The sequence below is a fragment of the Sphingomonas sp. CFBP 8760 genome (genome assembly GCF_014841615.1).
Lineage (GTDB): Bacteria > Pseudomonadota > Alphaproteobacteria > Sphingomonadales > Sphingomonadaceae > Sphingomonas.
This window is the reverse complement of record NZ_JACYUG010000023.1, coordinates 1-49,828: the sequence shown is the minus strand read 5'-3', so window position 1 is coordinate 49,828 and position 49,828 is coordinate 1. Positions and strand designations below refer to the sequence as shown.

Here is a 49,828-nt window from a genome sequence, read left to right as displayed (position 1 = left end):
CGGCAGTCCACTTATCCAAGCCGCGAGCCTGTGCAGACAAACCGAACCATCTGTGTCCTGCTTCCTGAAAAGCTGCCGTTCGGCTGCCGCCCAACAAAAGACGCTCGGATTGCCGATCCGCAACACCGAAAGCGGACATTTATTCATGTCGACGGCAAGAGCTATTTAGGGGGGGTGAGCTGACTAGCTCACTATCTGCATCCGCCGGGCGCATCCGGCATACTAGGGTGAACCGTACTCAGCTAGAAAACGTCGGCGACCTGCCTTCGCAGACTGCTCCCTCGATAAGCCAGGTTTCGCTGAAGTTGATCTCAAACGAAATATCAACACACCTCGCTGCTTCCGCAGGCTCTATATCAAAGACCCAATCTTTTTCATAACTCTTACCCATATAGTACAATGCTATAATCCGGGAGTCCAACTCAACTTTGTCGAAAAGCGCCCTGTTACCAAAAATCGGCTTGGAGTAGTAGAGATTTAGATCGCCAGGATACCCGGTACGTAAGTTCGCCAGCCGTCGCTCCGGATCACCGGAGCGACCTATTTTACAGACTCGCTGGATCAAATTCGCCATGACGTAGATATTAGAACGTTCGGCTCCGACCCTGCTTGGCCAAGGGGGCCTATTAGGGCAGATACTCGGATTACTACATTCGAGAAGACCAAGCGAATTACGGTACATGGCTTCGCCGCAGATCCGGCATGCTCCGACATAAACCATCCAGCTCTCCAGCACTTCAGCTCTCAAGGCATGCGCTGGTGTGATTGCGCACTTATAGACTTCAACTATCGCCGGCACTTCCTTGGAGAAGATCGACCAACCCAGGTAAGGTCATCCCACGGCTGACTGCCAGCTTCAAGCAGGCTGTGTGCGATCTGCCGCAGCGCGGGGCGAAAGCCCGCTAGGCCGCTACATGAACGAAGGGCCGATCAAGCCGGTCGCGGCCGAAAAGCGGTCAGGCCATTCTCCACCCACATTCAGACGTTCCGCCGGTAGGAAATCGTCGACATACCCCACGCCCAAACCTCCGCATTTTCGCGACAGGCAGCGCCAAACGTTACACCGCAATCGACGGCGCTGCTGTTCCCGCCTGCCGCTCGAACAGGCGGCGATAATGCCCGTCGTCCGCTCGCAGGAGAGCGTCGTGCATGCCGTCTTCAACAATCCGTCCATTCGCGAAGACGAGGATCCGATCCAGTGCCCGGACCGTCGATAGCCGGTGCGCGATGACGATCGCGGTGCGGTTCACCATCAGCCGCTCCATGGCCTGCTGGATCGCCGCCTCGGATACGGAATCGAGGCTGGAGGTGGCCTCGTCCAGGATCAGGATCGGTGCATCAGCGAGGAAGGCGCGGGCGATCGCAACGCGCTGACGCTCACCCCCCGACAGCTTCACCCCGCGCTCGCCAACCGGGGTGCGGTATCCCTTGGGCAGCGCCATGATGAAGTCGTGCGCGTTGGCTAGCCGCGCCGCTTCCTCGATCTCCGCCTGGGTCGCATCGGCTCGGCCATAGCCAATATTCTCGGCCAGCGTTCGGTGGAACAGCACCGGCTCCTGCGGCACGATGGCGACCTGCTTGCGGAGAGAAGCCTGCGTCGCGTGCGCTACGTCCTGCCCGTCGATCGTCACCCGGCCGGCATCCACGTCGTACAGGCGCTGGATAAGTTTGACGAAGCTGGTCTTGCCCGACCCCGACGGTCCCACCAGTCCGACGCGCTGACCGGCCGGGATGGTCACGGCCAGATGCTCGTAGAGCGGCCGGTCCTGTCCAGCATAGCGGAAGGTCACGTCCTCGAAACGGATCGCACCGGCTTTGATCGCGATTGGACGCGCATCGACGCGATCGGCGACGCCGAGTGGTTCGTCGTGGAGCGCGACCAGTTCCTCCATCTCGTTCACCGAGCGCTGGAGCTGGTGGACGTACTGGCCGATGTCGCGAAGATAGCCGTTCAGCACCAGATAGCTGGTCAGGACATAGGCCATGTCCCCGGCGCTCGCCCGCCCGCGTGACCACAGCCATAGCGCCACGCCGGTGGCAGCGATGCGGATCAGCCAGAGCAATGCGAGCTGCCCCGATCCCGCCCAGGTGAACGCCATCCAGGTCCGCCGCGTGCGCCGGTGCCACTTGGCGACGGTCCGGGCCAGCAGCGCTTCCTCGTTTGCCTCGCCACCGAAGGCCTTCACGACGGCGTTGGTGCCGATCGCATCGGCCAGCACGCCGCCCATCTTCGTATCCCACTGGTTCGACAGCCGCGCGATCGGTGCCAGCACGCGGGTCGCCAGCCCCACCGTCAGCACGATATAGGCGAGCGCGCCGATGCCCATCACCAGCCCGAGCAGCGGCCAGTGCGCCGCCAGCAGGATCACCGTCCCGACCAGTACGGTCAGCGATGGCAGCAGTGAGAGCAGCAGCACGTCGTTGAGCGTGTCGAGCGCCCACATGCCGCGCGTGATCCGCCGCACGGTCGAGCCGGAAAAGGCGTTGGCATGCCAGTCGGTCGACAGCCGCTGGACGCGTGCGAACGCCTCCTGCGTCACGTCGCGCATCATGCCGAGCGTCAGCGGCGTGATCGCCCACCAGCCGAGATGGCGCAGCACGACCATCGCACCGCCAAGCGACGCGATGGCCGCGAACGCGCGCCAGGCGGGTCCTGCATCGCCGCTGCCAACGGCATCGATCATCCGCCCGGCATAAAGCGGCACGAATACCTCGGTCAGGGTGCCGAGCAGCATTGCTGTAGCACAGGCGGCTGCCAGCACCGGCGCGCGTGCCCAAAGCCGGAAGGTGAAAGCCAACACCTTGCGCAGCACGGAGACGCGCGGAAACAGGTCTTCGTCGTCGTCCGTCATGGAAACATCACCACGCGACTTCGCGTGGCCCTCATATCAGCGATGATGGGTATCGGTCGTGTTCGTGACCGGAAGCGTCAGTGGCGCAGGAGGATGCCGCCGACCCAAATTACTCCACGAATGGGCGCGGTATGATCGGTCATCGTCGCCCTCCTTTCGTGAATCGCTGGACGGCATCGCCGATAGCCGATCGCCTCGGCGAAAACTACCGGCACCGCATGCACGGTGCTATCGTGCGCCATGACCGGCTTCCCGCGCGCAATCCTAGATTATTGGCACGAAGCATTCGACGGCCGCCGCGTCGATACGGAAGGCGATGTCACGCTGACGGTGGTACCGACCCTGAGCCCCAGGCGCCCGGCGATGATCCTGGAGGGGCAGGATGGTTCGACGCGCGCGGCCCTTACGCCCGAACTGGCCGAAGTGATCGGCATTGATGCAGCGGGAATGATGACGGTCGCGGGTTTGCGCGATCGATTGACCGGAGCGGGCGTCATTTTCCACGATCCCGATTTCCTGTTTTACCTTGCTGGCGACACGGCATCAGCAGCTGATCAGTCGAAGGCGTTACGTCAACTTACTGACGCTGACCGCGCGGCATTCGACGCCTTTCAGACGGAGGCGTCGGAGCAGGATCTGGAGGAGGCCTATGTCGAGCTCGATCACTGGGCTGTCTTCGGTTGCTTCGATGGCGATCGCCTGGTCAGCGCCGCCAGCGCGCTTCCATGGCAGAACAGCCGGATCGCGGACCTCGGGGTGCTGACGTTGTCTGATGTCAGGGGCAAGGGCTACGCGCGGGCCGTCGTGCAGGCGATCAATCGGCATTCACGGCAGCAGGGCTATGAGCCTCAGTATCGCTGCCAGATCGACAACCACGCTTCCGTCGCTTTGGCGAAGGCGTGCGACCTTACCCTGTTCGGTAAATGGGTAGTGGCCTCGGACGCTTCCTGAACACAGATAGGCAGCATGAGGGGCAGCTGTTTCCCCGGTGCCGGCTTTCCCATTTTGGCGTCACCACCCGACCATTTCGGGAAAAGCCAATCGGGAATAGATTTTGAGAAAATGGGTGCTCTGACCTTCCACGCCCGGCATCGGACACCCCCCCCTTGCCCCGCGCGCCGTTCCCAATCGGGAAGGCTCACGCCTTTTTGGATGCCCGCCGGTTTGCTAGAACCAGTGGGATATGATTGCCGCCATTCTACTCGCACTGGCCGTCCCTTTGGCCGATACGGCACCGCTGACGCAACATGGCGTCGAGCGCCCGGATGGAAGTCGGATCACCTACTGGCTGGGCGAAACCCGCCATCGTTCGTCGGGCGTCGTTCTGGTTATGCAGGGAACCGGATGCGAAGCCGTTTCAAGCAAGCCGAACCTGCGTCACGCCGCTGGCATACTTCGACCCGGAGACCGAGCCTTGCTGATCGACAAGGTGGGCGTGGGGAGCGACGACGGAACGCCGGTCGTCGATGGCTGCTCACAGCGATACTGGGATCAATATACGCTCAGCCTGCGTGTCCAGGATTGTTTGCGGGTCATCGCTGACCTGCGGAGACAGTCTTGGTGGAACAGGAGAATCGTGATTTTCGGCGGCTCGGAGGGCGGCGCGGTGGCGGCCCTGCTTGCCCCGTTGGTGCCGGAAGCAAAAGCCGTGATCGTTCTGTCGTCGGGAACCGGTGTTCCGGTTGGGGAGCTGATCCGCGCGGCGGTGCCGCCGGCGATGGCTGCCGAGGCGCCTGCCGTCTTCGCAGCAGCCCACGAACGTCCGACAGGACAAGGGCGGTGGGGAGGATTGAGCTATCGCTGGTGGGACGATGCCGTCGATATCGTACCCGCCAGAAGCCTAGTACAATCCACTGTGCCTGTTCTCCTGATCCACGGCGCTCGCGACCAATCGTCACCCGTGTCCACTGCGCGAGCGGGTTACGAAATGGCGCGCAACGCGGGCAAGACCAATGTCGAGTATCGTGAACTGGCCGAGCTGGATCACTTCATGCGCACGGCGGATGGCACCAACCACATGGATCAGGTGCTTGACGATGCCGCGACATGGATCGAAGCACGCAAGCAGCCGAGGCGTCTCGCTGGCCGCTTCTGATCGAAAGGTCGATCAAAAGCGCATACACCAAGCGCGAGTCACCTTTTTGCCTCAAAAGGCGCACATCTACGTTCCGGTTCGAGAGGCGGAGCGTAGACATGTGGAAGCGCGGCAAAGCGGCAATACACTTGATCCTTGCCCCCTTGCTCGCCATTCCCTCTTCCGGGATTGCGCAGGATAGGGTGTTGGCCCCTCCCAGTGGTAGTGCGGAGCCCACGAACAGTCCGTCTTTCAGTTGGGGGAAGCCCCTGATCGGACGTCTTGCGAACGGCGTGAGGTTTGCGATCCTGCCCCGGCAGAGCCAAGAATCCGGTGTCGCGTTGCTCATGCGCAACGAAGGCGGCTTCATCGCCGAACGTCGGCCCGGTGAACGGGGATTGGCACATCTGATCGAGCACGTCGTCTTCCACAGTCCGACGGTGGGGTCTCCAGATGACCCCGATCATTTTACCCGCGTCGGTCTGCAACTGACACTTCCCGCTCCCCATGTGGCGACAACGAGCTGGCGGGAAAGCAATTACTTTCTGTCAAGCAAGACACCACAGACCGGCGACCTTGACAGCATTCTGGCCCTACTTCGTGAAGCCGCTTCCGACCTGACGTTCAGACCTGATACGGTAGATGGTCAGCGTATCTCGGTCATGCAGGAAATGGCTGACAAGAAGCTCGGCAACGAGATTTACGCCAGTTACATCGCCGCGGTCGCGCCGGGCTCGCCGAATGACGTGATCGATGCGCAGAACTCTGACGATGTGTCGACCGCGAACATCGATACCATTCGTGGCCTATATCGTCGCCTGTACCGCCCCGAAAACATGATGATTGTAGTCGTCGGCAACGTGAAGGTCGATGACCTGAAGACGCTGATCGACAAGCGTTTTGGAAACTGGGCGCCTTTGACGCCCACGTCTCACCCCGCTCCTTTCCCGACGTTCCAGCGTGACCACATTCGTCCGATCAGCTTTTCTGCGCTTCCGCAGGGACGTCGAACCGCGTTGGTGACCGTCGTCATGCCGACCCCAGTGCCTCCCTCGTCGCGCGATCGTCAGGCGCAAGCTGAAGTGATGGACCTCCTGGTCACGCGTGCTGTGAACAACCGCCTCAGCACCCTTCAGCCCGCCAATCCGGCTGGGAAAGTCGGCATGTTTATCGAGAACGGGGAGCAAGGTCAGCGCCAGATCATGCTTTGGGACAACTATGCCGAGGGCCTCTGGGAACCAGCCGTCGCGAATTTGCAAAGGGTCACGTGTGACCTCACCGTCTCTGGTTTCACTGCGGACGAGTGGGAAGCAGCCAAACTCAGTCTGACGAACGACCTGGATCGGCGCGCAGCGGATATGCCGAAGGTCGCGAATGTGGACTTGGCGAAGGAATTGTCGCACGCACTCGCTGATGGACGGAGCCTGATCCCGCCTGACGAAATGCTTCGCTACGCTCGAGACACGCTCCCCCGAATAGACGTGCGATCGGGTAACAGGTGGTGGCGTCGGCAATGGGGCAGCGGCGTCGAACACCTTCGGGTGGAGGGACCTGAATTCGCTAAAGTGTCTGATCCGGTGAGCGCGATCCGGGTGACAGCCAATGAAGCGAGTAGCACACCAAACTGCAAAGCGCACTGAATTGAGGGGCCATCTTTCCTGAAATCCCATCGATTCCAAGAATGCCAGCGTCGTCTCGCTAGTCGTTCGTTGCGGGAACGATGCTGCGCAGCTATTTGTCAGGTATGCTGATGTGGCTGACCATGGCCCTCCAAGCGGCGCAGCCGCTGCCCGATCCAGCCGCATTTGAGCTGTCGAGGATCGATAAGCCTCATGCACCGCCCAAGTTATCAGTGATCGCTCGATGCGATGATACCGCGTCATCGGAGGAAATCGTTGTCTGCGGAGCTCGACGGGATCGATACAGGTTGCCGCTACCAGTCGAGCGCTCCAGTACAGAACGGGGGCGGGACGACGTCCAGACTGGTATGGCTGCACTCGCTCCAGCAGCCCCTTGCGGTATCTTTGCAGGTCAACGACGGTGTTCAAAACAGGAAGCCGCTGAGTATGGATACGGCCAAGGCCGTGATCCGCTCACTATCGCCGTCAAGGTAGCCGGCAAGCTACTTGATCCGGACGGAAACTGACGCCAGCGCCTTGGCCTGTAAAGCGCTGTAGTCGAGGAGAACTGCAATATGATTGCCATTGTTGCTGCGCTGTGGAGCGTGATTACGCCAAGCTGTGCTCCTGTGCCCGGTGCAAGTCGTTTATGGCAGCCAGAGACCAGATGGGTCATCGTAGGCGAAATGCACGGGACGAACGAGTCGCCCGACGCCTTTGCCAACCTCGTCTGTTTAGGAAGTACAACAGGCCGTCCAGTGACCGTTGCATTGGAATATACCTCGGACGACCAAGCAGCCATCGACGCGTTCCTTAATTCTGACGGATCACCTCTTGAACAGGCCAAGCTCTTGAAGCTGTTCTTGTTCAAATCGGAATTGCAAGACGGTAGGGGCAGCGTTGCTTTTATGCGCCTGTTTGAGCAACTACGCACATTGAAGCAGGCAGGACGTATCGACGGCGTGATCGCGTCCGATATCGGCCGTAACACCCCAGAGGGGCAGGAACGAAATGCGTCGATGGCACAGACCTGGACCAGGATAGCAGCCCCCAAGGATGCGATCATTTTAGCTTACGTCGGCAATCTTCACGCTATGCGACAAGCGATCAGCTTGGGTGACCGCACCATCGTGCCCGCAGGGGCGCTTATGCCAGGTAAGCGAACCGTGACGATCAACGTCGCCGGTAATGGCGGCAAGGCATGGAACTGCCAGGATGACGGATGTGGACCACATGATAATGGTGACCTTCGGCAAGCGCCGCTTGGCATCACGTATTTGAAAGCGGCCAACAGACGGTGGGATGCGGTTTACGAACTCGGAGTTCAGACGACCGCAGCCGTACCGGCAAATGGGACGGGGCCAACGGCGGCCCCAGCAGTTAACTAGCACCAGATTGATAGCGGCCTTGCAGGAGGCTCCAGCTATTACCGTTGGACCCGACCTGAGCTTCCCACATCCTCCACCGGCAACGAGTTTCGAGACGCTGCACCCGTTTCCACTCAACTATCGTTTGTGGGAAAGGCGGCAGCGCTGTGCCCGTCAGCTGTCGCAGCTCGCCTTCCCGAAAGAGGCCGGTCCGTTCCCCCCAAACCCGGTCATTCAAAACATCATCCCAATCGACGCATTGCTGATGCCTTCCGCAAGTTTTCGGCCATCTCGTGGTCAGCCCCCTTTCTAGCCGTTGTGCCATGCGGGCGCGCCGCTACGCTGGCGAAAAGGGACATCTTTTTTATGCGTTACTTGCTTGCGGCGACCGCGTTGTCACTGTTCGCTACGCCGGCGCTTGCCGAACCTGACTATGCCGCCGCGATCCGCGCTGACTACGACAAGACGCTGGTTGCTATGTGGGACGACTTTCACCGCAACCCCGAACTCTCGTTCAAGGAGGTGCGCACGGCAGCCAGGATGGCGGCGTCGCTGCGGTCCGTAGCGGGCATGCAGGTCACCGAGAAGGTTGGCGGCACCGGCGTGGTCGGCGTGCTGCGCAACGGCGCCGGGCCGGTGGTGCTGGTGCGTGCCGACATGGACGGGCTGCCGGTCGAGGAGAAGTCCGGGTTGCCCAATGCGAGCAAGGCGCGCCAGGTCGGCGTCGAGGCCCCGGTGATGCACGCCTGTGGGCACGATACCCATATCGTCGGATTGCTCGCCACCGCACGCCGGCTCGCCGCACTCAAGGATCGCTGGGCCGGCACGGTGGTGTTCGTCGTCCAGCCCGCCAAGGAACGCGTTGGCGGTGCTGCGGCGATGCTGCGTGACGGGCTCTACACCCGCGCGCGGTGGTGACGACCGGTGCCACTGCGATGACCGCAGCGGTGCTTGACCTCCTCAAGCCGGGTCGGACGAACGCCGGGTGACGGGAGCACGTGCCCTTGGAGGACACGCGACGATCATACCTGCTCGGGTAATATTAAGCTTAGTAGCTTAGTAGCTTAGTAGCTTAGTAGCTTAGTAGCTTAGTAGCTTAGATTGGCACCTCTGTTGGGACCGCGTCTACCTCCGCGTTAATCCGATCGAGCTACTTAGCGGCGTCTGACCTCTAATGGACATTGACGGCTTGCGTAGGCGGGCACTCACCGGTGGATGTCGGCGCTACCAGCGACGTGGTTTCGATTGCGATGGGGCGATGCGTGAAGAGTGGTCCGATTATGGTGAGAAGGACAGCGTACGTCCCGATAAGTAGGCATTCGACTTTACGAATAAGCTACTAAGCGATATAAGTCGGTAAATAGCTTATTAGGGGCAGCCGTCATGCAGGTTTGGGCCGTTATCGCGCAGAAGGGCGGTCAATCAAAGACCACCCTCTCTACCGGGTTCGCTGTCGAGGCAGCTCATGAGGGGGCATCGGTCGTCATCCTTGATGCCGACGACCGGCAGGGATCGGCGCTCTACTGGTCGGAACGCCGGGGCGAAGATGACGTGATGGTGAAGGACAGCAGCGTCGCCGGCCTCCCTCTCCACGTTTCGCGCGGGCGTAGTAGCGGCAAGATTGACCTCATCATTATCGACACACCGGCTAACTCCAAGGACATCGCAATGCTTGCTGCCGAGCAGGCGGATTTCGTTATCATCCCGGTCGCGCCACGCGGGTTGGACGTTCATTCAGTGTTGCAGACGGTCAAGCAGGTGCAGCAGGCCGGCACTCCTTTCGCCGTCATCCTGACCCAAGTTCCACACCAAGGCGGGGAAGGGCAGGAGGCTCATGCCGGCTTCACCGCCAAGGGCGTAACGATGTTCGACAGCCGTCTTCATTTCCGCAAGGACTTCTACAAGGCGACGCCGTTGGGGCGCACTGCGGCCGAGACGGAGCCGGACAGCAAATCTGCGGCTGAACTACGCGCTGCATACGCTGAGGCTAAGCTACTAAGCGGTTATACGACTAAGCTAGTAAGCGAGGTGGCATAATGGCCCGGAAGCCCTCCTCGCTCGCCAGCATCTTTGATGACGAACCCGTAGATTCGACCCCGGCAGCAGCTCCCGTCGCCGACCTAGTTCCTGAGTCATTACCGGCGGAAGCACCGCGACGGGCGCGTCGCGCGGCCGATGCACCGACGCCGGCTCCAGTGGCGCCACGCCGCAGCAGCCATCCCGGCAAAAAGGCGGTGCTGATTCACATTCCGGAGGATATGCACCGCGCACTGCGTCAGCTCAGCGTCGAGGAAGGTGGGGAACCCCTTACCGTAATCACCGAACGCCTGCTCCGCCAGTATTTGGTGAAGCGGGGTCACACGAGGTTCGCGCCATGAGCAAGCGTCGCGACTCCAACCCCGAGTTTGACCTGTTCATCCCGGCGCTAGGTGATCTTCCGCTCCGCGATCAGCGAGAGGTTATGGAGCGGCCATTCTTTTCGCTTCAAAAGCGCAAGCGGCTGAAGCCAATCGAGTATAAGAGCCCGGACGGCGAAGCGTGGGTGCGCGTACAGGCAATCCCCGATTACGGCATGGCGACAATATGGGACGCCGATATTCTCATATGGGCGGCGTCCACCCTCAATCGCATGAAGCAGCAGGGCTTGAACGACTTGCCTCGTACGCTGACGACGACGCCCTATGACTTATTGCGTGCGATTAAGCGCAGTACCGGGGGCCGAGATTATCAGGAGCTTCAAGCCGCGCTGCTTCGACTTCAAACAACGTCCATCACGACCTCGATCCGGGCAACGAAGCGCCGCCAGAAGGCTGGTTTCAACTGGCTGGACAGCTGGACGTTCGATACCGACGCGGACACCGAGCAGCCGCGCGGAATGACGTTGACCCTTTCAGACTGGGTCTACGAAGGAATCGTCAACGAGAAGTCGTTGCTGACCATGCACCCCGATTATTTTCTGCTGTCCGGGGGGCTGGAGCGCGCATTGTATCGCATCGCACGCAAGCATGTCGGTGCACAGCAGGGCGGGTGGCTGTGCCGGGTAGAAGTATTACGTGACAAAACTGGAAGCGATGCTCAGCCTAAGGAATTCAACCGGATGCTTCGGCGTGTGATTGAGGCTGACCACCTCCCTGACTACGCAATGGAGATGGCTGAGACGGTCGACAGGAGTCCGGCTGTACAATTCCGACGGCGTGGTGAGATCGAAACGCTGGCGCTCGCCGAGCGAATGCGAGCGGAGGAGGAACGTCGTGCCCGTTTTGATGCCGATCGCCGACGTACCGAGGAGGTGGATGCGCGCATGGACCATCTTGCTGGCCGCCGCTGACTATCGGGGTTTCACCCACCCGAGGTTCAGCTATCGGGGTTTCACCCACCGCGCAAAGTCGTTCCAGCTGCCCATAGCACCGCACCCAAGACCGCAGGGACCAGCATACTGTAGATAATCGGCATGATCAGCCGCTTTTCAGGATCGGTAGACTCGGGGTATCACCCACCATTATTTCGGGGTATCACCCACCTCATTGTCGGGGTATCACCCACCGAATCACGGGGTATCACCCACCAAGCCCTCAGGTATCTGTCTGATATGTGAAAGAAATTTTGGCTTTTTGGACGACTTAACCTTCTTAACGATTCATATTTAACAGAATCTTTTAACGCGGGTGAGGTGTCGAGAGTGTGGGATTGAAGAGTCGTGTGGAATTGGCCTGAAGGCCAATGCGCCTTTGATCCGTGCCGGCTAACGCCGTCACCGAGGCGGCCAGAGGCCGCAGGCTTTCATTAAAGCCGGAAAATTGGCGGTGTGTGCCTGTAGCGACATGAGCCAGTGGATCCCGAAGCGTCGCAGAGCAGAATGTCGAGCGGCTCGGCAATCGTACCGTGCAGGTCGAGGATCAGCGTTTGCGGTTGAGCCGCTTGCTGTTGGCGGCAACCTTGCCTCGGTAGTGCTTCAGCGTCGCTTGCGTCCCCGATAGCGGTGTGTGGCCAAGACCACCGGTCATCAGGCGCGTCTGGAGCTCGATGGCGGCCCGAACCTTCTCCGATACCATCAACCGGGCCTCAGCCGTTCCAGCAGGCCCTCCAGCGGCAATACGGGCCATACGCAGTGCCATCACCGCCCCAGCCTCCGCACCCAGTTGCCACATGTCGAAACCCGCGGTCAGCCATCCGCCATATGCCTTGCTGCTCATGACGTCGGTTCCTGTGCATCGCTAACCGCTAAACCCAGGATAGGTGTTTCGGTTTCCGGTTCTGCTCGAGTGGTCGTGTCCGACTAGGAGCCGACTTGCTCAATCAATAAGAAAATTCCGTTTTTCAGAAAACAGGAGTCTATGTTAAAGCGCGAGATCGCAGCCATAAGCAATGACACGGCCTATTATCGTGAAATGATCGCGTCCGATTTTCCAAGCCTGTTTTTCGGACGGTTCGGCCAATGGCGTCAGGCGGGCCGGATCCGAAAGGTAGCGAACCGGCATACAGCGTTCGCCAGGACCGATCGCCAGATAGAGCTTCCCAACAAACACCGATGTCTGGTCAGGATCGATCGCCATCCAACCCCCATCTGGCAGAATCTGCCCTGCTTCTTGGGATTCCACCAGGATCGCAAATGCGTGAGGCCCTGCTGAGGCAAGAGGCACGGATTTGCGAGGAGTTTTAACGGCAACCTGCCATTCGGCAGCCGCGCTGAGATCGATCGCTGGCAACCAGTGCGCCTCTACCTGATCTGATAGGCCAAGCCGTCGTTCAAATGCGGCCTTCTCCTCCACCCGGATCCGTCGTGTTCCCTTGAAGATGTTGGAAACGGCGGACTGAGAGGTGATGCCGGCCGCTTCAGCGAGTTGGCCTTGAGTGACCCCTTGCGCCTTCATGGCTTCACGCATCCGCCGGATAAAATCTGATTGGGACATATGCCTTTTGTCGCAGGAGAGGGCAAAGCCTTCATTCGCGAACATCGGAAAAATAGCATCTTGCGCAATTTTCCGTTTTCCGGATATTACGTGGTCTATGGCTCCGGTAGACGAGATTTTTGCGGTGTTCGGCAACAGCCCCACTCAGCTCGCGAGAGCGATTAAAGGAAACGTCAAAACCGTTTCTGACTGGAAGAGGCTGCGGCCTATTCCCCATTGGTGGCGGCCGACCGTGCTTGATGCGGTTCGAGCTAAAGGTGCCACTCTCTCCCCAGCCGCCCTGGCATATCTCGGAGACACCGGCGCTGCCCCGGCCGAGGCGGCAGCAGCGTGAGCCTGCAGGGTCATGGTGGGGCAGGGGCATCGCATGCCGGTGTCGCTAAGCCAGCGCCGCTGCCGGCGTCACCGGGAAAGACGCACGCGTTTTCCCGGCTGGCGGGCACCGGCCCGGCCTGGACCGCGGTCGGCACGCTGGTGCGCAACCAGCTGCTGCGGCTGCGCACCGCCGAACTCATCCGCCGCGCCGGTGGCCTGGCGCTGGCCGCCAGCCGCTGCCGGGTCAGCAAGTCGACGCTGGCGCGCTACGCCTCGAGCAACCCCGATGACGCCGAGTGCTTCGTGCCCATCGATGTCGTTCACGATCTCGAGCGGTACGCAGGCGCCCCGCTGGTGACTGCCGAGCTCTGCCTGCTCGCCGGAGGTACATTCGTGGCCCATCCCGTCATGCCGCCCTGCCGGCAGGACCTCCTCGTCCAGCTCGCAGCGCAAGCCCGCGAGCAGAGCGATCTCACCACCGCGATCTGCCTGGCGGTTGCCGACGGCGTCGTCAGCCGCGATGAGGCCGCGCTCGCCCTGCTCGAGCAGGAGGAAGTCCTGCGGCTGGGCGCGGCGATGCGCGCCCGGCTCATGCTCATCGTCGAGGAAGCCCCGTGATCCATATCGCTCCCTGCCGCACCCGGCCGCTGTTCGCCGTCGACAACCGCGCCGTTGCGGTGTTTGAGACATTGCCCGCCGGCTGCACCGCCTTCACCGTCGCCGACCGCGACTGTGCGCCGCTGCTCCGTCCCGGCGATGTCGCGGTGGTCGACCCCGGTGACCGGGCGCTGGATGACGGCGAGCTCTACCTCTACCGCTTCGGTCGCGGCACCGCGCGCCCGAGCCAGCGCATCCAGCAGATCTCGCTCGGCACTGCTTTGCGCAGCGACCCCGACCGCGAGCGCTGGTTCGTCGGACCCTATGCTCGGCCCCGCAGCCGCGACGAGGTGCTCGCAAGTGCCGCGGCCGGCAGGCTGGTGGTGTGCGATGGCCCGTTCGCCGGCGCCGGGCTCGATTACCTGCGGGATGGCATCGTCGGCCGTGTCGTCGGCATCCTGGCCGGGCTGGAGGCAACGCTGCTGCCCGTACAGCCGCGTCTGGTGGCCCCGGAGGCTACCGAACCCACCACCCAGCCAGTGATGCCGTTCGGGCTGCTGCTGGCGTCCGCAGCCGCGCCATGACCGACCCGGATACTGACCCCGGCCCGGCGGGCCGGTGCGGGCGACCGCCCTAGCCGCCGCCAGCTCCATCCGCTCCCATTCCTGACCGGCGCGCCTGAAAGCATCCCTGCTTTCGGGAATGCCCTTTCCTGACCCCGGACCCCTGACCATGGCCACGCATCCCCCTGTCTCCCCATCCCGTGTCTACCTTGCCGACCCGGCGTGCAGCTGGGGCTGCGACCGCTGCGAGGTGATGTGCGCGACGCTCGCCGTCATCGCCGGCAACCTCGAGGCCGAGCTCGACGCGATGATGGCCAGCCTGCCGCCCACCCCCAGCGCCACCCAGCAGGCGGCACTGGCCGCCAAGGTCGAACGGCTCGGCGCCTATAGCCGCACCCTCGAGGAAACCCGTGCCACCCATGCCGACCCCGTGGTCCATGCCCGCCGCGCGGCCGAGCCGGCGCCGGGGGTGACGATCCGGGTGCCGGGGCTGGCCGGCCACACCCTGCACTGATGGCGACCGAGACCTGTGCCGGTTGCCGCTTCTTCGCGGCCGGTACCACCACCGCCTTCCCCAACGCGCATGGCATGTGCCGGCGCTACGCGCCGACCGGCCCGGTCATCGGCAGCCATGCCGATGGCTTCCAGCTCTTCCCGCCGATGATGGCCCACCAGTGGTGCGGCGACTTTCGCCCTGAGCCGGTGTCCAGCAACGCCATGCGCGCGGCCGCGTGACGCCTGCCACGCCGGTGCCCGGGCTGGTCGCATCCGCTCCCCGGCGGTGTGTGAAAACACGACCGCTGCGGCCGCCATGATCGGTGGTCCGGTCATGCCCTGACCGTGCCGGCCGATAGCCGGTGACGGTGGCGGGCCCGCATGGAAGGCAGCGTCCCGGCTCCTCCACACGGACCCGCGTGTCCATCGACTGCTCCACCCCTGGAGGCCGACCTGGCTATGCATACCTTTCCGATATCCGCGGCGCCATCCGCCGCGGTCTGCCCACCCGTATTCATCCTCCATCCGATGCGGGGCACGGCATGACCGCGCGGTCGCTCGGTGACGTCCTGAAGGGCGTCACCCCGAAAGCTACCCGCACCTTCCAGCCGGTGCGGCGCAACAGCTATCACCGCGGCGAGCGCGAGCAGCGGGTGTGGCGACCGATCGACCGCAAGCGCATCGGTGCGACATTGCGCGCGGCCGAGAGCTTCGACCGCACCCACAAGCAGGCCGGCAGGCGCAACGGGCCGCTCGGCCATATCGGCCTCGAGGTGCTGCGCCAGCTCTACCGCATCGTCGACTATCGCAGCGGTCGCTGCGAGCCCTCGATCGACACCCTGATGCGCTCGCTGCGCCGCTCGCGCGATGCGGTGGTCAGGGCGCTTGCCCGCCTGCGCCAGCACGGCTTCCTCAACTGGATCCGCCGCACCGAGCCGACCGGGATCGAGGACGGCTCCGGCCCGCGCGTCAAACAGATCCCCAACGCCTACTGGTTCAGCCTGCCGCGCGCCGCGGCCGCGATGGTCGAGCGCCTGCTCGGGGTACCCCCGCTGCCCGCCGATGCCGCCTGTCATGCCGAGGCCACCGAGGCCGAACTCAAGGCGATGCTCGCCAGCCTGCCGCTCGACGAACTGCCCGGCGTGATCGTCAGCGATCCCGGGCTCGCCGCCGTGCTCGCCCGGCTTGGCGCCGGCGTCGCCGCGCGTGACCTGAGCGCGAGTCTGCCATGCGGTCACAATCCGGCAGAAGAGGTTTAGAATGAGAAGGAACGCCTGCGGCGTGCGCTGTCCGATGCTGGCATGACCCGGCACCGTTCCGATAATCATCACCGGCACCGTCCCGGGCAGCGGTGGACGCTGCGGCTGGCGCCGCAGCGATGCTCTCCGATGAGAGCAGGGGGCGGGGGCTGTCTGCTATCCCGAGGGCCTGCCTGGGGCGGCCGTACAGGCCCGTTCCCGTGTCGCTGCCGGCATCGGCCATCACCGTGTCGATCGGAGCGCTGTGGCGCCGTCTGCCGGGCCCCGCCCGGGGGTNACCGGCCCAGGTCCTCGGCCGCGCTGCGATAAAAACCGGTGCCCGGCCGGTGCGATCTGGTGCACTTTCGGGCCATCCAAACGCGGCCGGCCGGGAAACGGTCGGGAGGGGCAAAAACCGCTCCCGTGGCCGCCCGGAAAAGGCAGGTTCAGGCCCGCCGAGAGGCTGGGTTTTCCGGCTGGTTCTGGACACCACCGCCATGACTACCCGGCAAGAATTGCCTACCCGTCACCAGTCTGCAAATGCCGCCTCACGGCGGGCCGCTGCCGCGCGGAAACCGGCACAGGATCCGCTCACGCCGGACAAAGCAACGACGACCAACCCACGCCAATGATATCCGACGCTCAATAAGCACACCGAACGCAAGCTCCGCTTGCCTGTTTCCCAGACATATCAATCAGTTAGCGGACGTCCAAAAGCGGTTCAAACGTGTTACACTTTGTCTGACACTGTCACAGCATTGGTACGGCCTGATATTTTTGTCTGACATTGTCCGACAATCTCGTCGCTGATAGCCTTTTCGGCGTGATCAACGCGAGCGCGGATACCATGGTGAAACCACCGTTTTCAGACGTCCGCGAAGCCTGACCAGGAGGTATCAATGCCGGCCCGTTCCAAACGCTATACCATCCGTCTCGACGAGGCTGCCTTCGAGCAGGTCGAGGCGATTGCCAGCCATCGCGGTGTGTCCCCGGCCGATGTCATCCGCACCGCGATCGATGCCTGGTTGGGAAGCGGGAAACGGCTCAGCGCCAGCGACCGGCGCCTGCGTCGGATCATGGAATATACCCAGATCGCGGTGGATGCGATCATCCGCAAAGACCACCCCGAGATGCGCGAAACGCTGGTGCGCGAAACCGATCGTCGCATGGGCCTGCATCACGACACTGAATGAGCCCGTTCGCGCCCAGGATGTACCCGTACGGGATCAGCCAAGCAGCGCGTTTCGTTCTTGAAAACAGGAACGGTCTGTGGGGTGGTGAAACGCTCAATCCACCTGATTGCGGGGCCGATCCGGCGTTTCACCACCCCCGCCGCAAACACCCCGCCAGCTGCACCGAAACGCACCCGTGACCGCTGACTTTTCCCTGCCCTTGCAGGGCAGTTTTCCTCTCAGGGCGATAGCACCCCGCTACTGCACCGAAAGCGACCAAAGAAGCTCGCGGGCGAGGCGGGGGGATAATCGCGTAATTCGGGGTCGCAACGTGGGCACGGGCTGGCTTGGGGGCGCCGCCGCTGGCCGCCTCGATCGAGTGCCTGATGGCCGCCTCACGTGCCGCCTGCGGCAGCTCAGCCGCTGCCAGACCAGACGTAACGGCTCGGGCGATGACTGCACCTTGCAAGGGTAGATACGTGGTCCAGTATCACAGCAGCGGGTGAGCGCTCTCGCTTGCCGTTACGGCACTGTTATGTCAGCCGGGATGGCTACAAACCCTTTACGGTTTGATCCTAAAGGGCGTGGTCGTGAACCCTGTCGATTATTTCAACGAGCCGCAGCCGGACGAGGACCACGCCGAGCTCGTCGCCAGCCTGTTCGAGACCCGGATACCGGCAACCATCATGACCGGGTTGTTCGTCCTCGTCGCCGGCTTGGCTGCCTTGCGTTCCGGGGACCGGATCGTCGCCGTCCTGCTGGTGCTGGGAACGGTCATAAGCATGGTCCGCCTGACCGTGTTGTTCGCTGGCCGGCACCAGTGTGATGCAGGTCGGCTGACCGCGGTGGCCTGGTACCGGCTCGAACGCAGGTTCGCAGCGTCCTACATCGCCTTTGCCGTGGTCTTTGGCTGTCTGGCCGCCCGCGTGCTCGCCCTGCCATTGCCGCTCATGCATCTGCCCACTGGCATCCTCGTCGTTGGCTATGCCGCGGGGGTGGTGGCGACCGTTTCGCTACGCCCGGGTATCGCCTTGCCGAGCCTGCTGGTGTCGGTGTTGCCGCCGGCGTTGGTGGTGAGCCTTGGCCCGCTCGCCGAGGACCGGGTATCGGCGCTGTGCCTGGTGCTGCTGTTGGCAGGAGGCATGCGTAGCCTGTCCCGTCGCTACGCCAGCCAGGCGGCACGATTGGCGCAGAGCCGGGCTCATGCCGCACTGGCCCGGCGTGACCCGCTGACCGGGCTTGCAAACCGGCTGGCGCTCAGCGAGGCCGCCACGGTGATGACCAGAGGCGATACGGCCGCCCTGCCAGTTGCCGTTCATTACATGGATCTCGACGACTTCAAGCTGGTCAACGACCAACTTGGTCATCTGGCCGGTGACGAACTGCTGCGGGCGGTTGCGACTAGGTTGCGCACCGAGGCATCCCCTGACGACATAGTGGTCCGGTTGGGCGGTGACGAATTCGTCCTGGTTCAGACCGGCATCGCTGCGCCTGGCGATGTCGCCGAACGCGCCCGGCACATCGAAGAGGTGCTGGGCGTTCCTTTCCGGATCGACGGGCTCACCTTGTCGATTGGTGTCAGCGTCGGCTGTAGCCGACCGGTCAGGGGGATGATCAATCTCGACCTGTTGCTGAGCGAGGCCGACACGGCGCTGCGTGCTCGCAAGCTGGAGCGCAAACGGGGCCGGCAGGCGATACCGTCGATCGTGCTGGCATCCGGTGCCAGCGCTGCGCTCGCACACTGAGCGGCTGAGAGGCCGTCCGCCTTTTGCCAACCTGCATTGGTCAGGGGTGGCCGCGCCCAGGGAGCGAAGGGCGCGACCACCTGCTCACCACCACCTCAGCAATGCTGCGATGACTGCCTGCCGGGGATGGGGGGATCGGCCGGCGGGTGAACGTGAGCCCCGATAGCCGTATGATCGCCAGCTGCGCCAACGGACAATGCCGAACAGACATATGAACGGGGCCGATCACCGCGCCGTCATGCATGGGATGACCGCCATTGCGGGCTATCGGCACCGCGCTGATGGGCATTGACCCGGGGGTGGCATCACCACCCCCGGACGCGTCTCACTCGGCGGTGCCGAGCGTCTCCTTGGCGGCAGCGAGCGCGGCCTTGCCGCCGCGCTTGGCCTTGGGCGCGGCCGTTGCTTCAGCTTCCGCCTTCTGTGCGGGCTTGCGGCCCAGGCCGATCGACTTGGCCATCGTGCGACGCGCTTCGCTGTAGGACTCCGCGACCATCGGATAGTCCGCCTTCAGATTGTAGCGGGCGCGATAATCCTCCGGCGTCAGGCCATTGCTGGTCAGATGGCGGCGCAGCGTCCGGTAGGGCTTGCCGTCGATCAGGCTGATGATGTGGTCCTTGCTGGCCAGCGACTTCCGCACGCTCACTGCCGGCGTATATTCCGTCGGAGCTTCTTCAGCAGGTGCCTCGCCTGCGGATCCGCTGAGCTTCTCGACGGCGAGATGCATCGACTGCAGGAATGCCGGCACATCGTCCGCGGAGGTACGGGTATTGGGATTGCTCAACCACGCAATGGTGAGTTCGGTGGCAAGCTCGATGGTGTTGGTTTCGGTGGTCATGATCATCCTGATCTGGTGCAGTCGATCCGATGCGTTTGGTAATGCAGGCGGCTTAAACTCACATAAGTTAAGCTTGATCCATGTCAATTGTAGCTAGCGCATCAATTACCGGATTTAGAAAGACGTCCAGTCGTCGTTGCTTTTGGTCAGGGCGGAAATGGCTGCGGCAGGCAGTGGCCTGACCGGCGAAGCATAGGCAGCCGGCTTGATGAAGTTTGCCCTGTTCGTCGAGGTGGGACGGACGGTAGCGGTATTCTCGCCGACCCTGAACCGGCTCGCCTGCTCGGCAAGGCTACCGACCTCGCCAGCGAGGTTGCGCGCAGCGGCCGAAGTCTCTTCGACCATCGCGGCGTTCTGCTGGGTCGACTGGTCCATCGTCCCGATCGCTACCGAAATCTCCGTGATTGCTGCCGACTGTGCCTGGTTGTCCGCCGCCATCGTCGCCAGCAGTTCATGGACCTGACCCACGTCACCAGAGATCGCCGCCAGTGCACCATCAACCTTCGTCACCGCTTCGACTGCAGTGACGATATCGGTCTGCGTTACGGTCAGCTGGTCGCGGGCGCGCTTGGCCTCTTCCTCGGCGCGCATCGCCAGGGCCGACACCAGGTCGGCCACTACAGCGAAGCCACGCCCGGCATCGCCCGCCCGACCCGCCTCGACCGCGGCGTTCATCGCCAGCACCCGCGTCTGGAAGGCTATCTTGTCGAGGCCTTCGATGACGCTGTCGATGCCCTTGGCGCTGTCCGACACCCGGCCCATCGCCTGCACCGCCTGATCAGCCACGGCGCGACCGCCACTGACCGTGCTGATCGCCTGGTCGGCACGCTCGACTGTCCGGGTCGCCGATACGGCTGTAGCCCGCAGCCGGCCATCCATCTGGGTGACCGACGCCGCGGTCTCCTCCAGCGAAGCGGCATTGCTTTCGGTGCGGCGGGCCAGATCCTCCGATGCCTGGGCAATCTCATGAGAGCCGGTGCGGATCGCGATCGCGCTTTCCGATACCGCGCCGATCAGCTCATGCAGATTGGTCAGGGCGTCGTTGAAGTTCGACTTGAGCACCCCGTATTCGGGTGGGAAGTCGACGTGAATGGCTGCCGTCAGGTCACCTGCCGACAGGCTGGACAGATGACCCGACACGGTATCCACCACCATCTTCTGCTCAGCATTGGCTTGCGCCTTGGCCGTATCGGCAGCCTCCTTGGCGATGCCGTTCTCGCGGAATACCTGCACTGCCCTGGCCATCTCGCCGACTTCGTCACGGCGATCCATGCCCGACACGTCCTGACGGTAATTGCCGCCGGCAATGTCACCCATCTGGCCACGCAGACGATCAAGCGGGCGAATAATGCTGACCTTGCTCATCGCCAGCGCGATGGCGATACCGGCGATGACGCCGACGATGCCGATGACGAGCATGAACGTCGAGGTCGATGCGGCCGCAGCGACCAGGCTGTCCGAAACCTTCCGTGATGCCGCTATCCGTTGATCCTGAAGCCGGACGTTTTCCTCGATCAGGATATCTGCCCGCTCGTCGGCTTCGGCCAGCAGACGCCGGGCCCCGGCTTCATCGTTGCGCAGGCCAAGTTTCACTGCCGCACTGGTCCGGGCATGAACATCATCGATGCCGGCACGCAGTTTGGCCACCACGTCACTTGTGGCCGGCTCCAGATTCGTAATCTCCTGAAGCCGCGATACCGCCTTGTCGTATGAGGCGCTCTCCTGCTCGGCGGCCTTGCGTGCCTGCATACTGGCACCGTCATACACCAGCACCTGATAGGAGGCATACAGCATCGCGGTCAGGCTGCGGTTCACCCGTACAAAGTTGGTATTGTTGGGTAATTTAACGGCAACCAGTTCTTCATAGCCGCCACTTGTCTCTGACAGTCGATGCGATCCGGTCCATGCAATCGCGAGTGTAATCCCACCCAGCAACAGTAGCAGCGTGATAATCTTCTGTGAGATTTTCAGGTTGTTGAAAACAGTCATGCCAGCCTCTTCGCCCAATGGGCTGAGGCAGCAGGATTGACTACCTCACCTGATCAGGCCGGCCTGTCGGCAACCCGGTCACACATTGTCGTTCGAGACGGGAAAGACCCGAATTGGGTTTACAAGCTGATAATGACGATAATTTAATGAGTGATTCCGGGCAGAGCCAACAATCCTATGCTCTATCCGGATTGATATTCTACTTTCTCATCGAGGTGGCGTTCCTGCCATCAGGCTGCTGCGACGCATCGATTGATACTGCCCATAAAGGGCACAACCCCTCGGTTTTGACACTATGGCATTTCATAATTGATGGATTACGGTCTGTCCGCTTTCGGACCTCTAGATGGCATAACTGCCGTTTGTTCCATCAAACTCGCGACGGCAGCTGTGCGCCAAATCCCTGATATTCAGCGATGTGATTGTCGCTCCCGTAAGCGGCCGTCGGTTCAAGCTAGTTGCCGGGCCGGCCTATCGTGGATCAGGCGAGGCCGTTCAAATAATCGGCGCACGCCATCTGGCTCGCAAGTCATATGGCGACATTGATCAACGCCACGGTAACGCGCAGCGCCAGTCTGCGATCTTTACCCGGCACTAACTCTAGAGCGAACGCTTATGCATAAAACGCGCTGCGCGTCTTGAACAGGTCAGAATAGTCGTTGACAGCCTTCCGATCGTCACCTTCACGCGCGCCAAGCCACCTCTCGCGGGGGGAGCTCTACAGGGAAGTTCGTCATTGCCGCCCGAACTCGACGCCGAGAAGAGGAAAGCCGGGAGGGTTGATGGCCAGTGCCTTCCTTTCGGTGACCGGGAAGGCATGCACCGTGCGTGCGCCGAACGATACGTCGAAGCAGACACAGTCCGTTGCCTCGCCCTCGGAAGCACCGATGGCGGCCATCGACTTCAACGCGAATCGGCTCGAGTTCGCGGTCAGGAACGACCGCCAGAAAGGTCCGGCGCCCTCCATGGCGAAGTTCTCCTCGTCCGGCTTTGCGAAGCTCGCTTCAGTATTAAGGCCGAACGCGAAGTCGATCCACATCCAGAACGCTGATCGCAGCTCGTCGGCGGAGTGGTCATGCAGGAACAGGGCCGCCGCGCCGCCGGTGGTCGCCGCTACCATCTCCTCAAGTCGCTTCCCAGGGCGAAGATGCTTGCCCGCGTTATGCTGCGACGGACTGTTGAACGTGAGGCCGGCAAAGCGCCCGAACCGAGCGAGGTAGTCGGTTACGGCGCGGCTCCGACGGAGCTTGAGATTTCCAGTTGCAGGAACCAGTTCGTCAAAGTTGCCCAGCATGGGTCCGTCGAACAGTTGCACTTCCTCGACGAGCGTGGCCTCTCTACGCTCGAAGGCCCAGCTTTCCACGACCCGGACCCACTCTAGATCCAAGATGATGCGTGCCCGACCCGAACCGGCCGACATGGCCATTTCTGCTGTCCAGTCGACGGGACACTCGCCTTCGCGACGGAAGTCGGCCAGTATGGCTGCCTCCCTAGGCGTCATACCTGCCCTGACGAGGAAAGAGTGTGCCGGTGGAACCGGACGATGTCGGAATTAGATCGGTACATGGCACATCTATAAATGTGGCCACCGCTAAGAACAATTCGTCAGCGAGCCATGATGGTCAACAGGTCGTCTAGCCTCGCGTAGAGAAATTTCGACGGGTCGGTTTCCTTTTATGAAGGAGAAAAGGCTTTCTGGAGCTGCGAGCGAGATTCGAATGATCTGTAATGAGCGAAATAGCCGCGCGGTCATCCGGCCGGTATGCTCGCTGTCCGGAAGCGGTCATTTGTTCACGCAGGCGCTGGTCCTCGGTTCGCGTCAGAATATGCTCGTGACTATGGGGGTCCGAAGCTGGAGGCGGCCGGAGACGCGGCTGGCGAAACCAGACGCGCCGCGGCACGCGCCGGGCTTCAAGTCGGCTTGCGCAAGTCCACCCAGAAGTGCCCCAGGGTGAACGGCGACGCGGCGCCTAGGCGCTTTAGCTCGTGCTCGGCTACGTGGACCACTGGCGAGCCGGGCTGAAGAGAGGGTGTGGACAGCGGCGGGAGCTCGGCACCGGCGAGGGCTTTGCCCACCTCGATCGAGATCGTCGACACATCCATCGACTGGACGTAGCCGATCATCGCCCCGCCAATGTCGTCCTTGCCGTAGAGATGCGTCCCGTCAACATAGCGACGCACCCCGTGTGCGACGTAGTTACCGTTGAAAATCCAGCGTCCCTTTGCCGTGCCGAGCCGCTTGCATTCGACGACGTAGGTTCGCGTCGACCGGTCGAGATCGACCGCTTGGTCGTCCTGAAAGCTCCACTGGAAGTCAGGACGTTTGTTCTCACGGGGTGTCCTCTCGGGATCGTCGGGGCTTGGCTGGCTGTTCGCCTCGTAGGCGGCGACCAGGTTCCAAGTGTGCTCTCGGCTAAGGGCGGGACGTGGCAGGAGTGAGAGTAGCTCTCTGTGGCGCTCGGTGGCTACGCGCCTCATTCTGAAGAACAGCTCGCGGTTGAGGTCGTTCTCATTTTCTGTTGCCAGGCTTCCATCCCCCGCGTCCCCCGCCAGCCTTTCCAAGCCCGCCCGGATCACCTCCTTCACGCGGTCCACGTAGGCTGGCCACAGGCCGGTCGCGATCGCGTCCAGCGCAGCCATTCGGTCAGCCAGCCCGACGCGAGGCCAACTGAACAAACAGCGCCTCCGCATCCTGTCGCGCCGCACTGGCCGTCCATAGCCTGCGAGCGTTATCCTTAAGGACAATGAAGCCGTTGCCCGCCACCGCCCGCACGAAGCGCCTGACGTGGAAGGCCGGGGACACCGGATTGGAGAGGGCATCGGCGCAACGGGCCACGATGGAGGCCCAGTCGCCGTCAGGTGCGATCACGTCTGACCCGCCTGAGTCCACGAGGTCGAAGACCGCCGCCAGCGCATCCCGAGCCGGCGACGGGACGATGCGCCAGCTTAGATCGAACGCTTCGGGCAACTGTTCCTCCCAAGCGCCTAGGAACGCGCGCAGGTAGCCCCACAGCTCGTCTGGCATAGGCCCATCGAGGAGAGCGGTGCCGGATCCCACGACCTCGCTGAACACCGGCACGCGCTTGATCGCGGTGGACGCCGCCCCCCGCCAATACAGGTCGTGCTCCTCGGCCCAGAAATCCCTGACGAGGTCGCGCTCGGCAGGCGACAACTCGAACAGGTCGAAGACTGCGTCGTTCAGGGTGCGTAGGGCGTTTTCGCGGTCGTTTCCGAATTGGTCAGCTTGCTCGTCAAAGAGATCGAGGTTCCGCGGGGCAGCTGGCAGTCGGCTCCGTAGCAGGTCTACGGCCCTTTCGATGCGCGTTGCCGCGTTCTCGTGCTCCCTGCGGCCCATGCCCCACGAGGGGGCAAACCGGACAGGGATGCCGAGCAGGTCGCGGGCCGTCACTTTGTCGTGCCAGCCGCCCCAGCTGCCCGCGGTCATGAAGAGCAGGTAGCGGCCGAGCGAGGACCATAGGACGCCGAGGGCCAATTTCGCGTGAGCGTCGGGGACATGCCGCAAGGGGATGCAGTAGAAGCTGTGACGGAACGAGAACGCGCGATCCTCGAGCCGCGCGACGGGGCCGAGCGGTTCCCGCACCCCGTGCGTGATGACGAGGCGACGCCCCTCGTAGATCCGCTGGTCCGGATCGCGCTTGATCCCCTTCGGAGGCGGAAGGAACCAGTCGTCCTGCAAGGGGCCGAACGGCTGCACCTTCCTGTTACTTAACTCAGGCAGGACGGCCAGTCGTCCCGAAGGCTCGCGCCCGCCGCGTTGCCAACCATATTGCGGCTGCGGGTCGGAGTCCCCGATCGCCTCCTCAAGCGTCCGCTCTAGGCGCAACCTAGATACGAGGGCGGCGTCGTGGTGCCCTCCCCACCAGAAGACTTTCCAAAGGTAGTCGGCGCTTGCCAGCTCGGCTTGGACGACGACCCGCCGCTCGAGCGGGACAGCAGACATGGTGCGTAGCCGCTCGACGGATCCGGTCCGCCTAGCGTTCCAGAACACGACGCGCTCTTCCGGGCGGGATGGTCGCTTCTCAGCCAGCACGAAGGCGAAGGGTGCGACCGCCTTGGCGAAGAAGGCCCGGCGCACGTGAGTCATGTTCACGACTTGGCCGAGCGCCGCATGCGCCAGCAGGTGCTCGCGGAACAACCTGCTTGTGTCGCGATCGTTCCAGAACACCTTCATCCCGACGAGGAGCCCGAACGCCCCTCCCTCGCGTAGAAGCGTCATCGCCCGATGGATGAACAGCTGGGAGAGGGAGCCCTCGCCGGTCGGTAGCTTGAAGGCCGCGGCCCAGAGGCGGGGGAGCGATGTCTCGCCAGCGGCCTCCTGCCAAGGCGGATTGCCCACGACCACGTCGAAGCCGCCGAGGGGCAGGTCCAGCGGGTTCGAGCCGGACAGCAGCTTGAGGTCGCCAGCCCGCCCCGCGTAGCTCGGCTTGGCGCTTACCCGATCCGACAGCACCTGCCGCTCCTCGCCGGTCGGCGCGAAAGCGTCCGAGACGACGAGGATCCCGAAGTGGTCCTCGTCGCGCAAGCCACTGTGGAGGAGGTAGGGCAGCGGATCGCCCGAGGCGATGTCGGGCGGTTCCTGCTGATCCAGCAACGCCAGATATAGACTGAACGCGGCCACCCGCGCCGCCTCGGCGTTGATCTCGATCCCGAAAACCCGCCGTTGGAGGATCCCGCGGAGCTCGGTTGAAACCAGTCTGCGTCGCAGCCGCTGCGCCTCGTACCGCACGACCCGCCTGAACGCCTCCACGAGAAAGATACCCGAGCCGCATGCCGGGTCGAGAATTTTCGGCTCGAGCGCGAGACGCGCCGGGGTCAGCGTGCGTCGAAGCACATCGTGGACGAGGTTAGCGGGCGTGTAGTGGGTACCGGTACCCTCCTGGGGTTCGTCGCAGCCTTCCTCGGGCCCGCCGGCATGCCGGACCGAGCGCCCGCGGCGACCCGGCACCCCCTTTGGCCGTCTGGCATCGTGGCTCGAGCGGTCGCGGTCGGCCGCGTCCTGATTGAGCGCATCGTGGTAGAACTGCTCGTATATGCTACTTATGAGGGCGAGAGGGACCACCTCGAAGTCGTAAGCCCAGAAGAAAAGAGGCTGCTGGTCACTCTCAACCTCGCCGAGGAGGAACGCCCGCAGCAGCAGCAGCGCTGATTCCGAGAAGCGCTTGCCTCGAGCCTGCCCGAGGGCAAACAAGTCGCCGTTAAAGTCTTTCGCGAGGCGATCGAAAAGGGCGCTTGTAAAATCGGCGTCGCGGAGCACACGGTCGTAGAATCGCTGCTTGCCTGGCGGACCGAGGACGGGTGTGTCACCCTCCGCCTCCAAAATCCGCCGCCATATTGCGCTGTCCCCCGCCACGTGTTCGAAATAGGCGCGCGTCAGCACTCCGCGATCCTCCAGGTAGCGCACGAGGATGGATCGGCCGATGAGAGCGTGGGCCTCCGCCATCGTCAGTCCCGTGCCCTCGAGCTGGGACCGCAGGATGCGGAGGTCGCCAATGAGCCGTCGGTCGGCGCGAGCGGGTGCAGAAGCGGTGTCGCCGACATGCATCAAGCCCTCGAGGCCCGAACCGAACTCGTCGACCTCGCGCGTGAGCTCAAGTACGTCGGCGGCGGTTGAGAGCACCCGCCAGGGATCCGAGGGAGGTGCACCGCGCTTGGGCGGCAGGTTCAGATCGTAAATGCGCACCTCGTCTGGCAGCGCAATGAACAGCCTTCTTGGCTCCGCCATGCACCAGGCACGACGGTATAGTTCTCCAAGCGAACTTTCGTCTGGCGCCGTTCGCGCGTCCGCGAATACCGCGACTGGATCACCACGGACGAAGAGCACTTTCTCAGCCCCCAGCCTTTCCGCGAGGCCCAACCAGTCGCCGAGGTCGGTCCAGCGCTCGATAGGCCCGCCGGACTTAACCAGCGCCTCCGGGTGCGACGCGGCGCCGAGCAGGTCATCGGAGCGTTCGCCGAACCTCTCGTAGAGCTCGTCGAGTAGCGCACGGCCGGGGCTATGCATGGCGGCATCTCCCGCGGGGCGAACGGACCTCCCGCCCTGACCGCCGACCCGATGTGCGGTTAGTGAGACGCATCGGCACCAGCGTCCAGCACGAGTGGAAGCGTGAGCTGTTTAGCGTCCATGGCGTCGAGCAAGCGGACGAGAGCGAACTCGACAATGTAGCTTTTCGACAGCTCAGGCTTGTGGCGTCGCGCCAGATGCTCGACTGCCGCGTTAGTCATCGGATCGAGGCTTACGGAGAAACGAACTTTTTCGGACATTTTTTCGTCTCCGCGGTGGCGCAGCACCGCAATGCACCAAGATGGTGCTGAATGAAATCCCCTCTTACGGCATTGCGTCTTATAGTCTGCTCGGCTAGCCAATACCGCCGGGTCTCACAGTCGATCGTGGTCACCTGAAGGCTGTTGCGGCCATTGATTCGCATAGTCCTGCCTAAGCGTACGCCGCATATTCGAATAATAGGAGAGCCCGTTGGCTGTTTGCCAGAAGGGGTTGTTCTACTACGGACTTTAACTAATGGGTGAGCTGCCTGACAGGGCCTCTACTTCACACCCTGCGCCAGCGGTACAAACGGCAGCTCGATTGTGGCACACAAGGCTGTAGCAGCCTCACCCCGCTTTTCGGAGTGCAACCCCTTCGCGGTGGAGGCTTATCGCGCTAACTTGCGACCCACCGTTCGTGCAGGAGAATATCGTGCCCATTTCCGTCGTCGTTGGGGGGCAGTTCGGCTCCGAGGGGAAAGGCAAGGTGTCAGCGCACTTGGTACGCGAGAGGGGTGTTCGCGCGGTCATTCGTGTGGGTGGTCCGAACTCTGGCCATACCGCTGTCGACCGTGGTGGAGCGACTTGGACGCTTCGGCAACTCCCGGCGGGCCTCGTCGCCAGCGACGCCGTTGCTATCCTGCCCGCGGGCAGCTTGATCGACGTAGGCATCCTCACTGCCGAGGCCGAGCGACTTCGCCTTACGCCCGAGCGCTTGTGGATTGATCCCCGCGCGTCGATTGTGACCCCCGAACACCGCGAAGCTGAAAAGCGCCTCGTTGGCGCGATCGGCTCGACGGGATCGGGTACGGGAGCCGCCCTTATCGAGCGGTTGGGCAGGTCGCTGGAGCACATCAGAGCCGAGGACGTGGGCAAACTCCGCAGTTTCCTAAGGCAGGACATCCCCGAGCAGATGCGCTCGTTATTAGACGCCGGCGAAAGGCTTGTTATCGAGGGTACTCAAGGTTTCGGGCTCTCCATCTGGCATTCCGACCACTACCCCTTCACGACTAGTCGAGACACAGTCGCAGCGGCGTTCGTCGCCGAGGCCGGCCTGGCGCCTCAGGACGTGGACGAGGTCGTCATGGTGCTTCGAGCCTTCCCGATCCGGGTTGGAGGCAACTCCGGACCGCTTCCCGCAGAGATCGATTGGCCGACGCTGGCGCGAGAGGCACAACTCCCGTCGAACTATCGCGAGCTAACGTCAGCGACCGGGCGGATCAGGCGGATTGCCCGATTCCATCCCGGCGTCGTCCGCCGGGCTATCGCGGTCAACGCCCCCACTAGGCTCGTGCTCAACCACATGGACTACATTGATCCGAGCTTCCACGTCTCCGGACCCACCTCCCGAAGCCGCGACTTCATCGAAGCGGTGGAGCGCGCAATCGGCCGCGAGGTGGACCTCCTTGGCTACGACGCCGCGACCGTTCTCCCCCGCCCAAGCGTTATGCGCAGTAGGGCTGCCTGATGGAGGTTGAGCTACAAAGGTTCCACCAACGGGTAGAGGCGTTCGAGACTGAGATTGCGGTCGCTGGAATGACGGCTGCCGAGCGCTACGACACGCTAAAGCTGCACGACCCGTACAGCGAGGTTCCATCCGCGCTCCTGCATGCCGGCCACGTCGCCTCGTACGTCGTGGCGTGCGGCATGGTCGAGCCGTTCGAGCGCGAGCAGCTCACTAAGCCCGCGACTTACCTAGTGAGGGTCGAGGGAGATTGCCGCTACGTCGATGAGACCGGAGCGACCGTCCGCTTCTACCTCTCGAACGATCCTGCAGCTAAAGGCCGTCATTTGCAGGTCCGCGATCATGTGAGACTGGCACCCAACTCAGTGTGTTTTCTGACACTTGCACCTGAGTTTCGGCTGCCCGCCTACATTGGGGCGCGCTTCAACTTACTTATCCGCGATGTCTACCGCGGCCTTCTAGTCGGGACTGGGCCCTTGGTTGACCCAGGCTTCAGCGGCCGCCTGTCTATACCGATCCACAACTTTACTAGCCGCGAGTACTTCATCAGCGCCGGCGAGGGTCTGGTCTATTTCGAGTTCACGAAGCTTAGTTGGTCGAACGACAGGGAGGAGCGCACTCCCGACTGGGTTCCCGCTCCGATCCATGTTCAGCCCCCTTTTCCAAAATCCAAGGCGCGACGTAGGACCATCGACGATTACCTGGCTGACGCGACCGGCGGCGGGCCGCCTGCTAGCTCTCTTGGCTCCACTCTATACGCAGCCGAGCAGCAGAACACCCGCACCCGCCGGCTCATCACGGCGATCGGAATCGGCGGGATCGTTGCGGCCGCTGGCTTAGTCCTGACCTCATGGTCGCTTTACAGCTCCGCCCAGCAATTCACCTCGGCGGCTCAGACCGAGCTTCGGCAGGAGAGGCAGCGTTCGAACGAAAGAATAGAGGCAATTGAGCGCAGGCTGAAGGTTGCCGAGCAGCTGCCGGCCTCCGGTCAAACCCGCGTCGGCGGGGTACGGCGCGAACAACGGGTTCGTAGGGTAACTAAGTAGGCGTCGCCATGCAGGACAGATACGCTGGCGACATGGGCGACTACGTCAAGCTGGGGCTGCTGAGGGCCCTCGCCCCGGGGCGGCGCTTGGGTGTCGCATGGTATTTCCATCCGGACGAAGCCCACAACTCGGATGGTCGGCACACGGCCTACCTGTCGAACCCTGAACGCTGGCGGCATCTCGATCCCGAACTATTTGATGCGCTGCAGCGGCTGGTGACTGGGATTCGGTCGGTGGCCGCGATCGAGCATGCCGGTCTAGTAGACGCGACTTTTCACCGGACGGCGATTCCATCTGAGGGCACCGGCCGCTCCGCCCGAACAGCCGACAGGAGCCGCTGGTTTGCTGAGGTCGAGGAGGCGCTGCGGCCATGCGACTTGGTCTTCGCCGACCCTGATAACGGCCTTGTCGATGATGGGCCGGAGCGACGCGGCAACCGCAAGCACGCCAAGCAAATTTCACTGCAGGAGGCACTGGCACTTGCCCGCGACCGACCCGCCTTAATCTATCATCACAATACCCGCTTTAACGGAGGTCACGATAGGGAGGTGGAACACTGGCTCACTCAGTTCGGCCAGCACGCCCTCGCTGTAAGGGCGTCGGCGTTCAGTTGCAGAACTTTTTTCATCCTCAACCCGGACGACGTGATTAGTAGCCGCGTCGAGAGATTCTGCGATGCTTGGGTCGCTGCGCGGGTCCGCCTGCATACCGTCTGATCCCTCTGAACCGCGCCGGGTTCTTCGGAGGCTGCAACTCTTGAAAAGGTGGAGCTTACATAAGCAAGACGACGAACAAGTTTACGCCTTAAGTCAGCAAGCGCGCGGTGCGGATGCGGCGGTTGCTCTTGGTTGGAATGACCGCTTCGACATCCGCCTTGGCGAGTTCCCGTTGGATGGCATCGGCGTTATAGCTCTTATGGTAAGCAGCGCCTCGATCCGGTCAGCCCGCATCCCAAACAAAGGCTTGAACCCCTTCACGTTGTGAGCCTGCCACGGTGTCACGACGAAAGATAGCGGTCTTCCCTAGCCATTGTAGCGTACGTGAAGCTTGGCCTTAAAGCTGAGAAGTCTTAACGAGATGCGCACGAGCGGATGATGAGCATAGTGTCGTAGTTTGATCGTAGGCGATCAGACCACCAGCATTGAATCGCAAAAAAGCCCGCCAAGCTTGATCTTGGCGGGCTTTGATGGGCGGAGATGCCGATATGCAGCCCGTTACATGGCTTCACGGACCTTGTTGTTCTCATTGGCAGCTTCAATAAGCTTGTCGAGATGATCTTGTGCCACATCTGCGATGGCAGCGATGCGATCCACAAGAGCGCTCTTGGCGCGCGCAAGAGCGTGGTTCGCCATCATGGTTGCCAACACGTCATCCGGATAGAGGAGCGCTGCACCGATGAGAGCTGCCATCTCACCAGTAAGGTCACGCTTGCCGTTCAAGACCTTGCTGAGACCGGGACGAGCGACGCCAATGGCCTCTGCAAGACCCCCAACGCTCATGTTTCGCGAAGGAAGGATGGAATTCTTAATGATCAAACCCGGATGGATAGCAAAGCCTGATCCAACCGCCTCTTCCTCAGCGTCCCAATACCTAGCGTTGTTGATCTCCATCGTGTCCACGGTCATTCTCCAATTACAGCATATCGACTAGTTACAATGAGAGGCAGCCGCTAATGCGGCTGCTCTAGCCTCAAGCCCGTGATCTTGTGCGTCTTCTTATCATATTCGAACAGGAGCCTCCACTGGCCCGAGATGTCGATCGACCAAGGTGAACTGGCCTTTTTCGGTGCCCAATGATGCAGACGCCATTGCGGGTTCGCCGTTCCCGCCACCGAGAGGTTCGGGAAGGCGCGAAGCTGGGTAATAATCGACCGCGCCGACACCCCATCGTTCGGCCGCATCCCCGGCACGCGCACCTGGTTGTCTGGCACCGTCGCGGCGAGGGCGTTGATCGCCTTCAACCGACTATCTTTGATTGACACGTCCATCGGCAGTCTCCTTACCAACCGATATAGCCTGTATCCCTTCGGGATACAATAGATATGTATCCCGAAGGGATACAGAGATGGCCGTGCCTCACTTACATCAAATTAGCTTTTCGTCGGTGCGGCCCAGCCGGTCCGCGCCAGCGTGCCGAGCAGGGTCGAGCGCGGTACCTTGAAGGTCCGGCAGACGGACGCCTTGCTGGCACCGCCATCGAGCGCGGCGGTGATCCGCTCGAGCGTTTCCGGATCAATCATTGGTGGGCGGCCGCCCTGGCGGCCCCTGCGTTTCGCCGCAGCCAGCCCCGCCATCACCCGTTCGCGCGTCAGCGCACGCTCATATTGTGCAAGCGCGCCGAACAGGGAGAACAGCAGTTCGCCATGTGAGGTGGTCGTGTCCATCGCTTCCGTCAGCGACCGGAACGCAATGCCGCGCGCCTTCAGGTCGGTAACGATCGTCAACAGGTGGGGCAGCGAGCGCCCGAGCCGGTCGAGCTTCCACACGATCAGCGTGTCGCCCGCGTCCAGATAGTCGAGACAGGCCTTCAGCCCCGGCCGGTCGTCACGTGCGCCGGATGCCTTGTCGGTATGGAGGTGACGAGGATCGACCCCGGCGGCGACCAGTGCATCGCGTTGCAGATCGACCGTCTGGCGGTCGTCGGCGGACGACACTCGCATATATCCGACCTGCATGTGCGAAAAACCCCCGGAAGTACGTTTCCGTACACCCTATCAAAGCGACAGGGTTTGTCGAATATTACTGTTCCAGACAGGTGGGCGTCGGCGGGAGTGCTGGTCCGGGGTGTCGGCAATCATGTGTTTTCGGACACGGGATTGCGGCAGCTTCCAATCAAATTACGTAGTTCCGGTGCAGCCGCTTGAACGCCCGGTGACACTGGAACCGGACCTTCGCCCGTTGAACGCCTGCCGGTCGGCGCCGCGCCCAATGTCGCTATATGCACTCTGAGGCTTTTACGGAGTTACAGGTGTTTAACGAACGCGCCCGAGACCGTAAACTGCTTCGCGCCTTTGGGGGAAAGTCTGGCCAATCTATTGTACCGGAGAGATAAATTATGGCCGACTACGTTTATCTAGATTCAAATGCTTTTTGGTTGATGAAGCCTGATCACCCGCGCTTCGACAGTGATTTCAAAGCGACTGTAGCGCGGATAGGGCACCGCTACAGGTTCCCTTTCTCTGAAGCTCATTTTCGCGATATCGCCGCTGGCGATAGGCCTGGGAATGAACCGTTCATCGAGAAGGATCTCGCATTCCTGGAGACGGTGTCGAATGGTCGCGCGGTGGTTCTCGAACAAGTCGAAAAACGGCCTTCTGACGAGCTTTCACCTGCTGGGAGCCCTATTCCTGGGAGTGAGGGGCCATGGATCACGCATTACGTAGTCGATGACGTCGCCAAGCTTTATCGGAATAGTCCAAAAGCAAAAAGCGCGGGGCGCTTTGTATCCAATGCTGAAGACAGCCATCCGGTTGTCATGAACATTATCCCAGACGATCATCCCATGAAAAAGCACTTACTAGCAAATAATGGAATTATGTCGGCAACTACATTTGATTCATTTATTCAAGAATTTCGAGAACGGTTTAACGATCCGAAGTATTACAAAAATTTTCGAAAATACGTGACGATTGCGGCCAGCAGAATTGGCATGAAAGACAATCTGATGGGGCAGTCCGTAGCCGAAAAGCTAGAATCATTCCAGGTCTTTGTCACCGCAAATTCGGTTGAAGAAATTTCAAATTCCGTGTTGGGAGCGGCGCGGGTTATCGCTTGGATGAAGGGAGAATCTTTTGACGATCTGACTTGGCCGGACAAGCTACTCCGATCATACGGCCTTCTCGACTACAATCAGTATGTATCCGATTCGATTAGTAATAAAAATCGGCCGTCTAACATGATGATTGATGCCAACCACATCATTTATGCAGCCTGCGCGAAACATTTCGTCACGATGGACGGAGGCTTTCACAAGAAGGCTGGAATCATATTCTCAGCGCTCAACGTAAGCACGAGGGTTTCCGACCTTTCCTCATTTAAATCGATATTCAGTTGATCGCTGAATCGTGACAACGCATTGAAAAATGCAGAGGCGAATTTGCCTTCCTGCAACCCTCCGTCTGCGAAAAACCGATTCCGGCATGGGCTGCAAATCCTGCATACACCTTGGAATGTCGACCGTTCCCAACACCCGACCCCAAATCGTAAATCAGCAATCAGCTATTTCCCGTTCCACGCTGGGGCATGGCTCCGTTTGGAACGTCCCGTGTCGAACTGAAAGCTACCGTTCCGACCAAGGACCGGGAATGACGGCAATGTCCCAATTCAAGTCATCGAGCAACCAGATGAGGGAAAATCAGATTGCCGTCACGAATGTGCGACAAACAGGCGTTTGGCGTCAGCCGGGGTAAGCGGTTGGATGACCTTGTTCCTCAAAAGCTGCCGTTCGGCTCCCGCCCAAAAGCGGTAGTCCGCGCCTTTCGCTACTCTCCCCAATTTCGGACGATCGTTCAGGCAGGCAGGATATCGCGCCCGTGATTCTGGTGATCATCGCGACACGTCTGAGTGCCGGATTTGAGAGCTGGTTTGGCGAGCTGGAGGCCCGAGACTGGAACAACCAAGACTCTAGGGGCAAGAGAGTGGCCTGCTCCGTTACCGCAGACCTGCCCCTTACAAGTACGCTGTGACATAGGACGAACTTGGTACAGGTACGCGACCCCGCGTGTCATCTACCAGGACAGTGTAAAGAATTTTTTACGGGCGGATTGGCGGCCCTCAAAGGGGCGAATGGGGGTGCGTTGTGGGGCGGCATGGCGCCTACTCTGCCGCAGGCGGGGGAGCTTGCTCCTCCAAGGTCGTGGCAATCGCCTTACCAAAGGTTGCAAGAAAATTGATGTCTTCGCTGATCTGTCCAGGTCCGCTGGATCGCATGGAGTTAATCGAATGAGCAATCTGATTCCGACGCTCGAAAAAGTCCTCCAAACGCTCGACTATACGAGCGTTAGCCTTTCCCGGCTCAGTCTCATGGACGAAGTCCATTAGCTCTTGAGACACGGATGTGAGCATACATACGTTTTTAAGACCACTCAGGGTGAATAACCCATTGATTTCTTGAGGCCTCATATTGTTTTCATTGTGAATCAATTCACTATAAATGTCTTGTGAAAGGTCGCCTTTGCAGAACTCGTAGACTGTTGTGAAGCGGGTTAGGGCATCGGCGAATATACCATCTCGCGAAAAGTTACTAACCTGGGGATCCAACCGCACACGGGCGATAGCTTCCAAGGTCCGTCGCCAAGCAATACCAGCAAGTTTCGGTGGTAGTCGCTCATATGACTCACAAGCTTCCACAACAGCTTTGGCGTAAGCGCGGGCAAGTTGGCGGATAAATTCTTCAAAGGTTGCGGCCAGCAATAGTACCGCGGCATTCGCACCTGCCACACGGGCACGTGGCCTCCCAAGGGATGGGTCCGCCGATGCTTGGACAAGAATGCGAACGACCTCTAACTCTTCCTCATAATCTTCAAGAACAACTGAGAAAACTGTCGCCATACCAGCTCACTCCGCGGGCTGAAGAATATTCACCATCAATGCGATGCGAGCTTTCACAGCTTGGGCGGTATTTCCTTGACCCGTCAGGATTGTCATCCGAGCTTCGTCAGCAAGTGCTTCCTCAAGTCTTTCGTGGACCGCATTTTTCTCCTCGACGATTTCTTCTCGGCGATCCCATAGGACCTCCATAGCTACCATCGACGCGTCGTACAAAGCAGCGGAAACGCGTTCACGCCCGCGAGCATCAGCAGGAAGCCGGAAAGGGCGTTGATCAAATAGATCATAAAGGAACTGATACCTTTCGCGGAAATCATCTTCTGCAGCGCGCGCATCGGCCTCTGAGATGCTCGTCCTAGCATCCATTGCCCGATCCAACATTGCCTTCATTGATCCTCGTATGTTGGCATCGTCTTTTAATGCAAAGTAGCGTAGTACAAGCTGACAGTCGGCCATGGTAGAATACAAGCTGTTTTTCTGGCGCTCTTCGTTCTCGTAATAGTCACTCGGATCGGCTTCGATGTACGGAGGAATGTCGAAAGTTTCAGTGAACGGCCTAAAGCGCGATAAGTGAACCAGCGTCTGGTTGAATGGGCCCGGATAGATCGCGTTTCGTAGTTCCTGCGCATTAAGTTTGGTACCGCCTGTGTTCAAGCGGTCAAATATAAAGCGCCGAATGTCAGTGGTAGAAAGTCGCCCTGGTGATGATGGTTCACTTTCTAGAAGAAGGACGATTGCTGAGAGTGTGGAGCGATCGAGCGCCCGCTTTATCCTAGGTGGGCATCGCAGGTATCTCAATCCATTGAGGGGTTTCAGAACCTCAAGCCCGCTCAGCGCAAATCCGCCGGCCATGAACTCTCTAACAGCATTTAGCCGCTGCTGACCATCCATGACCTCGTAACGCGCGGCATCGCTCTCGAACAGATAGACCGGAGGTATGGGGATATTGAGCAAGAGAGACTCAATTAGTCGTGACTTCTGAGGAACGGTCCACCGCAAACGCCGCTGATATTCGGGGCGAAGATTGAGAACTTCACCTTTATCTATGAGGTCTTTTATTTGGGGAAGGAAGAAGTTGTTTGTCTGGTAGACGACGCGAAATGCGCTGCTTGCAAAAAACTGATCAGGATCGATGCGAGTTTCTGAAGCCCCCGCTGGCGCCGGATCTTCGTCGGATTCATCGCCAAGGTGCTCGATTAAAAATTCGTCATTAGCCATTTAGGTCTCCACCATTAAGCGCTACCTACGAAAAGATGAAAGGTCGGTCAAAGGTGGGGGGCTGTTTCGTAGACGTGCGCCCACAAACAAGTGCATCGTGAATAGCCTCACCGATCAAAGCCATGGCACCGCGGTTCCTCGCATACTCCCCTAAGCAGCGGCTGCCAACCTATTCGGAAAATCGTTCGATCGGTGAGTAGTATCAACGAAGGACCGCTCTCGCGCGTGCCATTCACGGAGAGTAACGTCCGCCTGGCGGGCAAACGACGCTGACGTCATTTCGTTAACGAACGACTGCTTAGCTCGTCTTCGTGCTCCACAGCAGCCAGTCAGCTTGCCACCAACATCCGACATAATGCTGCCGGTAAACTTGGAACATCCGCGTCATGAGTAGGGCAGATTATCGCCGAACTTGAGCATTAGGCATCATGGGGCTTGTGCGCGTTCTCACATCTACTGATCGCGTTTTTTCAATCTGGTCAGCTGGCGTGCGAGCACCTTCACCGCAACTGCATTGGCACCGACCCGCCCGATTGCGGCTGCGGCTTGATCAACCGTTGCCACCGTCTCGGTAGTGATCGTTGCCAGATCCATGGCGGTCTGTCGCTGGCCAACGGCATGTTCCAGCGATGCGGTGAGTAGTTCGTCCTGTTCCAGCACGAGTGCACCATGCGATGTGACCATCTGGCTGGCGGCGCTCACATCGTGCACGATACCCGAGGATCGGGCAGCAATCTCGTCTGTTGCGTCCTTCGTCCTGATCGCGAGCGTCGACATCTCTGATGCAACTACTGCGAAGGCACTACTTTCAGGTCCGGCCCGCGCTGCTTCGATACGAGCGTTCAAACTGAGAACCCGACTTTCCCGTGCGATCCCTCCAATCGCCGCATTGATCGAGGCGACCCCGGTTATGGATTGCTCCAGGGCATCGATGACCGGCTTGTTCGTGGCCAATGCAGTGCGTGCCAATGCCAACGCATCCGCTTGCTGACGTACGGCTGCCTCCATAAGAGCTGCAGCCGTTTCCAACCCAGCGGCAAGCGAGGCTACTCGATTGGCTTGGTCGGTCATGCCGCGTACAATCATGGTTGCCGTTTCTGCCTCCGAAGCAACACAACCGGCGATGTCGATGAGCCGCGCGGCGATACCTCCGAGTTGGACAGCCAGGTCTGGCTCGGCCAATGGCCCCATGGCCGTCACGGGTTAGGCCTTCTCGCGCACCGCCGCCAACATCGTGTCGGACAGGATCGTATAGGCGGCAAACCATGCTGTTTCGGTATCGCGATCGAAAGCCGAGCCGAGCCCAGCCCGCAGGGTTTCGATCAGCGCAGCGCCGACGGCGGCATAATGCCGTTCTTTGGCACCGTACGTGACATGTCGGATGGCCAGCTCCCTGGCGACCGGCACGATGGTATCGAGGCGGTCCAGTGCGTCCACCACGGTGGCAAGTGTCAGGAACAGCTTGCGCCCCTGTTGCGTCATATCATTGCGAAAGAGCGGCTTCGTATCCGGTGCCAACTCGAAGAGCCGACGATAAAACTCCGCCGCCGTGCTGTCGGTGATCGGCACAACCGCGGCAAAGCTGTCCTGCACGAGATCGATCTGGCGAGCGTTGAGCATGATGAGCTACGTAACGGGGCAATCGCCTCCAATCCGTTAACATGCGAGCGCCTGACGCGGCTCGCTTGCCCAGTTGCGAACGTTCAATCATCGAACCCGGACATTCCACCATTCAAAGCAGGTATTGAACGGGGACTCCCTGAATGGGAGGTAACGGAGACATTCAGCATCGCAACATGGCGGCAGCTGCATAAGCATCATCTGGCGGTTGATGACCCGCTGCCATGGAGGTCAGATGATGGTTCGCAAATTACTCTTCGGCGCAGCGTTTCTGGCCTCTGCCGCTGCATCCATGGCACCATCGGTCGCCAGCGCCCAACGTTATGACGATCGTTATGACCGTTCTTACCAGGGTGACGACCGGCGGTACGAGCAGCGTCCCCGCTACGTCTCCCGCCGCGATGACCGACGCTACGATAACCGCCGGGGTTATGACGACCGCCGCAGTTACGGGAGTCAGGGCTACGACCGTGGTCCGCAGCGGTGCAGCCAGGGCACGACGGGCGCAATCATCGGCGCGCTTGCCGGAGGCCTGCTGGGTCGGACGATCGACAGCCGCGGTGACCGTGCACTGGGCACGATCCTTGGCGGTGGCGCTGGTGCCTTGGCCGGAAATGCCATCGAGAAATCCAACAATTCGGGCTATTGCCGATAAGTCTGAAATTGCTGCCGATCGTTGTTGAGCCCAAGTGCCTTCGGGCGCTTGGGTTCGCGGTCACACTCAGCAGGCTTGCCGGCTCATAGCGGCGGGATATCCTCATAACGGCCAGCTTTACGCAGCTGGCGCACGATGCCGTTAAAGGCGGCGGTGACTCCCTGCGCACGACCAATGTCATTCGTCTGTGAGGCTGCATCCCAGTAGAGCATGAGCGGCCATCGCTCGGGGCAATGCGGTAGCAAGCTGCGCAACGCCAGCCGCACTTCGACAACGTCGACACGACCTTCAGAACAGCGCGATACGCCAGTGCGCAGGATATGCACCGACAGCGCTATGACGACGCGTTGATGCCTGGGCAGCGTCGACAAGGCTCAGCGGAAGTCGTGCGACCTGAACCGCACGACTTCCTCCGAGTCCATGCCATCCGCATGCGGCGGCCAGTATTGATCACGCGGCTCTGGCTTCCAGGCTTTATCGCCGCGGTCGGGGGAGCCGGGATGCTGACCGGCATCGCCGCGGCCGGTACGGTGCGGGAAGGACATGTCGCCGACGCGGATGAGCAGATCGCCATGGTCGATGATCCGGTCGCAGATGACGTGGATCACCTCACCTTCCTTCTGGACGCGGCCCTTCAGCCCCACCATCGAGGCGGACATGATTGTCCGCCGCTGCGCCTCGAAGCGGTCGGGCCAGAGGATGCCATTGGCGATCCCGGTCTCGTCCTCGATGGTGATGAACAGCACGCCCTTGGCGGAGCCCGGCTTCTGGCGGACCAGGATGATGCCGGCGACCTCGACATGACGACCATCGCGGATGCTGGTGAGGTCGGCGCACCTGGTCACGCCACGCCGGGTCAGCTTGTCGCGCACGAAGCTCAGTGGATGCGCACGCAGGGAGAGCTGGAGGTTGCGGTAATCCTCGATCACTTCGCGCCCGTCCGTCAGCGGCCGCAGTGCCACCTCGGGCTCGGCGCCTTCCGCGCTGAAGGTCGCAGCCGCCCGGTCGGCCGCAGCGAACAGCGGTAGCGGTGCGTCACCAAGCCCCCTCACCTTCCACAGCCCCTGCCGGCGATCGACGCTGAAGCTGTGAAAGGCATCGCCATCCGCCAGCTTCTCGATTGCGGCGCGCTGGACGCCGGCCCGCCGCCAGACGTCCTCTACCGTCTCGAACATCGTGATGGTGCGGGCACCGACGATCCGGGCGCCATCGGCATTGGAGAGGCCACGGATCACGCGCAAGCCAAGCCGGACCGCCAGGTAGCGCCCGCCGGTCGGCTCGAGCGTACAGTCCCAGCGGCTGGCATTGACGCAAGGCGGCCGCACCTCGACGCCGTGCTCGCGGGCATCGCGAACGATCTGCGCCGGTGCATAGAAGCCCATCGGCTGCGCGTTCATCAGCGCCGCGCAGAACACGTCCGGGTGGTGATGCTTGATCCAGCTGCTCGCATAGGAGATCTTGGCGAACGAGGCGGCATGGCTCTCCGGGAAGCCATAGGAGCCGAAGCCCTCGAGCTGGCGGAAGGTGCGCTCGGCGAACTCACGGGGGTAGCCGCGCGCGACCATGCCCTCGACCAGCTTCTCGCTGAAGTGGCTGACCCCGCCGGTGAACTTGAACGTCGCCATCGCGCGGCGCAGCTGATCCGCCTCGGCCGGCGTGAAGCCGGCGCCGACGATCGCGACTTTCATCGCCTGTTCCTGGAACAGCGGCACGCCGAGCGTCTTCTCGAGCACCGCGCGCAGTTCGGGGCGGGGATATTCCGGCCGCTCGAGCCCCTCGCGTCTGCGGAGGTACGGATGGACCATGTCGCCCTGGATCGGTCCCGGCCGCACGATCGCGACCTGGATGACGAGGTCGTAGAAGCGACGCGGCTTCATCCGCGGCAGCATGCTCATCTGCGCACGGCTCTCGATCTGGAAGGTGCCGAGCGTGTCTGCCTTCTGGATCATCGCATAGACGTCCGGGTCATCGTCCTGCAGGTCCGCCAGGCCAACCCGTATGCCCTTGTCAGCCTCGAGCATGTTGAAGGCGCGGTTCATGCAGCCGAGCATGCCCAGCCCGAGCACATCGACCTTCATGAACTTCAGGGCATCGATGTCGTCCTTGTCCCACTCGATGATCTGCCGGTCCGCCATCACGGCCGGCTCGATCGGGACCAGGTCATCGAGGCGGTCATGGGTCAGCACGAACCCGCCGGGGTGCTGCGACATATGACGCGGCACCCCGATCAGCTTGCGGGCGAGCTCGAGCGTCAGGCGCAGCCGGCGATCGCCGATGTCGAGGTTGAGCTCCTCGACCTGTTTTTCGCCGACCCCTTCCGCCGACCAGCCCCAGATCAGCCCTGCAAGTGACGAGGTCAGGTCCTCAGGCAGCCCCATCGCCTTGCCGACATCGCGCACCGCGCCGCGGGCGCGGTAGCGGGTCACCACCGCGGTCAGCGCCGCGCGGTCACGGCCATAGGTCTCGTAGATCCACTGGATGATCTCCTCGCGGCGCTCATGCTCGAAGTCGACATCGATATCAGGCGGCTCGCGGCGCTCGCCCGACACGAAGCGCTCGAACAGCAACTCGTGCCTGATCGGATCGATCGAAGTCACGCCAAGCACGAAGCAGACACAGCTGTTGGCGGCCGAGCCGCGGCCCTGGCACAGGATGCCGCGCCGGCGCGCCTCGCGCACGATCGCATAGACGGTGAGGAAGTAGGGCGCGTAGCCAAGCTCGCCGATCAGCCGCATCTCGTGCGCGATCTGGCGGGTATAGGCCTCCGGCACGTTACCATCGAACATCCGCTGGACGGCGTCGGTCGCCAGCTGTTGCAACGCCTCCTGAGCACTCAGGCCGTCGATCAGCTTCTCATGCGGATACTGATACTGGAGCTCGCCAAGATCGAAGGTGCAGTGGCGCGCGATGTCGACGCTGGCCTGCAGCGCGTCCGGATAGGCGCGGAAGCGCCGGACCATCTCGTCAGGCGATTTCAGCGCACGGTCGGCGTTGACCTCGCGGCGGTAGCCAAGCTCGTCGACGGTGCATTTCTCGCGCACCGCGGTGACCACATCCTGTAGCAGCCGGGCATCGGGGGCATGGTAGAGGACGTCGCCGGTCACGACCGCACGGACGCCGGCCCCGCCTGCTTGCCGCGCCAGTGCATCGATGCGGACCGCGTCGTCCGGCCGGCGCCGCTGGAACAGCGCCATATAGCCGCGCCGGCCGTACACCGCCCTGAGATCGGCCAGGGCGGCAAGATTTGCCGCATCCGCCTCGTCCGGCAGCAGGATGGCGATGACGCCGTCCGACCATGGCGGTAGATCTTGCCAGTGGAGGAGGCAGCCGCCCTTCCCTGCCCGCTGCTTGCCGACGGTCAGCAGCCGCGTGATCCGCGACCAGGCGGGGCGATCGGTCGGATAAAGGAGCAGGCGCCGGCCGCAGGACAGATCAACCCGGGTGCCGGCGATCAGGCGGACGCCGGTCGCCTTCTGGGCCTCCCATGCCCGCACGACGCCGGCGACGGTGCCGATGTCGCTGACGCCGATCGCTGGATAGCCAAGCAAGGCAGCAGCCGCGAACAGCTCGTCCGGGCTGGAGGCGCCACGCAGGAGCGAGAAATGGGTCAGCACCTGCAGCTCGACATAGTGAGTCATCCAAAGACCCCGTGCATCCACCAGGACAGGTCGCCGGTGTCGTCCTGGAAGCCATCGCCGCGTCGGAACACCCAGTAGCGGCCCCCCTCCTCATCCTCGACCCGGTAATAGTCGCGTACCGCCCACACCTCGGCATCGCGCCGCCACCATTCGCCGTGGATGCGTTCGGGACCATCGCCGGCGACGACCTTGTAGGTCCTGCCCCGCCACTCGAACCGGCGCGGTGGCTGGTCGGGCATCAGCGCTATCACCCGGTGCAGCGGCTCCGGTCGTGCAAACAGCCGCACCGGACGTTGCCAGCCCGGCCAGTTTCCGGGCACCCTGTTCGGGTCGGAGCGGGCGACGGCCCGTTCCGGCACATGGCTCTCGACCGCGGCGATCCGGAACACCGCGTGCGGCCCGATCCGGCCGGCGATGACGTCGACGAGGCGTGCCGGGTCCCTCACCAGCGTCTCGCCAGCCAGCACCGCGCCGAGCTCAATCGCATCCAGTGGTTCGGTATGCGGTGCGATCAGCCAGAACTGCTCGAGACCAAGGCCGGGATCGATGCGCTCGATGCGCAGCTTCAGCAGCCGCAGCAGGGGCGGCACCTCGCGGGTCGGCCGCGACGTCCCGATCGCCACCACCTGCTCGTTACCATCGACCCGCAGGCCGGTCAGGCGCAGCAGCCGCGCGCCCAGCCCGCGCTCCTGCAGGACACCGGCCAGCTCGTGGAGGAGATCGGCCATGACCTGCGCGATCGCCTCGGCCGTCACGATCGGCTCGAGCAGCCGGCGCTCGGCCATCGGCACCTCGGCGTCCGCCCGCGGCGTGATCGGCTCGGCGACCGCGCTCAGCGCCTGGTCGAGGCGGGTGATTGCGGCGAGACCAAGCCGGCGCGCCAATGGCCCGCGTGCGACCGGCAGCAGGTCCGCGATCCGCTCGAAGCCGAACTTGCGTGCTGCAGCGAGTGTAGAGGGCGCCAGGCGCAGCGCAGCGATTGGCAGCGGCGCGAGCGCGGCTACCGTCGCCTGTGGTGCGACCAGGATGAGGTCGTCCCGGCCGAAGCGGGCGAGTGCATGGGCGGCGCCGGCGGTGTCGGCGACGGCAACGCGGCCGGTGAAGCCCGCTCGCCGGCAAAAGGCGAGCAACCGCCGGCAGAAGCGTTCCTCGCCGCCATGGAGATGGTCGCAGCCGGCCAGGTCAAGCCAGAGACCGTCGCTCGGCGTGACGGCTGCGATTGGTGACCAGCGCCTGACCGCCAGCAGCGCCAGCCGGTCGAGCAGCGCTGCATCGGCTTCCGGTTCGGCGGGGCGGAAATCGAGATCGGAGACCAGTGCACGGGCGTGGGTCGCCGCCATGCCACGGTGGATACCGAGCGCTTGGGCACCGCTGCACGCGGCGACCACCTCATCGCGGCGTCCGACCTTCCCCACCAGCGCCAGCGGGGCATGTCCCGCCGGCATTGCACCAGACACGGCGATGCGTGGAACCGGTGCCGATGCCTTGTAGGGATGGCTTGCCGCCTCGGACCGTCGGCCGAGCTCGCGCATCGGCGGCTGCGCGTGGACCGGCAGCGCCGCGATTTGCGCCTCTACGTCGCCGCGTGACGGCCCACCCTCGCGGGCCCAACGCGCACCTGGACGCCATCCGCCGCCCCGTGGCACCGAACAGGCACCCGGATCGTCGTCTACCGGTAGCTGGAGGACCGACCGCTCAGGCGGCCGCGAAGCGGGCCGTTCCAACCGTCTCAGCCGCTCGATGGCCAAGTCCGGCAGGAACAGCGAGACGACCCGTCTCATCGCTACCCTCCACGATCAGGGAGAAGCCCCCACCACCACGCTGCCGTGCCAGCTCGACCGACCACCGTGGCCGGCCCACGCCCGCGACGCCGAGCCGCTCAGATGGTGCGGTGCCGATCCGCCAGCGCGTCCAGGCAGCCGAGGGTTCGGCAAATGCGTCCTGATGCCGCCCCCGCGCCCGGCGCAGTAGCAAGACGGGCAGGTCGGCTTCCGCTGCCACCAGTTGCAGGCGGCGGGTGGCGACCATCGATACCCTGCTGGCCTCGGCGACGATGGCGGACGGCGTGCCATCGCGCACCGCATCCTCGATCACCGCCAGCAGCGCGGCATCGTCGGGTGGTTGGGCATGGATGACATTGGCGGATGGCAGCCCCGCCTGAGCCAGTGCCGGCGCATAGAGATCGGACCGGCAGCTGACCCACAGCACCGGGCCGCCGGTGCCGTCCGCCTCTCGGGCGGCAATCCCGGCAAGGAACAGCGTCGTCGCCGCATCATCGACAAGTGAGCCGCTGCGCGGCGTCGCCTCATGCAGCGCGCCAGCCCGCAGCCCTCCGGCTCCCAGCCGGTGATCGATGGCATCGATGCCGAACGGCAGCACCCGGTAGTCCGTCACGGGCGTAGCGATGGTCCGCAGGTGCGCTATGCTGGGTGCGACGGTAGCTGGGGTGGCGGACATAAGGGGCAACACTCGATTCGTTCTCTTTATGTTCCGTTAAGAGCAGCTATCGGTCAAGGGTGAATTTCACAGCCTCCAGAATGTGGGTACTTGAGGGTATCGTGATGCCTCAGTCGTTGGCGTCAATGAGGACAGCGCTATTTTCGATCACACGACTGGATCGTAACCCAGCGATAAAAGCCATTAGTCATCGAACGTCGAGGTAAATTGGCTTCGAAAAGCCATTGCAGTTTGATGGTAGGGTTGTGCCAATCTGCCATTCTGCATAATATCATCCTATTGATATTGAAGGTGTGCACATATGCAGATTATCACACTTGCAGCTCAAAAAGGCGGAGTTGGAAAAACGACGCTGGCGGTCAATCTGGCGGTTTCGGCACAGGCATCTGGTATCAAGACGGTGCTCTTTGATTTGGATCCCCAAGAAAGCGCAACGGCGTGGAGTGAGCGGCGTGAGGCTGAGTTACCTCATGTCGAGCCGATCAGCGCACGGAGGCTAGACCAGGCAATCAGCGCGGCTGAAGCCAACGGGTTTGAGCTTACCATCATCGACACTCCCCCGGCCGCAGGTACAGAAGCTGCGGCTGCTGCTCAGCGTGCCGGTATAGTGGTAATTCCGTGTCGCCCCTCATTGATCGATTTGGATGCAATCAAGCGTACTGCGCAACTTATCACCAGCACTGGACGGACTGGCGTTGTCGTCCTCAACGCAGCCCCCCCAACCGCAACGACGCTGCTTGAAGATGCCAGAACACTCGCTGAAGCGACTGGGTTGAAGGTATCGCGTGCAGTGTTGCGCGAGCGGAGCGCTTACCGCGCCGCATGGCCCTATGGTTTAGGCGTCATCGAGTATGAGCCAAAGGGAAAAGCAGCCTTAGAAATTGCAGCCTTGCAGAAACACCTTCTTGATGATTTGATGAATTGCACACCTGCAAGTTTGAAGGGCTGATCATGGCAAAGCGGACCTCCCTATTAGCTCCGGCAATGGCTTCTCAACCACACCGTGAGGTCGAGCCAGATAGTGGCGCAACGATGACAGCGCCTACGCCCCCAGCAAGCGCCACGCGAGCAACCGGCAAGCGCCCAGGCAAATATCACCTGGGTGCGTATTTTGACCCCGCTGATCCCACAGCAGAGGCGTTTCGTGTGCTGGCAGCAAGGACCCGGCGTAGCCATCAGGACCTTTTGGCCGAGGCAATCAGCGAACTAGTAGCCAAATATGAAGCAGATAAGCAATTTGGCCGTATGTGATAATGTGCACACCTGCACATTATCACAACATCAGAGTTGATGCCTTATGAGCAAGCGCCAAAACCCTAACTCTGAGTTCGATCTATTCATCCCGCTAATGGGCGAACTTCCGCTGAAAGATCAGCGGGAGGTGATGGAACGGCCGTTCTTCTCGTTACAGAAGCGCAAGCGTGTGAAACCGATCGAGTATGAAAGCCCAGATGGTGAGACTTGGGTAAAAATAGAGGCTATCCCGGCTTATGGTATGGCGACGATTTGGGATGCGGATATTTTGATTTGGGCTGCATCTACTTTGAACAGAATGCGAGATCAGGGTATCAACGATCTTCCTAGAACTTTGCATACAACATCTTATGATTTGTTACGCGGCATAAAAAGAGACACCAGCGGTCGTGCTTATCAAGAACTACAAGCAGCACTTCAAAGACTTCAAACTACATCTATTTCAACGTCGATACGGGCGCCACGGCGTCGAACAAAGGCTGGCTTTAACTGGCTTGATAAGTGGACATTAGAGGTTGACCCAGAGACGGATCAACCTCGAGGCATGACAATTACATTGTCGGATTGGGTATATGAGGGCATTATAGGCGAGCGGTCTCTCCTAACTATGCATCAAGACTATTTCTTGCTGACTGGTGGATTAGAACGAGCTTTGTATCGCATCGCGCGTAAGCACGCTGGTAATCAGAGGGGCGGATGGATCTGTCGAGTTGAGGTACTTCGAGATAAAACTGGTAGTGATAGTAAACCTAAAGAGTTTAATCGGATGCTCCGTAAGGTAGTAGAGGCCGACCAACTCCCTGACTATGCATTAAAATTAACAGCGACGGCGGATGGTAGCCCTGCGGTGTTGTTCCGACTTCGAGGTGAGGCTGAGGCATTAGCGCTAACCGCCAAGTTAGAAGCCGAACGAGAGAGACGAAGCCGGTTCGATGCTGATCGCCGACGCGTTGCAGAGGTCGATGACCTCATGGACAAGCTCGCCGATGGTAGCTGACTATCGTGGTTTCACACACCGCTAGCTGCGCATTGCGACTAGGTGTCGTCCTAGGCAACGCACTGCGGACAGCAAGCTAGCAACAATCAAAGATTAGAATGCAGTCGAGTATCGTGGCTTCACACACCATCAGGTCGTGGGATCACACACCGCCTTATCGTGGGATCACACACCGAATCACGTGGGATCACACACCGGCTTATGCCGAAAGCGCTTGGAAAACCTGAGATTTTGGCCTCATTTTTTGAGCTTAACCTTCTTAACGATTCATATTTAACAGAATCTTTTAACGCGGGTGAGGTGTCGGGAGTGTGAGATTGAAGAGTCGTGGTGGAATTGGCCTGAAGGCCAATGCGCCTTTGATCCGTGCCGGCTGACGCCGTCACCGAGGCGGCCAGAGGCCGCAGACTTTCGTAAAAGCCGGAAAATTGGCGGTGTGTGCCTGTAGCGACATCAGCCGGTGAATCCCGAAGCGTCACAGAGCAGAACGTCAAACGGCTCGGCAATCGTACCGTGCAGCTCGAGGATCAGCGTTTGCGGCTGAGCCGCTTGCTGTTGGCGGCAACCTTGCCCCGGTAGTGCTTCAGCGTCCCTTGCGTCCCCGACAGCGGCGTATGGCCGAGACCACCGGTCATCAGGCGCGTCTGGAGCTCCATAGCGGCTCGAACCTTTCCGATACCATCAACCGGGCCTCAGCCGCTCCAGCGGGCCCTCCAGCGGTAATACGGGCCATACGCAGTGCCATCACCGTCCCGGCCTCCGCACCCAGCTGCCACATGTCGAACCCTGCAGCCAGCCACCCGCCATATGCCTTGCTGCTCATGACGTCGGCTCTTGTGCATCGCTTACGGACCGAACGCATCGCGGGTGTGCCGTTTCCCGTGCTGTCCGGTAAAGACCCGTCAAGCGGGCAAGAGGATGGCTTGATAGGTCAGTGTGCCATCCGAATTATAGATGGTTTGGACTGATACGGGCTAGAGCCCCTCATCAAATCCATAGGCAACGATACGGCCAATCACCCGGAAAGGGGTCTGGTCGAGTTCGAGCAGCTTGTGAGCCGGATTGGTCGATACCGGTTCGAACCGGGCGGGATCGCCGAGGTAGCGCTTCACCGTCGTCTCATGATGCTCGTTCTCGATCAGATAGACTCGACCGGCATAAAGCGAGGTCTGATCCGGATCGACGATCGCCCAGCCACCCTCGGGCAACAGCCGGTCCATGCTGTCGCCCTTGATCTCGACCCCGAACGCACGACGACCGGCACTGCGCGATGAGATCGGACGGTCGCCCATCGGTGTCTGGATCGCCTCCTGCCACAGCCCGGCCGAGGCCAGGCCGATCACCGGTACCCACTGCACCCGCGATTCCGGCCGCATCTCCAGCAGCCGCTCGATCGCGGCGCGCTCGTCGAGCCGGACCCGTCGCTTGCCATGCAGGATGTTGGAGACGGCCGACTGCGAGGTGAAACCCGCCTCACGCGCGATCCGGCCCTGCGACACGCCGAGGCGCTCCATCGCTTCCTTCATCGCGGCAACGAACTCGGTCTCATCCATGGCCAGGGTTTCGCATGAGCGGTGCCAAAGCCGCTCCCCAAAAATCCGGATGATTCATGCTTGCCAATCCATCCGAATATCGGATAGGTGCTTGGCTTATGGAGCCAGTCGACGAGATCTTTGCCGCGTTCGGGGATAGCCCGACCACGCTCGCGCGTGAAGCCGGCGCCAAGGTGCAGACCGTCCATGCCTGGCGGGTCACGCTGCGCAACATCCCGACGTGGCGGCGTGCAGCCGTACTGGCGGCGGTCGAACGGCTCGGGCTGGTGCTCTCCCCAGCCGCCCTGGCATATCTCGGAGACACCGGCGCTGCCCCGGCCGAG

General features: G+C 61.7%; 47 protein-coding genes. 24 read left to right on the top strand and 23 right to left on the bottom strand.

The window, feature by feature from the left end:
- Nucleotides 1-183, top strand: a 183-nt coding sequence (locus tag IFT82_RS20615) for a hypothetical protein (protein WP_207105835.1), incomplete at its 5' end; no start/stop codon positions are given.
- Between the two features lie 55 nt (nt 184-238).
- Here the strand turns inward: IFT82_RS20615 and IFT82_RS20610 are convergent.
- Complete coding sequence (locus IFT82_RS20610; RefSeq protein WP_207105834.1) at nt 239-799, bottom strand: GIY-YIG nuclease family protein; 561 nt, start codon at nt 797-799, stop codon at nt 239-241.
- 259 nt (nt 800-1,058) lie between these two features.
- Complete coding sequence (locus IFT82_RS18355; protein ID WP_192129578.1) at nt 1,059-2,852, bottom strand: ABC transporter ATP-binding protein; 1,794 nt, start codon at nt 2,850-2,852, stop codon at nt 1,059-1,061.
- 240 nt (nt 2,853-3,092) lie between these two features.
- On the opposite strand from IFT82_RS18355, the gene IFT82_RS18350 reads away from it, so the two are divergent.
- From IFT82_RS18350 to IFT82_RS18320, 7 genes are all read left to right on the top strand, one after another.
- Complete coding sequence (locus IFT82_RS18350; RefSeq protein ID WP_192129577.1) at nt 3,093-3,803, top strand: GNAT family N-acetyltransferase; 711 nt, start codon at nt 3,093-3,095, stop codon at nt 3,801-3,803.
- A gap of 232 nt (nt 3,804-4,035) precedes the next feature.
- Nucleotides 4,036-4,947 (top strand): alpha/beta hydrolase, encoded by a 912-nt coding sequence (locus IFT82_RS18345; RefSeq protein ID WP_192129576.1) that lies wholly within the window; start codon nt 4,036-4,038, stop codon nt 4,945-4,947.
- Nucleotides 4,948-5,219: 272 nt separating this feature from the next.
- Nucleotides 5,220-6,566, top strand: a complete 1,347-nt coding sequence (locus IFT82_RS18340; RefSeq protein WP_192129575.1) for an insulinase family protein — start codon at nt 5,220-5,222, stop codon at nt 6,564-6,566.
- A 554-nt stretch (nt 6,567-7,120) separates the two neighbouring features.
- Nucleotides 7,121-7,933, top strand: coding sequence for a hypothetical protein (locus IFT82_RS18335; RefSeq protein WP_192129574.1), 813 nt, complete (start codon nt 7,121-7,123; stop codon nt 7,931-7,933).
- 345 nt (nt 7,934-8,278) lie between these two features.
- Nucleotides 8,279-8,830: a M20/M25/M40 family metallo-hydrolase gene (locus IFT82_RS18330; RefSeq protein ID WP_342355157.1), complete on the top strand. Its 552-nt coding sequence runs from the start codon at nt 8,279-8,281 to the stop codon at nt 8,828-8,830.
- A gap of 465 nt (nt 8,831-9,295) precedes the next feature.
- Nucleotides 9,296-9,949 (top strand): ParA family protein, encoded by a 654-nt coding sequence (locus IFT82_RS18325; RefSeq protein ID WP_192129573.1) that lies wholly within the window; start codon nt 9,296-9,298, stop codon nt 9,947-9,949.
- Between the two features lie 337 nt (nt 9,950-10,286).
- Nucleotides 10,287-11,240, top strand: a complete 954-nt coding sequence (locus IFT82_RS18320; protein ID WP_192129572.1) for a replication initiator protein A — start codon at nt 10,287-10,289, stop codon at nt 11,238-11,240.
- Between the two features lie 568 nt (nt 11,241-11,808).
- On the opposite strand, the gene IFT82_RS18315 is transcribed toward IFT82_RS18320, so the two are convergent.
- Entirely contained in the window at nt 11,809-12,105 is a 297-nt protein-coding gene (locus IFT82_RS18315; protein WP_244646951.1) for a hypothetical protein, read from the bottom strand.
- A gap of 144 nt (nt 12,106-12,249) precedes the next feature.
- On the bottom strand, nt 12,250-12,957 hold the full coding sequence (locus IFT82_RS18310; RefSeq protein WP_192129571.1) for an XRE family transcriptional regulator: 708 nt from the start codon (nt 12,955-12,957) through the stop codon (nt 12,250-12,252).
- Between the two features lie 195 nt (nt 12,958-13,152).
- Here IFT82_RS18310 and IFT82_RS18305 point away from each other — a divergent pair, with 195 nt between their 5' ends.
- From IFT82_RS18305 to IFT82_RS21380, 7 genes are all read left to right on the top strand, one after another.
- Nucleotides 13,153-13,755: a hypothetical protein gene (locus IFT82_RS18305; protein WP_192129570.1), complete on the top strand. Its 603-nt coding sequence runs from the start codon at nt 13,153-13,155 to the stop codon at nt 13,753-13,755.
- Complete coding sequence (locus IFT82_RS18300; protein ID WP_192129569.1) at nt 13,752-14,318, top strand: hypothetical protein; 567 nt, start codon at nt 13,752-13,754, stop codon at nt 14,316-14,318. The genes IFT82_RS18305 and IFT82_RS18300 overlap by 4 nt, the downstream gene beginning before the upstream one ends.
- Before the next feature lie 229 nt (nt 14,319-14,547).
- On the top strand, nt 14,548-14,811 hold the full coding sequence (locus IFT82_RS18295; RefSeq protein ID WP_192129568.1) for a hypothetical protein: 264 nt from the start codon (nt 14,548-14,550) through the stop codon (nt 14,809-14,811).
- Nucleotides 14,811-15,032, top strand: coding sequence for a hypothetical protein (locus tag IFT82_RS18290; RefSeq protein WP_192129567.1), 222 nt, complete (start codon nt 14,811-14,813; stop codon nt 15,030-15,032). Before IFT82_RS18295 ends, IFT82_RS18290 begins: the two co-directional genes overlap by 1 nt.
- Before the next feature lie 302 nt (nt 15,033-15,334).
- A complete protein-coding gene (locus IFT82_RS18285; protein WP_192129566.1) occupies nt 15,335-16,051 on the top strand; it encodes a hypothetical protein in 717 nt (238 codons plus the stop codon).
- Nucleotides 16,052-16,929: 878 nt separating this feature from the next.
- Nucleotides 16,930-17,223 carry a hypothetical protein gene (locus IFT82_RS18280; RefSeq protein WP_192129565.1) on the top strand — a complete coding sequence of 98 codons (294 nt, stop codon included), beginning with the start codon at nt 16,930-16,932 and terminating at the stop codon, nt 17,221-17,223.
- Between the two features lie 569 nt (nt 17,224-17,792).
- Nucleotides 17,793-18,947 carry a diguanylate cyclase gene (locus tag IFT82_RS21380; protein WP_342355156.1) on the top strand — a complete coding sequence of 385 codons (1,155 nt, stop codon included), beginning with the start codon at nt 17,793-17,795 and terminating at the stop codon, nt 18,945-18,947.
- A 325-nt stretch (nt 18,948-19,272) separates the two neighbouring features.
- Here IFT82_RS21380 and IFT82_RS18270 read toward each other — a convergent pair whose 3' ends face one another.
- The 6 genes from IFT82_RS18270 to IFT82_RS18245 all read right to left on the bottom strand — a co-directional run bounded on the left by IFT82_RS18270 (nt 19,273) and on the right by IFT82_RS18245 (nt 28,083).
- Nucleotides 19,273-19,785, bottom strand: a complete 513-nt coding sequence (locus IFT82_RS18270; RefSeq protein WP_192129564.1) for a MucR family transcriptional regulator — start codon at nt 19,783-19,785, stop codon at nt 19,273-19,275.
- A 114-nt stretch (nt 19,786-19,899) separates the two neighbouring features.
- The gene (locus IFT82_RS18265) at nt 19,900-21,774 is read right to left on the bottom strand and encodes a methyl-accepting chemotaxis protein (RefSeq protein ID WP_192129562.1); all 1,875 of its coding nucleotides are present in this window, start codon (nt 21,772-21,774) and stop codon (nt 19,900-19,902) included.
- 733 nt (nt 21,775-22,507) lie between these two features.
- A complete protein-coding gene (locus IFT82_RS18260) occupies nt 22,508-23,200 on the bottom strand; it encodes a hypothetical protein (RefSeq protein ID WP_192129560.1) in 693 nt (230 codons plus the stop codon).
- Nucleotides 23,201-23,685: 485 nt separating this feature from the next.
- A complete protein-coding gene (locus tag IFT82_RS18255; RefSeq protein WP_192129558.1) occupies nt 23,686-24,414 on the bottom strand; it encodes a hypothetical protein in 729 nt (242 codons plus the stop codon).
- Nucleotides 24,415-24,418: 4 nt separating this feature from the next.
- Entirely contained in the window at nt 24,419-27,796 is a 3,378-nt protein-coding gene (locus IFT82_RS18250) for an Eco57I restriction-modification methylase domain-containing protein (protein ID WP_192129556.1), read from the bottom strand.
- 59 nt (nt 27,797-27,855) lie between these two features.
- Nucleotides 27,856-28,083 carry a hypothetical protein gene (locus tag IFT82_RS18245; protein WP_207105833.1) on the bottom strand — a complete coding sequence of 76 codons (228 nt, stop codon included), beginning with the start codon at nt 28,081-28,083 and terminating at the stop codon, nt 27,856-27,858.
- Between the two features lie 406 nt (nt 28,084-28,489).
- Between IFT82_RS18245 and IFT82_RS18240 the strand changes: the two genes are divergently transcribed.
- The 3 genes from IFT82_RS18240 to IFT82_RS18230 all read left to right on the top strand — a co-directional run bounded on the left by IFT82_RS18240 (nt 28,490) and on the right by IFT82_RS18230 (nt 31,283).
- Nucleotides 28,490-29,524, top strand: coding sequence for an adenylosuccinate synthetase (locus IFT82_RS18240; protein WP_192129552.1), 1,035 nt, complete (start codon nt 28,490-28,492; stop codon nt 29,522-29,524).
- Nucleotides 29,525-29,592: 68 nt separating this feature from the next.
- Nucleotides 29,593-30,567, top strand: coding sequence for a hypothetical protein (locus IFT82_RS18235; protein ID WP_207105832.1), 975 nt, complete (start codon nt 29,593-29,595; stop codon nt 30,565-30,567).
- Nucleotides 30,568-30,599: 32 nt separating this feature from the next.
- On the top strand, nt 30,600-31,283 hold the full coding sequence (locus IFT82_RS18230) for a hypothetical protein (RefSeq protein ID WP_192129548.1): 684 nt from the start codon (nt 30,600-30,602) through the stop codon (nt 31,281-31,283).
- A gap of 498 nt (nt 31,284-31,781) precedes the next feature.
- Here IFT82_RS18230 and IFT82_RS18225 read toward each other — a convergent pair whose 3' ends face one another.
- From IFT82_RS18225 to IFT82_RS18215, 3 genes are all read right to left on the bottom strand, one after another.
- Nucleotides 31,782-32,192, bottom strand: coding sequence for a helix-turn-helix transcriptional regulator (locus IFT82_RS18225; protein ID WP_207105831.1), 411 nt, complete (start codon nt 32,190-32,192; stop codon nt 31,782-31,784).
- Nucleotides 32,193-32,236: 44 nt separating this feature from the next.
- Nucleotides 32,237-32,554, bottom strand: coding sequence for a hypothetical protein (locus IFT82_RS18220; RefSeq protein ID WP_192129544.1), 318 nt, complete (start codon nt 32,552-32,554; stop codon nt 32,237-32,239).
- A gap of 102 nt (nt 32,555-32,656) precedes the next feature.
- Nucleotides 32,657-33,241, bottom strand: coding sequence for a recombinase family protein (locus IFT82_RS18215; RefSeq protein WP_192129542.1), 585 nt, complete (start codon nt 33,239-33,241; stop codon nt 32,657-32,659).
- A gap of 380 nt (nt 33,242-33,621) precedes the next feature.
- Between IFT82_RS18215 and IFT82_RS18210 the strand changes: the two genes are divergently transcribed.
- Nucleotides 33,622-34,620 (top strand): hypothetical protein, encoded by a 999-nt coding sequence (locus IFT82_RS18210; RefSeq protein ID WP_192129540.1) that lies wholly within the window; start codon nt 33,622-33,624, stop codon nt 34,618-34,620.
- A gap of 761 nt (nt 34,621-35,381) precedes the next feature.
- Here the strand turns inward: IFT82_RS18210 and IFT82_RS18205 are convergent.
- The 4 genes from IFT82_RS18205 to IFT82_RS18190 form a co-directional block, all read right to left on the bottom strand.
- Entirely contained in the window at nt 35,382-36,116 is a 735-nt protein-coding gene (locus IFT82_RS18205; protein ID WP_192129538.1) for an MAE_28990/MAE_18760 family HEPN-like nuclease, read from the bottom strand.
- Nucleotides 36,117-36,122: 6 nt separating this feature from the next.
- Nucleotides 36,123-37,331 carry a DUF262 domain-containing protein gene (locus tag IFT82_RS18200; protein WP_192129536.1) on the bottom strand — a complete coding sequence of 403 codons (1,209 nt, stop codon included), beginning with the start codon at nt 37,329-37,331 and terminating at the stop codon, nt 36,123-36,125.
- 453 nt (nt 37,332-37,784) lie between these two features.
- Nucleotides 37,785-38,522, bottom strand: a complete 738-nt coding sequence (locus tag IFT82_RS18195; RefSeq protein ID WP_244646955.1) for a methyl-accepting chemotaxis protein — start codon at nt 38,520-38,522, stop codon at nt 37,785-37,787.
- A gap of 12 nt (nt 38,523-38,534) precedes the next feature.
- Complete coding sequence (locus tag IFT82_RS18190; RefSeq protein ID WP_192129532.1) at nt 38,535-38,951, bottom strand: globin family protein; 417 nt, start codon at nt 38,949-38,951, stop codon at nt 38,535-38,537.
- Between the two features lie 235 nt (nt 38,952-39,186).
- Here IFT82_RS18190 and IFT82_RS18185 point away from each other — a divergent pair, with 235 nt between their 5' ends.
- On the top strand, nt 39,187-39,606 hold the full coding sequence (locus IFT82_RS18185; protein WP_342355154.1) for a glycine zipper 2TM domain-containing protein: 420 nt from the start codon (nt 39,187-39,189) through the stop codon (nt 39,604-39,606).
- 83 nt (nt 39,607-39,689) lie between these two features.
- On the opposite strand, the gene IFT82_RS18180 is transcribed toward IFT82_RS18185, so the two are convergent.
- The 4 genes from IFT82_RS18180 to IFT82_RS18165 are packed head-to-tail and all read right to left on the bottom strand — an operon-like array spanning nt 39,690 to nt 45,701.
- On the bottom strand, nt 39,690-39,977 hold the full coding sequence (locus tag IFT82_RS18180) for a hypothetical protein (protein WP_192129530.1): 288 nt from the start codon (nt 39,975-39,977) through the stop codon (nt 39,690-39,692).
- Between the two features lie 3 nt (nt 39,978-39,980).
- Nucleotides 39,981-43,244: an error-prone DNA polymerase gene (locus IFT82_RS18175; protein ID WP_192129528.1), complete on the bottom strand. Its 3,264-nt coding sequence runs from the start codon at nt 43,242-43,244 to the stop codon at nt 39,981-39,983.
- Nucleotides 43,241-45,025, bottom strand: a complete 1,785-nt coding sequence (locus tag IFT82_RS18170) for a Y-family DNA polymerase (protein ID WP_342355152.1) — start codon at nt 45,023-45,025, stop codon at nt 43,241-43,243. The genes IFT82_RS18175 and IFT82_RS18170 overlap by 4 nt, the downstream gene beginning before the upstream one ends.
- Entirely contained in the window at nt 44,940-45,701 is a 762-nt protein-coding gene (locus IFT82_RS18165) for an ImuA family protein (protein ID WP_192129581.1), read from the bottom strand. Before IFT82_RS18165 ends, IFT82_RS18170 begins: the two co-directional genes overlap by 86 nt.
- 301 nt (nt 45,702-46,002) lie before the next feature.
- Between IFT82_RS18165 and IFT82_RS18160 the strand changes: the two genes are divergently transcribed.
- The 3 genes from IFT82_RS18160 to IFT82_RS18155 are packed head-to-tail and all read left to right on the top strand — an operon-like array spanning nt 46,003 to nt 47,952.
- Nucleotides 46,003-46,650 carry a ParA family protein gene (locus tag IFT82_RS18160; protein WP_192129526.1) on the top strand — a complete coding sequence of 216 codons (648 nt, stop codon included), beginning with the start codon at nt 46,003-46,005 and terminating at the stop codon, nt 46,648-46,650.
- Nucleotides 46,651-46,652: 2 nt separating this feature from the next.
- Nucleotides 46,653-46,952 (top strand): ribbon-helix-helix domain-containing protein, encoded by a 300-nt coding sequence (locus IFT82_RS21545; protein WP_446740986.1) that lies wholly within the window; start codon nt 46,653-46,655, stop codon nt 46,950-46,952.
- A 46-nt stretch (nt 46,953-46,998) separates the two neighbouring features.
- Complete coding sequence (locus tag IFT82_RS18155) at nt 46,999-47,952, top strand: replication initiator protein A (protein WP_192129524.1); 954 nt, start codon at nt 46,999-47,001, stop codon at nt 47,950-47,952.
- 527 nt (nt 47,953-48,479) lie between these two features.
- On the opposite strand, the gene IFT82_RS21245 is transcribed toward IFT82_RS18155, so the two are convergent.
- The gene (locus IFT82_RS21245; protein WP_274602269.1) at nt 48,480-48,608 is read right to left on the bottom strand and encodes a hypothetical protein; all 129 of its coding nucleotides are present in this window, start codon (nt 48,606-48,608) and stop codon (nt 48,480-48,482) included.
- A gap of 318 nt (nt 48,609-48,926) precedes the next feature.
- Nucleotides 48,927-49,505, bottom strand: coding sequence for a LexA family protein (locus IFT82_RS18145; RefSeq protein WP_192129522.1), 579 nt, complete (start codon nt 49,503-49,505; stop codon nt 48,927-48,929).
- A gap of 98 nt (nt 49,506-49,603) precedes the next feature.
- On the opposite strand from IFT82_RS18145, the gene IFT82_RS18140 reads away from it, so the two are divergent.
- Nucleotides 49,604-49,828: hypothetical protein (locus IFT82_RS18140; protein WP_207105830.1), on the top strand; the 225-nt coding region annotated here is incomplete at its 3' end.

Coding starts and splice junctions, on each gene's coding strand:
- IFT82_RS18200 (WP_192129536.1), bottom strand. CDS start 37,331: ATGGCTAATGACGAATTTTTAATCGAGCACCTTGGCGATGAATCCGAC.
- IFT82_RS18345 (WP_192129576.1), top strand. CDS start 4,036: ATGATTGCCGCCATTCTACTCGCACTGGCCGTCCCTTTGGCCGATACG.
- IFT82_RS18250 (WP_192129556.1), bottom strand. CDS start 27,796: ATGCATAGCCCCGGCCGTGCGCTACTCGACGAGCTCTACGAGAGGTTC.
- IFT82_RS18255 (WP_192129558.1), bottom strand. CDS start 24,414: ATGGCTGCGCTGGACGCGATCGCGACCGGCCTGTGGCCAGCCTACGTG.
- IFT82_RS18330 (WP_342355157.1), top strand. CDS start 8,279: ATGCGTTACTTGCTTGCGGCGACCGCGTTGTCACTGTTCGCTACGCCG.
- IFT82_RS18195 (WP_244646955.1), bottom strand. CDS start 38,522: ATGGGGCCATTGGCCGAGCCAGACCTGGCTGTCCAACTCGGAGGTATC.
- IFT82_RS18185 (WP_342355154.1), top strand. CDS start 39,187: ATGATGGTTCGCAAATTACTCTTCGGCGCAGCGTTTCTGGCCTCTGCC.
- IFT82_RS18160 (WP_192129526.1), top strand. CDS start 46,003: ATGCAGATTATCACACTTGCAGCTCAAAAAGGCGGAGTTGGAAAAACG.
- IFT82_RS18175 (WP_192129528.1), bottom strand. CDS start 43,244: ATGACTCACTATGTCGAGCTGCAGGTGCTGACCCATTTCTCGCTCCTG.
- IFT82_RS18290 (WP_192129567.1), top strand. CDS start 14,811: ATGGCGACCGAGACCTGTGCCGGTTGCCGCTTCTTCGCGGCCGGTACC.
- IFT82_RS18170 (WP_342355152.1), bottom strand. CDS start 45,025: ATGAGACGGGTCGTCTCGCTGTTCCTGCCGGACTTGGCCATCGAGCGG.
- IFT82_RS18230 (WP_192129548.1), top strand. CDS start 30,600: ATGGGCGACTACGTCAAGCTGGGGCTGCTGAGGGCCCTCGCCCCGGGG.
- IFT82_RS18220 (WP_192129544.1), bottom strand. CDS start 32,554: ATGGACGTGTCAATCAAAGATAGTCGGTTGAAGGCGATCAACGCCCTC.
- IFT82_RS18215 (WP_192129542.1), bottom strand. CDS start 33,241: ATGCAGGTCGGATATATGCGAGTGTCGTCCGCCGACGACCGCCAGACG.
- IFT82_RS18325 (WP_192129573.1), top strand. CDS start 9,296: ATGCAGGTTTGGGCCGTTATCGCGCAGAAGGGCGGTCAATCAAAGACC.
- IFT82_RS18165 (WP_192129581.1), bottom strand. CDS start 45,701: ATGTCCGCCACCCCAGCTACCGTCGCACCCAGCATAGCGCACCTGCGG.
- IFT82_RS18335 (WP_192129574.1), top strand. CDS start 7,121: ATGATTGCCATTGTTGCTGCGCTGTGGAGCGTGATTACGCCAAGCTGT.
- IFT82_RS18235 (WP_207105832.1), top strand. CDS start 29,593: ATGACGGCTGCCGAGCGCTACGACACGCTAAAGCTGCACGACCCGTAC.
- IFT82_RS18265 (WP_192129562.1), bottom strand. CDS start 21,774: ATGACTGTTTTCAACAACCTGAAAATCTCACAGAAGATTATCACGCTG.
- IFT82_RS18190 (WP_192129532.1), bottom strand. CDS start 38,951: ATGCTCAACGCTCGCCAGATCGATCTCGTGCAGGACAGCTTTGCCGCG.
- IFT82_RS21545 (WP_446740986.1), top strand. CDS start 46,653: ATGGCAAAGCGGACCTCCCTATTAGCTCCGGCAATGGCTTCTCAACCA.
- IFT82_RS18355 (WP_192129578.1), bottom strand. CDS start 2,852: ATGACGGACGACGACGAAGACCTGTTTCCGCGCGTCTCCGTGCTGCGC.
- IFT82_RS21245 (WP_274602269.1), bottom strand. CDS start 48,608: ATGGAGCTCCAGACGCGCCTGATGACCGGTGGTCTCGGCCATACGCCG.
- IFT82_RS18280 (WP_192129565.1), top strand. CDS start 16,930: ATGCCGGCCCGTTCCAAACGCTATACCATCCGTCTCGACGAGGCTGCC.
- IFT82_RS18210 (WP_192129540.1), top strand. CDS start 33,622: ATGGCCGACTACGTTTATCTAGATTCAAATGCTTTTTGGTTGATGAAG.
- IFT82_RS18320 (WP_192129572.1), top strand. CDS start 10,287: ATGAGCAAGCGTCGCGACTCCAACCCCGAGTTTGACCTGTTCATCCCG.
- IFT82_RS18350 (WP_192129577.1), top strand. CDS start 3,093: ATGACCGGCTTCCCGCGCGCAATCCTAGATTATTGGCACGAAGCATTC.
- IFT82_RS18270 (WP_192129564.1), bottom strand. CDS start 19,785: ATGACCACCGAAACCAACACCATCGAGCTTGCCACCGAACTCACCATT.
- IFT82_RS18155 (WP_192129524.1), top strand. CDS start 46,999: ATGAGCAAGCGCCAAAACCCTAACTCTGAGTTCGATCTATTCATCCCG.
- IFT82_RS18315 (WP_244646951.1), bottom strand. CDS start 12,105: ATGAGCAGCAAGGCATATGGCGGATGGCTGACCGCGGGTTTCGACATG.
- IFT82_RS18205 (WP_192129538.1), bottom strand. CDS start 36,116: ATGGCGACAGTTTTCTCAGTTGTTCTTGAAGATTATGAGGAAGAGTTA.
- IFT82_RS18285 (WP_192129566.1), top strand. CDS start 15,335: ATGACCGCGCGGTCGCTCGGTGACGTCCTGAAGGGCGTCACCCCGAAA.
- IFT82_RS18145 (WP_192129522.1), bottom strand. CDS start 49,505: ATGGATGAGACCGAGTTCGTTGCCGCGATGAAGGAAGCGATGGAGCGC.
- IFT82_RS18225 (WP_207105831.1), bottom strand. CDS start 32,192: ATGACCGTGGACACGATGGAGATCAACAACGCTAGGTATTGGGACGCT.
- IFT82_RS18260 (WP_192129560.1), bottom strand. CDS start 23,200: ATGGCCATGTCGGCCGGTTCGGGTCGGGCACGCATCATCTTGGATCTA.